This window comes from Arcicella aquatica (assembly GCF_034928825.1).
Taxonomy (GTDB): Bacteria; Bacteroidota; Bacteroidia; order Cytophagales; family Spirosomataceae; genus Arcicella; species Arcicella aquatica.
On record NZ_JAYFUL010000038.1, the window covers coordinates 1 to 55,404 of the forward strand.

Annotated in this window: 50 protein-coding genes; 26 read left to right on the plus strand and 24 right to left on the minus strand. The window is 34.8% G+C overall.

Annotated features, from left to right (window positions below; genetic code table 11):
- Positions 1-290: 290 nt before the first annotated feature.
- Complete coding sequence (locus tag VB264_RS18560) at positions 291-1,322, plus strand: sialidase family protein (RefSeq protein ID WP_323251742.1); 1,032 nt, start codon at positions 291-293, stop codon at positions 1,320-1,322.
- A 50-nt stretch (positions 1,323-1,372) separates the two neighbouring features.
- Here VB264_RS18560 and VB264_RS18565 read toward each other — a convergent pair whose 3' ends face one another.
- Positions 1,373-2,734: a hypothetical protein gene (locus VB264_RS18565; RefSeq protein WP_323251744.1), complete on the minus strand. Its 1,362-nt coding sequence runs from the start codon at positions 2,732-2,734 to the stop codon at positions 1,373-1,375.
- A gap of 62 nt (positions 2,735-2,796) precedes the next feature.
- Positions 2,797-3,102 (minus strand): hypothetical protein, encoded by a 306-nt coding sequence (locus VB264_RS18570; RefSeq protein WP_323251746.1) that lies wholly within the window; start codon positions 3,100-3,102, stop codon positions 2,797-2,799.
- Positions 3,103-3,560: 458 nt separating this feature from the next.
- Between VB264_RS18570 and VB264_RS18575 the strand changes: the two genes are divergently transcribed.
- From VB264_RS18575 to VB264_RS18585, 3 genes are all read left to right on the plus strand, one after another.
- Positions 3,561-4,502: a universal stress protein gene (locus VB264_RS18575; protein ID WP_323251748.1), complete on the plus strand. Its 942-nt coding sequence runs from the start codon at positions 3,561-3,563 to the stop codon at positions 4,500-4,502.
- Positions 4,503-4,578: 76 nt separating this feature from the next.
- Entirely contained in the window at positions 4,579-5,484 is a 906-nt protein-coding gene (locus tag VB264_RS18580; RefSeq protein WP_323251750.1) for a universal stress protein, read from the plus strand.
- 31 nt (positions 5,485-5,515) lie between these two features.
- Positions 5,516-6,085 (plus strand): hypothetical protein, encoded by a 570-nt coding sequence (locus VB264_RS18585; protein WP_323251752.1) that lies wholly within the window; start codon positions 5,516-5,518, stop codon positions 6,083-6,085.
- Between the two features lie 8 nt (positions 6,086-6,093).
- On the opposite strand, the gene VB264_RS18590 is transcribed toward VB264_RS18585, so the two are convergent.
- Positions 6,094-7,011: a D-2-hydroxyacid dehydrogenase gene (locus VB264_RS18590; RefSeq protein WP_323251753.1), complete on the minus strand. Its 918-nt coding sequence runs from the start codon at positions 7,009-7,011 to the stop codon at positions 6,094-6,096.
- A 693-nt stretch (positions 7,012-7,704) separates the two neighbouring features.
- Here VB264_RS18590 and dnaK point away from each other — a divergent pair.
- The 17 genes from dnaK to VB264_RS18675 all read left to right on the plus strand — a co-directional run bounded on the left by dnaK (position 7,705) and on the right by VB264_RS18675 (position 24,769).
- On the plus strand, positions 7,705-9,612 hold the full coding sequence (gene dnaK, locus VB264_RS18595; protein WP_323251755.1) for a molecular chaperone DnaK: 1,908 nt from the start codon (positions 7,705-7,707) through the stop codon (positions 9,610-9,612).
- Positions 9,613-9,799: 187 nt separating this feature from the next.
- Positions 9,800-10,783, plus strand: coding sequence for a hypothetical protein (locus VB264_RS18600; protein WP_323251757.1), 984 nt, complete (start codon positions 9,800-9,802; stop codon positions 10,781-10,783).
- 191 nt (positions 10,784-10,974) lie between these two features.
- Positions 10,975-11,850: an Rpn family recombination-promoting nuclease/putative transposase gene (locus VB264_RS18605; RefSeq protein ID WP_323251759.1), complete on the plus strand. Its 876-nt coding sequence runs from the start codon at positions 10,975-10,977 to the stop codon at positions 11,848-11,850.
- A 275-nt stretch (positions 11,851-12,125) separates the two neighbouring features.
- Positions 12,126-12,308: a hypothetical protein gene (locus tag VB264_RS18610; protein ID WP_323251761.1), complete on the plus strand. Its 183-nt coding sequence runs from the start codon at positions 12,126-12,128 to the stop codon at positions 12,306-12,308.
- 350 nt (positions 12,309-12,658) lie between these two features.
- Positions 12,659-13,561 (plus strand): YwqG family protein, encoded by a 903-nt coding sequence (locus tag VB264_RS18615; protein WP_323251763.1) that lies wholly within the window; start codon positions 12,659-12,661, stop codon positions 13,559-13,561.
- Positions 13,562-14,423: 862 nt separating this feature from the next.
- Positions 14,424-15,203, plus strand: coding sequence for a DUF7003 family protein (locus VB264_RS18620; protein ID WP_323251765.1), 780 nt, complete (start codon positions 14,424-14,426; stop codon positions 15,201-15,203).
- 347 nt (positions 15,204-15,550) lie between these two features.
- A complete protein-coding gene (locus VB264_RS18625; protein WP_323251767.1) occupies positions 15,551-15,802 on the plus strand; it encodes an FUSC family protein in 252 nt (83 codons plus the stop codon).
- A 46-nt stretch (positions 15,803-15,848) separates the two neighbouring features.
- Positions 15,849-16,568 carry a DUF3667 domain-containing protein gene (locus VB264_RS18630; protein ID WP_323251769.1) on the plus strand — a complete coding sequence of 240 codons (720 nt, stop codon included), beginning with the start codon at positions 15,849-15,851 and terminating at the stop codon, positions 16,566-16,568.
- Positions 16,569-16,639: 71 nt separating this feature from the next.
- Positions 16,640-17,080: an NAD(+)--rifampin ADP-ribosyltransferase gene (gene arr / locus VB264_RS18635; protein ID WP_323251771.1), complete on the plus strand. Its 441-nt coding sequence runs from the start codon at positions 16,640-16,642 to the stop codon at positions 17,078-17,080.
- A gap of 224 nt (positions 17,081-17,304) precedes the next feature.
- Positions 17,305-18,534, plus strand: coding sequence for a hypothetical protein (locus VB264_RS18640; RefSeq protein WP_323251772.1), 1,230 nt, complete (start codon positions 17,305-17,307; stop codon positions 18,532-18,534).
- Between the two features lie 20 nt (positions 18,535-18,554).
- Complete coding sequence (locus VB264_RS18645; protein ID WP_323251774.1) at positions 18,555-19,361, plus strand: alpha-ketoglutarate-dependent dioxygenase AlkB; 807 nt, start codon at positions 18,555-18,557, stop codon at positions 19,359-19,361.
- 4 nt (positions 19,362-19,365) lie between these two features.
- Complete coding sequence (locus tag VB264_RS18650; protein WP_323251776.1) at positions 19,366-19,878, plus strand: endonuclease V; 513 nt, start codon at positions 19,366-19,368, stop codon at positions 19,876-19,878.
- A 184-nt stretch (positions 19,879-20,062) separates the two neighbouring features.
- The gene (locus tag VB264_RS18655) at positions 20,063-20,392 is read left to right on the plus strand and encodes a helix-turn-helix domain-containing protein (RefSeq protein WP_323251778.1); all 330 of its coding nucleotides are present in this window, start codon (positions 20,063-20,065) and stop codon (positions 20,390-20,392) included.
- A 3-nt stretch (positions 20,393-20,395) separates the two neighbouring features.
- Complete coding sequence (locus tag VB264_RS18660; RefSeq protein ID WP_323251780.1) at positions 20,396-21,760, plus strand: DNA cytosine methyltransferase; 1,365 nt, start codon at positions 20,396-20,398, stop codon at positions 21,758-21,760.
- A 2-nt stretch (positions 21,761-21,762) separates the two neighbouring features.
- A complete protein-coding gene (locus VB264_RS18665; protein ID WP_323251782.1) occupies positions 21,763-22,827 on the plus strand; it encodes a hypothetical protein in 1,065 nt (354 codons plus the stop codon).
- A 122-nt stretch (positions 22,828-22,949) separates the two neighbouring features.
- Complete coding sequence (locus VB264_RS18670) at positions 22,950-23,573, plus strand: class I SAM-dependent methyltransferase (protein ID WP_323251784.1); 624 nt, start codon at positions 22,950-22,952, stop codon at positions 23,571-23,573.
- Between the two features lie 275 nt (positions 23,574-23,848).
- Complete coding sequence (locus VB264_RS18675) at positions 23,849-24,769, plus strand: hypothetical protein (RefSeq protein WP_323251786.1); 921 nt, start codon at positions 23,849-23,851, stop codon at positions 24,767-24,769.
- 101 nt (positions 24,770-24,870) lie between these two features.
- On the opposite strand, the gene VB264_RS18680 is transcribed toward VB264_RS18675, so the two are convergent.
- Entirely contained in the window at positions 24,871-25,479 is a 609-nt protein-coding gene (locus tag VB264_RS18680) for a porin family protein (RefSeq protein WP_323251788.1), read from the minus strand.
- Between the two features lie 231 nt (positions 25,480-25,710).
- On the opposite strand from VB264_RS18680, the gene VB264_RS18685 reads away from it, so the two are divergent.
- From VB264_RS18685 to VB264_RS18695, 3 genes are all read left to right on the plus strand, one after another.
- On the plus strand, positions 25,711-26,238 hold the full coding sequence (locus VB264_RS18685) for a hypothetical protein (protein WP_323251790.1): 528 nt from the start codon (positions 25,711-25,713) through the stop codon (positions 26,236-26,238).
- A gap of 43 nt (positions 26,239-26,281) precedes the next feature.
- Entirely contained in the window at positions 26,282-26,737 is a 456-nt protein-coding gene (locus tag VB264_RS18690; protein ID WP_323251792.1) for an energy transducer TonB, read from the plus strand.
- A 278-nt stretch (positions 26,738-27,015) separates the two neighbouring features.
- Complete coding sequence (locus VB264_RS18695; RefSeq protein WP_323251794.1) at positions 27,016-27,450, plus strand: KTSC domain-containing protein; 435 nt, start codon at positions 27,016-27,018, stop codon at positions 27,448-27,450.
- A 128-nt stretch (positions 27,451-27,578) separates the two neighbouring features.
- On the opposite strand, the gene VB264_RS18700 is transcribed toward VB264_RS18695, so the two are convergent.
- The 17 genes from VB264_RS18700 to leuC all read right to left on the minus strand — a co-directional run bounded on the left by VB264_RS18700 (position 27,579) and on the right by leuC (position 48,431).
- Positions 27,579-28,043: a hypothetical protein gene (locus VB264_RS18700; RefSeq protein WP_323251796.1), complete on the minus strand. Its 465-nt coding sequence runs from the start codon at positions 28,041-28,043 to the stop codon at positions 27,579-27,581.
- A gap of 350 nt (positions 28,044-28,393) precedes the next feature.
- Positions 28,394-29,452, minus strand: a complete 1,059-nt coding sequence (locus VB264_RS18705) for a class I fructose-bisphosphate aldolase (protein ID WP_323251798.1) — start codon at positions 29,450-29,452, stop codon at positions 28,394-28,396.
- 12 nt (positions 29,453-29,464) lie between these two features.
- On the minus strand, positions 29,465-30,784 hold the full coding sequence (locus tag VB264_RS18710; RefSeq protein ID WP_323251800.1) for a PQQ-dependent sugar dehydrogenase: 1,320 nt from the start codon (positions 30,782-30,784) through the stop codon (positions 29,465-29,467).
- Between the two features lie 86 nt (positions 30,785-30,870).
- Positions 30,871-31,203 carry a hypothetical protein gene (locus tag VB264_RS18715; RefSeq protein ID WP_323251802.1) on the minus strand — a complete coding sequence of 111 codons (333 nt, stop codon included), beginning with the start codon at positions 31,201-31,203 and terminating at the stop codon, positions 30,871-30,873.
- Between the two features lie 246 nt (positions 31,204-31,449).
- Positions 31,450-32,058: a hypothetical protein gene (locus VB264_RS18720; protein WP_323251804.1), complete on the minus strand. Its 609-nt coding sequence runs from the start codon at positions 32,056-32,058 to the stop codon at positions 31,450-31,452.
- A gap of 232 nt (positions 32,059-32,290) precedes the next feature.
- Positions 32,291-32,971: a hypothetical protein gene (locus VB264_RS18725; protein ID WP_323251806.1), complete on the minus strand. Its 681-nt coding sequence runs from the start codon at positions 32,969-32,971 to the stop codon at positions 32,291-32,293.
- A 53-nt stretch (positions 32,972-33,024) separates the two neighbouring features.
- Positions 33,025-33,897 (minus strand): hypothetical protein, encoded by an 873-nt coding sequence (locus tag VB264_RS18730; RefSeq protein ID WP_323251808.1) that lies wholly within the window; start codon positions 33,895-33,897, stop codon positions 33,025-33,027.
- Positions 33,898-34,737: 840 nt separating this feature from the next.
- Positions 34,738-37,443 carry a cation-translocating P-type ATPase gene (locus VB264_RS18735; protein ID WP_323251810.1) on the minus strand — a complete coding sequence of 902 codons (2,706 nt, stop codon included), beginning with the start codon at positions 37,441-37,443 and terminating at the stop codon, positions 34,738-34,740.
- A gap of 94 nt (positions 37,444-37,537) precedes the next feature.
- Complete coding sequence (locus VB264_RS18740) at positions 37,538-38,743, minus strand: DUF1501 domain-containing protein (protein ID WP_323251813.1); 1,206 nt, start codon at positions 38,741-38,743, stop codon at positions 37,538-37,540.
- Positions 38,744-38,847: 104 nt separating this feature from the next.
- Positions 38,848-40,269: a DUF1800 domain-containing protein gene (locus VB264_RS18745; protein ID WP_323251815.1), complete on the minus strand. Its 1,422-nt coding sequence runs from the start codon at positions 40,267-40,269 to the stop codon at positions 38,848-38,850.
- Between the two features lie 429 nt (positions 40,270-40,698).
- Positions 40,699-41,502, minus strand: coding sequence for a hypothetical protein (locus VB264_RS18750; protein ID WP_323251817.1), 804 nt, complete (start codon positions 41,500-41,502; stop codon positions 40,699-40,701).
- A gap of 140 nt (positions 41,503-41,642) precedes the next feature.
- Positions 41,643-42,098 (minus strand): hypothetical protein, encoded by a 456-nt coding sequence (locus VB264_RS18755; protein WP_323251819.1) that lies wholly within the window; start codon positions 42,096-42,098, stop codon positions 41,643-41,645.
- Positions 42,099-42,589: 491 nt separating this feature from the next.
- Entirely contained in the window at positions 42,590-43,651 is a 1,062-nt protein-coding gene (leuB, locus tag VB264_RS18760) for a 3-isopropylmalate dehydrogenase (RefSeq protein ID WP_309922639.1), read from the minus strand.
- Between the two features lie 433 nt (positions 43,652-44,084).
- Positions 44,085-45,596, minus strand: a complete 1,512-nt coding sequence (locus VB264_RS18765; RefSeq protein ID WP_323251822.1) for an alpha-isopropylmalate synthase regulatory domain-containing protein — start codon at positions 45,594-45,596, stop codon at positions 44,085-44,087.
- A 195-nt stretch (positions 45,597-45,791) separates the two neighbouring features.
- Positions 45,792-46,388, minus strand: a complete 597-nt coding sequence (gene leuD / locus VB264_RS18770; RefSeq protein ID WP_323251824.1) for a 3-isopropylmalate dehydratase small subunit — start codon at positions 46,386-46,388, stop codon at positions 45,792-45,794.
- A gap of 144 nt (positions 46,389-46,532) precedes the next feature.
- The gene (locus VB264_RS18775) at positions 46,533-46,889 is read right to left on the minus strand and encodes a four helix bundle protein (RefSeq protein ID WP_323251827.1); all 357 of its coding nucleotides are present in this window, start codon (positions 46,887-46,889) and stop codon (positions 46,533-46,535) included.
- A 144-nt stretch (positions 46,890-47,033) separates the two neighbouring features.
- Positions 47,034-48,431, minus strand: a complete 1,398-nt coding sequence (gene leuC / locus VB264_RS18780) for a 3-isopropylmalate dehydratase large subunit (protein WP_323251829.1) — start codon at positions 48,429-48,431, stop codon at positions 47,034-47,036.
- A gap of 308 nt (positions 48,432-48,739) precedes the next feature.
- On the opposite strand from leuC, the gene VB264_RS18785 reads away from it, so the two are divergent.
- Entirely contained in the window at positions 48,740-50,929 is a 2,190-nt protein-coding gene (locus tag VB264_RS18785) for a sodium-translocating pyrophosphatase (protein WP_323251831.1), read from the plus strand.
- 111 nt (positions 50,930-51,040) lie between these two features.
- Here the strand turns inward: VB264_RS18785 and VB264_RS18790 are convergent, their stop codons facing one another.
- Both VB264_RS18790 and VB264_RS18795 read right to left on the minus strand, forming a co-directional pair.
- Positions 51,041-51,844: a LytR/AlgR family response regulator transcription factor gene (locus tag VB264_RS18790; RefSeq protein ID WP_323251833.1), complete on the minus strand. Its 804-nt coding sequence runs from the start codon at positions 51,842-51,844 to the stop codon at positions 51,041-51,043.
- 50 nt (positions 51,845-51,894) lie between these two features.
- Positions 51,895-53,595, minus strand: coding sequence for a sensor histidine kinase (locus VB264_RS18795; protein WP_323251835.1), 1,701 nt, complete (start codon positions 53,593-53,595; stop codon positions 51,895-51,897).
- Positions 53,596-53,848: 253 nt separating this feature from the next.
- Between VB264_RS18795 and VB264_RS18800 the strand changes: the two genes are divergently transcribed.
- Positions 53,849-54,988 carry a CsgG/HfaB family protein gene (locus VB264_RS18800; protein ID WP_323251837.1) on the plus strand — a complete coding sequence of 380 codons (1,140 nt, stop codon included), beginning with the start codon at positions 53,849-53,851 and terminating at the stop codon, positions 54,986-54,988.
- Between the two features lie 131 nt (positions 54,989-55,119).
- Here the strand turns inward: VB264_RS18800 and VB264_RS18805 are convergent.
- The coding region (locus VB264_RS18805; protein ID WP_323251839.1) for a transposase family protein at positions 55,120-55,404 on the minus strand (285 nt) is incomplete at its 5' end.

Genomic DNA, 55,404 nt, shown 5'->3' on the forward strand with positions numbered 1-55,404 from the left:
AGACCCTTGGGATGTGTTACACTGTGGAGAGGATTCCAAAAATTTCAAACTATTAAAGAAATATATAACATCAATACTTATGGGTAATCAGTAGGACTTAAGTCCCTCGCTAGGGATAAGATAAGTAGGCAAGGAGCTTAGCAATGTAAACTAAACCGCATTATGTGGCTCACAAATCACGGTTTTAAATTCACGCTTCTGCTAACCCTTTCTTTCTATTAGCTGGTGACTTAAGTCACCAGCTAATAGAAAGAAAGGGTCTTTTTACAGATTTTAATTCAATACTAAGCATGAAATTTATTGCCATATTTCTTCTTTTTATATCCTTCAACATTTTTGCTCAATCAGCATTTAAAGCTGAGTTGATAAAAAGTGAGTTTGTATTTGATATTCCCCCTACGCCTGCTTGCCATGCCTCTACGATTGTTGAATTATCGAACAATACCTTTATGGCATCATGGTTTGGTGGTAAATACGAAAGTAGCCCCGACGTTGGTATCTGGATAGCTATCAATGAAAAAGGACAGTGGAAACAACCTAAGATGTTGGTAGATGGCGTGGTGAATGATACGCTCAGATTCCCGTGTTGGAATCCTGTGTTGTTCAAAACAAAAGCTGGTAAGCTCTTGCTTTTTTATAAAGTTGGTAAAAATCCACGGGAATGGTGGGGTATGAAAATATCATCTGACGATGATGGAAAGCACTGGAGTAAACCCGAAAAATTACCCAACGGTATATTAGGTCCCATCAAAAACAAACCGTTTCAATTAGCCAATGGCGAGATTCTGTATCCATCAAGTACTGAAAGCTTAGATGAAAAAGTATGGAATATTCACCTTGAAAAGTCGGATAAAAATGCTAGTAAATTTCAGAAAATTAATATTGATTGCGATACATTTGGGGTAATTCAACCAAGTATTTTGCAATATTCTGGTAAGAGACTTCAATTACTTTGTCGTTCTCGCCAAAATGCTGTGGTTCAAACATGGTCGGAAGATAATGGAAAAACGTGGTCGCCCCTTAGTTTGACGACAATCCCCAACCCCAATTCGGGAACAGATGCCACAACCCTCAAAAATGGATTGCAAGTGTTGGTGTATAATCCTTTAAAAAAGGGAGCAAATTGGTTCAATGGTCGGTATAAACTCAATGTTGCGGTTTCAAAAAATGGCACCGACTGGCATGATGTTTATACCTTAGAAGACCAAAAAGAAGGAGAATTTAGCTATCCAGCTATTATTCAAAGTAGCGACGGATTGATACATATCACCTATACTGCCAACCGTAAAAACATCAAACATATCGTATTAAAAGTACAATAGTGCCTAAAAACAAAAAAGGGGGTGCTAAAACCTGCACCACCTTTTTACGATTAACGACGTCTTCCACCGCCTCCGCCTCCGAAACTTCTCATTCCGCCTCCACTAAAACCTCTATTTTGGAAACCGCCATTTCCGCCATAGTCTGGTCTGTAGCTTACGCCTCCACGGTTGTATCCCCCATTATTACCATTGTATGAGCGGAAATAGTTATTACGACTACCAGCCATCATACCATTATTATAACGTGGATGATTTATTGCTACAGAACGATAATAATTACCAAAGTGATTATATAAATAAGGATAATTCATATAATATCCTCCGTTATAAAACCAGTTTGAAAAACCATAGGTAGGAAAAGCACTAAAGCCAAAACCACCAAAGCCGTAAGACAAACCAAAACTGCCCCAATAAGCACTAGGATACCAAAGTGGTGAACCATACCAATAAGGATAACCAAACCAATATGAATATGGATTAGCATAACCATAATTGTAGTTGTTGCCATAAGCTATTTGTCCGTTGGGCAAAATATAGCCATTGGTTTTGGCAAAATCTTTAGCGGCTTGGTTTAACTCCTGCTGTGCTTGTGGATTATTGCCCAACTCTTTTTTATAAGTAGCCATCTGGGTCTGATTCTGTATCATCAAACTATCGTGCCAGCTAGCTAATTGGGTAGTCAAACCGTCTTTGTCAGCAACATATTGCTGTCCTAGTTTAGTAGTCAAGTCGATGTTGTCTGTCAACAATAACAACACGTCTGGATACTGCACCAACTTTTTAAAAGCATCTTGTGTTGGCACATCCAAAGGTTGAATGGCCTTTGCAAAGCTATTCTGTGCTTGTTGATTCAGATTATCAGCTTGAACCAAATCATCATGATGGTGACGATACAAACGCCAAGCGGCTGTTTGTAGGTTTTCATCATTGTTAGGCAACAGTTTATTAATATCATCCTTGCTTTGGCCTGATGGCAATGTTGCCAACGTGTGGGTCAATTCAGGAAAACGGGTTAGTTCATAAAACCAGCCTTGTTTTTTCTGGCTAAAGTCACTAATCAAGGCTTGGAAAGCTCCCTGTGTCTGATTTTTTTCTTGCTGTAATTGCGTAAGCGTTTGTGGATATTGGCTAACTAATAAAATAGCCTGACGAACATCTGCATTATAGGATGCGATTGAATTTTGCAATCCCTTATCTGTTTCCAATTGGTTGGTTTGGCTAAAAGCATTGATGTTTACAAAAAGTAAAGTAGTCATCAATAAAATTGTAGAAAGAACCCCGTTGATTTTTGTGATTCTTTTTGTGGCAATGCCCTCAACAATCATGTTAGTTTTCATTTCTTCAGTGATTAAAATATTTGCTTTAAATTGAAACTGAGAACCCTTTTCCAAAGCCTGTGTATAGCGTATCATCAAGAACGTATATTATACGACTGACAGGCGTGTGTTCAAGAAAAAGAGAATTAAATTTTAATTTAAAAGGACAAGTATTTCCAAGAATGAAAAAGAATAAATAAATGAGGGAATTTGTGATTATTTACATCTAAAACGGATGTTAAAGTAGCTTTATTTTGAACAAACAATAATAATTTATTAGCACGACTCCAAAGCAAACCGCTATCAAGGTCATTTGCTTGGTGTTGAGAAAGCTTATCTCCTTCCTCTAAACCATCATTAGGAATTGATTTTAATAAAGTATTTTGATTTTGTAAATGGTTCGCACCAGCTGCTCGATTACTTTTTTCAGATTTCAATACCAAGCCATTGTGGTGGGTAGGCATCTTTGCTAAGATTAACCATACACTACTAAACAGTAATAATGACCATATGAATCTTTTTAGTAACATGACGTTCGTGCAATGCGTAATATAAAATAGTAATCTACTTTAACCTATTTTATCACTTCGACTATCTGATTCTACAAAGGTTTAATCTTATGTAAAAAAATAATAAAATTTTAATAAAATCAGTTAATAAGATGACAATGATCAATAGTAGATTATTGTAGTTTATCAACAATATCACTATTTACTAATCTCAACTTATCAATAAAACAACATGCATTCAAACCAAGCCATTGTTACATTTTTCCAAATAGTCATTAACTTAACCTGTTGTATTTTCTAAGTAAATTCTAATATTAGATTAAGCTATGGTTAAGTTATGAGTTTCAATTTTGAATTATCAAACCGTTCGTTATCGCTGTTTTGATGATTTTCCAACCTAAAACTCATATATTATGGATACACAAGCAGTTCAGAAAATACTTGTTCCAATTGACTTTAGTGAATCTTCAATGAATGCGCTTCATACCGCTATTGGAATGGCCAAACGTCAGCATGCACAATTGATTTTACTGCATGTAGTAAATATTAGTCCTTTGGTTAATAACAAGGACGACGGCACTATGATTAGTGACTCAAACCTGCAAACACTTCTTGATACTCACCAAACTAATCTTAGAAAACTTGCTGATAAAATTACTAATGAAGAGTTTATCGATTGCCGAGCCATTATCAGAACGGGATGGGTTTGTCCAGAAATAGTAAGAGCCACAGTTGATTTTTATGCCGACTTGATTGTAATGGGAAAACATGGCGTATCAGGCACTAAAGAATTCATGATGGGCTCAAATGCCTTTAATGTACTGAAAAATGCCTATTGTCCCGTGTTGCTAGTTCCGTCTCATCGACGATTTGAAGCCTTCAAAACCATTGTTTATCCTATCAGACCTGTTGAAGGAGCCATCCAAAAATATAGCATGGCACGAAATTTATTGAGAGAAAATGACGCCGAATTGATAGTCGTCGGGCTCTTGGAAAATGGCGAAAAAGCAAGTTTTGAAATGCTAAGTCAGGAAACTTTCAAACTCGATAAAAAATTAAAGGAGGATAACCTAAAATCACAAACTGGTTTTTATTACTGCGATTCAGTAGTAGCAAAAGTGCTTGAAAAAACCACTGATTTTATGGCTGACTTGCTGATTATTACCGCATCGATAGACCACCACATTCAGGATTATTACGTTGGTCCTTTTGTTCAGCAGATAGTCCATTATGCCAGAGTACCTGTTTTATCTATCAGACCCAAACCAGCCGATGCTTTTGTGGTAAAGTCGATTAATGAAGATGAAGAAAACAGTGAATACCCCTACCCTGTGCAAATGTTAGGGATAATTTAACAAAACAACTACAAGAACCATATCGTCAAATTATTCAATTAATCGGTTTAATATTTTCACCTTAATTTTTTAAATCATGGAAAATCTAATAATCAAAAAAATCCTAGTGCCTATTGATTACAGCAATTTATCATTAAATGCCTTAGATTATGCTGTACACATGAGTCAAGATTATGAATCTACTATCCATCTACTACACGTCATTGACCCTGATACGTATTTAACTATTTCCGAACATGGTGTAGAGTTGGATTTGACCAGAGAGAACGTTATCCAACGAGAAAACAGAAAATTAGCCAAATTGGCTGAATCTGTTACATCCAAACATCCTATTACGGTGATTCCGATGTGTGTCGTGGGGAGTGTAGTTAGCGAGATTATTAAAATAGCGGAATATCATGCCGTAGATATGATTGTAATGGGAACGCATGGTATTTCGGGCTTTAAATCATTTTTTATGGGAACAAATGCTTTTGATGTAAGCAAAAAAGCCTCTTGTCCTGTTCTTACCATACCAAACGAGAAGAAATGGAAGAATTTCGAGAAAGTGTTGTTCCCTGTAAGAACCATTCCGAATGCCTTGCATAAATATGAATTCGCTAGAAAAATCATCACAAAACATCAGTCTGAACTCATTATTTTAGCTTTATTAGACGACGACAGCAGTAAGAAATCAAACTATTTAGACCAAGAGTTGAAGGCCTTGAACGAAAAACTGGTTGAAGATAATATCAAAGGCTATTCTATCTTTACTTATACTGATTCCGTAGCCCATGCGGCCTTGCGAAAATCAGATGAATTAGATATTGATTTGATGATTATCACTGCCGATTTTAGCTATTCAATTGAAGACTACTTCGTTGGTCCTTTTGCCCAACAGGTGCTGAATCATGCCAAAATTCCAGTGTTGTCTGTCAGACCACAAGAGGAACCTGCAAAAGCTGAAAAAACATTAACTGATGAAACCGTGAGTAGTAATTAGATTTTTGTAATACCTCTTTGAAAACAATCTCATGCAAGCAACTCAGGACTTTCATCAAAAAGTCATTTCAAATTCGCCTCAAGGGGATTCCCCTCACGGGTATTCTTGGGCTTGGTTTTGGTTTTCTACCACCATAATTGCTTTGGTAAGTACTATTAGCATTTATTACTGGAAAGATTACCAAAACCAAGTAGCTCAGGAAATATTGGTGTTTGATACCAACAAAGACATTAATCAGAAAGAACAACAAATATTAAAAACCCTTTGTAAGCCCTTGCTGTGGTCTATCCAAACCAACATGATGAAAAAGGACTTAAAAAGGATTAATGGATTTGTCCATAATATTGTTCAAATGAATCATTTCTCTAATATCAACATCGTAGATACTGAAGGGAAGATTCTGGTGGCTAGCAACAAAAACTATGAAAACACTTCGGCGTTGGCACTGTATGCCTCGCCGTTGTTTGTACAGGATTCTATCGTTGTTTTACAAAAAACCAATAAGGTTTGGGTAGTGGCAGCTCCTATCAAAAACATAGAAAGAAGGATTGGGACACTCTTTTTTGATTATTCTCCCAATACTTCTACGAGTATTAAGTAGCGATAGCGTTAATAGCCCCGTGCCAGATTCGCTATATTTACTAAGGCTTCGCCACATTCAAACCTTGACAGGTTCTCAAGAAAAAACTTAATTTTATCAATATTCTCATTCGCCCATCCGCCAGAGGTATGCTGTGTTAATAACACATTGTGCATTTGCCAAAGCAGGTGGTCGTCTGGAAGTGGCTCTGTGGCTGTCACATCCAATACAGCTCCGTAAAGCTGATTATTCAATAACATTTCTATCAAAGCCTGCTCGTCCACTGCCGAACCTCTGCCTACATTTACAAACAAAGCAGTGCATTTTAGTAGGTGCAAACGTTCTTTGTTAAACAAACCAATGGTTTCGGGCGTTTCGGGCAAAGTAGCTACTACAATATCAGTCGTTGGCAAATGTTCTTCTAGTTGTGTAATCGTTTTAGAGTCCAAAACGGTGGTTTTACAGTTAAACCCTGTCAGTAAATCTCTTACTTTTAGTCCGATTGCACCAGCCCCAAGCACTAATACTTTGGCATTATTTAATAGATGCAAGGTAGAACGCAAAGGCGTACCTACCCACTTTGTCTGCATTTGTAGTTGGGTTAAATGGTTGACACCACGGTACATCGCTAAAATACCTGCCACCGCCGTTTCCGCTACCGACTGCCCGAAGAAGCCCTTTAGGTTGGTTATTTTAAAGGTATGGTCGGTTAATTGCTGATAAGGGTCTAGTCCCGCAGAATGCAGTTGTAGCCATTTCAATTGGGTAGTTTTCTGAGCCCATGCCAGCGGCACATTGCCAAAGCAAATACTTGCACTCAAGAACTCCTCCTCTCTTTTTTCAGCGGGAATCTCTTCTCCTATAACAATTTTATATTTCTCCGATAATTGTTCTTTGATAAGCAAAGCTTCGTTTTCTTCAAATTTGGTATGAATATATATTTTCATGTTGAATTGATTGTTTTTAAGAAAATCTCATTTGTTGTGGTATCCGCCCCTACTATTTTCTGGAACAGTTTTTTAAATACTAATTTTGTTGAGTAAGCTTTGACAACTTTTGAAAGTTGTCAAAGCTTACGAAGTTATTTGTTGGCATTGATTTAATAATATGCTTTTATTTCTAGCGAGGAGCTTAAGTCCTATTGATTAGTAATAAGTTTATAAATTTCTAATAATTAGATACTTATCCCTAGGGAGGGACTTAAGTCCCTCCCTAGGGATAAGGTCTTCAAAGCCTGGTTTTAAAGGTCATTTTAACCAATTTTATCAATAATCACATCTTCCATTTTAACTTTTTAAAAGATGTGGGTAATGACTAGGACTTAAGTCGCTCGCTAGAAATATAACGTTAAATAATCGTCATTATGTATGCCTTCGTTATTTTATGGTATTCTGTCAGTTTTCCAATAAAAAACTGCTAGTATGGCAAATCAACAATGGTGTTCTGCCATTATGGCACAAAAAAAGGGTTAAAAAGGTACTGGCATTAAGATTGTTGAAAGTAAGGAAATCTCTATCTGTTTATGTAATGATTGAATAGCACAAAACATATTTAGAGTAACAAAAATAGGCAAACATTCTTGTAAGCCTCTTTATAGTAAAAATAAAAAATCTTATTCATATACTTAATTAATATTAACAATGGGAAAAATTATCGGTATTGACTTAGGAACAACCAACTCTTGCGTAGCTGTAATGGAAGGTAACGAGCCAGTCGTAATCGCTAACTCAGAAGGTCGTCGTACTACACCTTCAATCGTTGCCTTCTTAGATAATGGTAACGGTGAACGTAAAGTCGGAGACGCTGCCAAACGTCAGGCTATCACTAATCCTAAAAACACAGTTTCTTCTATCAAACGTTTCATGGGTAAACGTTATTCAGAAGTTGGTAGTGAATTAAAAACGATTGCATACACTGTAGAACAAGGTTCAAACGATACGCCACGTGTACGCATCGGTGACCGTTTGTACACACCTCAAGAAATTTCTGCTCAGATTCTGACTAAAATGAAACAAACTGCCGAAGATTATTTAGGGCAGACTGTTACAGAAGCAGTTATTACAGTACCTGCTTATTTTAACGATGCAGAGCGTCAGGCGACTAAAGAAGCAGGACAAATTGCAGGTTTAGAAGTTAAACGTATCATCAACGAGCCAACGGCAGCAGCCTTAGCTTACGGTCTTGACAAAGGCGGTAAAGATATGAAAATCGCTGTATTCGACTTAGGTGGTGGTACTTTCGATATATCAGTATTAGAATTAGGTGATGGCGTATTTGAAGTAAAATCTACTGACGGTGATACACACTTAGGTGGTGACGACTTCGACCAAGTAATCATCGAATGGTTAGCAAACGAATTTAAAAACGACGAAGGTGTTGATTTGCGTAAAGATGCAATGGCACTTCAACGTTTGAAAGAAGCAGCTGAAAAAGCAAAAGTAGAATTATCATCTAGTGCATCTACTGAAATCAACTTGCCATATATCTTCCCTGTGGACGGTATGCCTAAACACTTAGTACGTACTTTATCTCGTGCTAAATTTGAGCAATTGGCAGATTCTTTAATCCAAAGAATGCTTGAGCCTTGTAAGCGTGCGATGAAAAATTCGAGCTTTTCAAACGCTGATATCGACGAAGTAATCTTGGTTGGTGGTTCAACGCGTATTCCAAGAGTAGTAGAAGAAGTTGAGAAATTCTTTGGTAAAAAACCTTCTAAAGGTGTTAACCCTGACGAAGCTGTAGCGATTGGTGCAGCAGTTCAAGGTGGTGTATTGACAGGTGAAGTGAAAGACGTATTATTGTTAGACGTTATTCCTTTGTCGTTAGGTATCGAAACAATGGGTGGCGTGTTCACTAAATTAATCGAAGCCAACACTACGATTCCTACGAAGAAATCTGAAACATTCTCGACTGCGTCAGACAACCAACCTTCAGTAGAATTGAACGTATTGCAAGGAGAACGTCCGTTAGCAACTCAGAACCGTTCATTAGGACGTTTCCACTTAGACGGTATTCCACCAGCACCACGTGGCGTTCCACAAGTAGAAGTTACTTTCGACATCGATGCCAATGGTATCCTTCACGTATCTGCAAAAGACAAAGGAACAGGCAAAGAAAGCAATATCCGTATTGAGGCATCAAGCGGTTTGACTGATGCTGAAATCGAAAAAATGCGTCAAGAAGCGAAAGCTAACGAAGCAGAAGATAAAGCTGAACGTGAAAAAATTGAAAAAATCAACCAAGCTGATTCATTGATTTTCCAAACAGAAAAACAATTGAAAGAATACGGTGATAAATTATCAGCAGGTAATAAATCAGCGATTGAAGATGCTTTAGGTGAATTAAGAACAGCACACGGTTCACGTGATGTAGCTTCTATTGATTCATCACTTGAAAAATTGAACAACGCTTGGGCAGCAGCTTCGCAAGAAATGTATGCACAAGGTAGCCCAGAGGGAGCACAACCAACAGGAGATGCAGGACAACAAACTGCTGATTCAGGTTCTTCTTCACAAGCAGAAGATGTTCCTTTTGAAGAAGTGAAATAAGTAGCTTTAGGCTGTAAGCTGAAATATTTAAGAGTACCATAAAATCTTTAATCGTATTTTGATTGGGTTTTGTGGTACTTTTTTTGGTTAATCAATCTAAAATTATGATTGTTTAGCGGAATGAAAATTTAAATTATTAGGGTATATTGTGGTTATATACTTGTTATTAGCAGCCTTAAAATACAACATGGACAAATTGATATATTATCCGAGCTTTGAGCCAAAAGATATAGATTGGTTGAAATATGCTCTTATCTACATTGACCAATTCTCTCCAATAATTCCAGATAGAGGAAGAAATACCTTGTCTGATGATTTTAAGAAAATTGAAAATGGTACAGACCTTATAATAGTGCACAAGCCAGAATGGTGGCAAGGAGACAATGCAGCCACAAAAGCATTAAAAGAAATTGAATTTATTGAATCTCATCCCGAACAATTTCGAGACAAACTTCAAGCTGTTAATATTAATAGAACTTGGAAAGATTCCAAAAACTGGAAGTTTAAACTATACGAAGAGAAGTTTAATACAACATTTAAATATGAATGTATAGAAAAAGGACTTGGTGAAGAATGTAATGGAGGAATATTAATTTCAGAAGAATTGGCTAACCTTTACATGACATTTCTTGCTGAAGAGATAGCATTTGAGAAAGTTGGAAACCCAATAACTGATTCTACTAAATATGACCAACTATCAAGTTATTTAAGAGCAAGAAATCCTAAAAAAGAGACCCTATTAAACACCGCAAAGATAGTTGTAAATAAAAAACTTCCAGAAAATATTGAAAATATTGACTTGAAGAAATTTATTGAATTTAGACAAGAAAGTGGGATTAAAGAATTGAGACAATCATTTAATCAATCTCTATTAAAATTTTACGAATCCTTAGAAAGTGACTTTAACCCACAGAAGTACATTAATGATTTAGAAGGATTCAATAAGGAATTAATAAAGGAAATAGGACTGTTTTTTGGAGGTTATATATCAACAACTCTTGGAGCAGATATATTATTAAATAATCTCGAAAAACTTGAAGCAATTAAACAAATAATTGAAGGAAGCATTTTGACAATTACAGGAAAATGTGCCATTAATAAAGCGTGGTCAGATGGAAGAGAAAAACGACACGCAAGAAAATTCCTTAGCAAAATAAAACAAATTGGATAGAAAGGTAGCACTAACTAGCGAAAGTGTTAAGCAAAGCGTCACTTGTGCTAAACTTTAATTCAGTTTGAAACTGATGTAGATAAATATTCAAGATTTCCTAAATCTCCCTTTTTACTATCTTGGTATTGTAAAATGGGAGATTTTTGTTGAATGTGATTTGAAAAGATTTCAAATTACTTTAGTTTTACTGTATGGATACATTATACACTGACGACCAAATATTTATTCCAATCATTTCTGATTATGGCTTTAAGGCAACCTTTGGGAATGAAACTAATACGCTTTTTCTACGGAAAGCCCTACAAGCACTTATCAAAACAGAAACGCCTATTAAAGAAGTAAAATTTGATAAAAATACCTTCGAAGGACTTACTCAAGATAGTAGAAGTGGCGTTTATGATTTAGCCTGTACTGATGAAAATGACAATCATTTTATTGTAGAAATGCAATATGGAGAAGAGCCATATTTTGTCCAACGAATGAAATTCTACTCTTTGCACAAATTCAATGCAATGGTAAAAAAAGGTAAATTTGATTATGGTACACTTACTAAAATTTACTGCGTTGCTATTTTGGCAAATACAATTTTACCTTACAAGCAATATCATACACTTGCTAATCTTAGAAATGAGCTAGGTGAACTTTTTGATGAGCAAATGACGTTTGTTACAATAGAATTGAATAAATTTGAATTACAAGAAGCTGATTGTCAAACAGATTTAGAAAAACTGATTTATACGATGAAAACGATACATACTGTTACTCAACCAATACAGTTTCCACAATTTTGGAATGAAGAATGGCTAAAAGTCGCCATAGATGAATTAGATAGTCGTAAAATGACCCCAGATGAAAGGGCTTCATTTGAGATGGTGGTAGCTCGTAATGCTGAGGCTGTGAAAGCTGAAAATAAAAAAATTGCGGAAATACGATTAGCTGATAAAGTTCACATTGTACAAAACCTCTTGTCTCAAACTGACTTTGACTTAGAAAAAATAGCTAAGATTGCAGATGTTACTTTAGACTTCGTAAAAAACATTCAACAAAAACTTAATTCTGAAAAGTAATTTTGTAAATAAATTGAATCTCCCACTCACGCTGTTCGAGATGTTCCAAAGGATAATCTCGAACTATTGATAAAAAGGACTTCTAGTCCGCTAAAACTACTCATTAGCACAAGCAAGTGACAAGCCAACCATCGTTTGTGCTAAATTTTACTACAGTTTGAAATTGAAGTAAGTAAATATTAAGCTTTCCTAAATCTCTCATTTTACTATTGTTGATATAATAGTAAAATGAGAGATTTTTATTGCGATTTATTGAAATATTTTTAGTTTTGAATATGGAAAAGAAATCTACAAGACAAGAAGGTAATCAGTACGATAAAATCGTAAAGGAGAATATTGAAAGCATCATACCTGCTTTAATGAATAGTGTTTTGGGTTTTAAGGTTAGTAAAGCAGAAGTGATAAAAGAAAAGCTACACGCTGTTCGAGATGTTCCAAAGGGCATCTCGAACTATTGATAAAAAGGACTTCTAGTCCGCTAAAACTTACCAACACGCTGTTCGAGATGTTCCAAAGGGCATCTCGGGGACGCCAAGTCGAACTATTGATAAAAAGGACTTCTAGTCCGCTAAAAATTACCCACTAGCACAAGCAAGTGTTTAAATATTAAAAGTACCATAAAATCTTTAATCGTATTTGATGGGGTTTTGTGGTACTTTTTTTTTTGCTTTTGGATTTTATCTTTCTTGGGTAAAAATATTATATTGCGATTATCCTGTCATTAGGATGGATAAACGCAATATGAATTTAAATTATTAGGGTATATTACGGATATATACTCACTGGTGGGCATTCGATAAAACACCTTATGGACAATAAAGAACAACTTTTTGACAGGCTTAAAGCGAACGGGCTAGATCACTTTTTTGACAAATTAGAGCCTTTTGTTAAAAATACAATCAGACTTTATCCTAAACCTTGTAACGAAGAAGACATTCAAGTAGGACAATCTAAAATCGGTGGTCAACCAGATTTGCCTTCAAGTCTTTATTGGGTTACCGAAACTAACACTATAAAGAAAAAGAAGTTTTGGTTTTTTGGAAAAGAAACCGAACAAATTATTACAAAACCACTTTCATTTATTGCACAAATAAACTTATCAGAGATTGCACAGTTTGACATTGAAAACCTTTTACCTCAAAATGGAATGCTTTATTTTTTCTATGCAAGTGAGCAAGATGCTTGGGGGTTCGACTTCAATGAAAAAAATAAATTCAAAATTTTGTACTTCGATGGAGACTTGACAACATTAAAACGAATTGAATTCCCAGCTGATTTAAAAAATTCAAGATTTAAACCTTCTTCGTTAAATGTCAAACAAGAAATCAGTTTACCTTCTTACAATCATAATTTATATGATGATTTAAATTTTACTGATGATGAGATTGACAAGTTTTACAATAAAGTATATGAAGATGGAATTCTAAATAAATTGCTTGGTTATGCCGACAATATTCAAAACGAAATGGAATTGGAATGTGAACTTGTCACTAATGGACTTTATTGTGGCGACCAGACAGGTTATAATGACCCAAAAGCAAAAGCACTTGAACCAAATGCAATAAATTGGCGACTGCTTTTACAAATAGACAGTAATCAGGAAAATGAAATGATGTGGGGTGACTGTGGAAGACTTTACTTTTGGATTAAAAAAAACGATTTAAAAAACAAACAATTTGACAACTCCTGGTTTATTTTACAATGTAGTTAAATCGGGTTCACACTGTTCGAGATGTTCTAAAGGGCATCTCGGGGACGCCAAGTCGAACTATTGATAAAAAGGACTTCTAGGCCGCTAAAAATTACCCACTAGCACAAACCGTTACTTGTAATATAAAATGACACCTAAAACAATTTACATACTTATTATTTTAATCTTGACAACTTCGTTATGTTCATTTGGACAAAGGATAACTAATGATGAATTGCTGACAATTTTAGACATCAACTCTTTTAGAGTTCCATCATTTCCTAAAAAACAGTGGACAATTGAAATTATTAATGACACGCTTCAAAAGCGCAAGATCATAAGTATTAACAAAGTATTATCTTCGAAGACTAACTCACTTATTGCTGTTAAGTTTGACAATGACACAACAATTTCATTTACACTAATTCAAAATAAATATACAAGCAGTAGCGGGACAATACCTTTACAAAACAGCAGGTATGAAATAACGTGGAACAAATTTCCAGAACGACTTTATAAAAATGCTTTTGTTATTGCAACAATTAATTATGAACAAAAGGACGATAATTCTATACTAAATTTGACGCAGCTTTTAATCATTCAACTTATTGACGAACTTAAATTATGACGAGTAAAAATTTAAGGCAACCTTTGGTAACTTACTCAAGATAGTAGAAGTGACGTTAAATAATAAGCTTTAGTACTTACTTTAGCTAAACTAAAATAATCAACACCGATACGAGCAGACCCAATGCTAATTCCCTATCTACATAAAGCTATACTCGTTAGCAGTAATTGTATGCGTACATCCCTAATCATCATAACACTCATATTGACATCCTGCTCTTTCCGACAAGACAGTCAAAAATCTGACAACAAAAAAATGAATTTTACGGAAGCAGACATTTTGCATAAGCTTGATTTAGCATTTAATGGACAACCTGCTGATGATTATCCAGTAGGAACTAATGGTTATATCAAGTATAATTTTTTTTTTGATCTAGAGCATGGTTATTGCAAAACAGCAGGCAACAAAATTCATTTATATGCAGACTCTACAAGATGGGCAATTGTATTTGAAAAATGTGGTTACCAAAATCGTGCAAATAATGCAGAAATCGAACTTGACTATGTTGGGAATTGTATCAACTATGCTATTGACAAATATCCCGAAGGGAGTTACATCACAAATGCACGCAATATTGTTTTAATAACATCCCAGGAATATGAAAGGATAACAAACAAGGAAGATTTTGAATTAATTAGCCCAACTGCAAGCGAATTGACTATTCACGGGCAGAAAGTTGCAATTGACCATGACACAAAAAAATATTTGGCATTGGGAATTAAACCAAGGGACTACGATAATCCCAAAAATCTCATTGGCTATAGTGACATTATTAGATTTTTCAGCGACAATAACCCTGAATTAGTTAGTGCAACCGAAGACGAAATCAAACAACACATTCCACATGATATTCCGAAACTTATGACACTTGACAGATTTCACTTTATAAGTACTAATGACAAAAGCACCCTACCAAGTAGCCAAGAGACATATCAATTAATCGCAAAAGTTTTAGTGACAAGAAACATAACTTGTTGGAAACCTACACTCAAACCCAACAACCATTGGACAAATTGGGAATCGGGTGACTTATAAACCTACCTCCACCTACATGGACTTTGTGTTATATTATTCATGCTGTTCGAGATGTTCTAAAGGACATCTCGAACTATACAATAAAAAGGATTTCCAATCCGCTAAAACTTACTCTTACTAACCTAATTCACTTTTAAACTGAATTAGATAAATATACAAGATTTTCCAAATCTCTCCTTTTGCCATCTACTATGGTGAAAGGAGAGATTTTTTATTTAATGTGATTTGAAAACCCTTTAAAATATTTTAGTTTTACTTGATGGATATACATTTTTTTACCCCCATTGTTTTGCCTCTATCCTGAAAAACAACATCAACAATAAAATATAATAATCTAAAACATACAAATGAAACAAAAAGAACTAACAGAATTAACAGACGAAGAATTATTACAAGTAGCAAAAAAAATGAAATCAACTGCTATCATTAATGCGCTATTAATTGGGATTCTGATAGGGATTGTCATTTTCAGCATTGCTAAAAATGGTTTAGGATTTTTTATTTTAATCCCTTTGTTTTTTGCGTATAGATTGGCTAATAATTCCAAATACGATAATAAAGAATTAGAAAATATTTTAAAAGAACGAAACTTGAAATAATCTCAATTAGCGTAAATTTCAACTATAGCATCACTTGCGCAAACGTATGAAGAATGAACATTTAGACCATCCTGGTCAGGCTACCTATACCAACGTACAAGAACCTTTATTGAAAAGAGTTGATAGAAAATATGCCGCAGAGGAGTTTCTTAACCTGATTGGCTATGAGAGAGGTTTTTTGTTTACTGTTCGTGAATTGTTGCTACGACCCAATAAACTAATTCATCATTATCTCAGTACAGATAGAAATGCTTGTACGAAACCTGTAACTTTTTTGTTTCTATGTTCAGTTATTTATAGCCTGATTACGAGCTACTTAGAGGTTGATGTATTCAGTGAAGAACAACTTCAAAAACAATATGGAGCTTCAAGTGTAAATAACGTTATGCTCTGGGTTCAAAACAATTATGGATATGCCAATATCTTGATGTTGTTATTTATTGCATTTTGGACAAAGATTTTTTTCAAAAAATATTCGTACAATATTTATGAAATCGGCGTTTTGTTATGTTTTATCATGGGCGAAGGTATGTTATGGCTTTCGATACACCCTATTGTTGGCAAATTTGTAACCAACGCTATTCTTGATATAGTTATTTTTAGTATTATAATGATATATATCTCTTGGGCTATTGGTCAGTTTTTTGGTGGAGGCTTCAAAAATTACTTAAAGGCTCTTTTTGCCTATTTATTAGGTTTTTTCTCATTTGAAATCCTAGCAATACTAATAGGGATAGCCATTGATTTGATAACTAAAAAAATATAAAGTCATTGCTATTTTTAAACTAGATAATATGTAATTCGAGTTTAGGTCAATTATTCCCTCAAAACGCAAAAATGATAGAAAGTAACACAAGCATACTTGATAAGACCGATGTGCTAGATAATGGTCCCTTTTATCACGGAACGAAAGCAGATTTGCAAGTTGGCGATTTGCTGACGGCAGGGTTTAGGTCGAATTACAAACCTGAAATCATCATGAACCATATTTATTTTACAGCTTTAGTGAATGGGGCGGGGCTTGCCGCAACGTTAGCCAAAGGTGATGGTTTCGAACGTGTTTACATCGTTGAACCGATGGGAAGTTTTGAAAATGACCCTAATGTTACCGATAAAAAATTTCCGGGCAATCCTACTCGCTCCTATCGTAGTCAAGCATCATTGAAAGTTGTTGGTGAAGTAACCGATTGGGTGAGACTAACCCCTGAAGATCTCGAACAATGGCGTGAAAGATTAGCAAACATTGAAGCCAATCCGAATGCTGTGATTATCAATTAATGGCTAAAATGTCTATTTACACGACTAATATAAGAGTCAAGCAATAGTATATTGGCTTAAAGTACCATAAAATCTTTAATCATATCTGATGGATTTTATGGTGCTTTTTTTTGCTTTAGTATTTTATCTATCTTAGCTTAGACAAAAAATAAAACTGCTCGAATTTTATGGCAATTATCTTAAGATAAACGAGAGTAGCCGCATGAATTTTAACATATACAAAAATGACAACAACACTTATTGAAAACAAAATTTCCAAAGACAAAAATGTTCTTGTCGTTCTGACAGACAGTAAAGATAAATCCGACGAGTTTGATTATCTAATAGCAAATTTTTGTGGTATAGTTGTGGAAAAATTATCTGATATTCAACACCCTTTAAGCAATAAACAGATTTATGTATGTGGGGATATAAGCAAGCTTACAGATGAACATGACACTTTATATATCATCAGAGAACTTTCTAGTAACTACGAAAATAGTAATAAAAAAAACATTCATGTAATAGCCCTTGGTCAAGTGCCTGTTATCATCAGTAATGCTGGAGTCTATTTTAGAGATTTGTTCAATGAAAGTGATTATTTTAATAAGATTAAGTCAGAACATACATTTCAGGAATTAACAGAGTCGAACAAGGAAGCGAAGGCTTTTAGAAAAGGAATCTATTTAACTGAAGTATTGAAAGAAGACACTGAAGATAACAATGAAATACTACATTATCGCCTTTTGAGATGTTCTAGTAATTTAACAGGACCTACTGATAATTTTCGTGATACCGATTATCATATAATCAATACATTAAATAATGCTGTTCAATATATTTTTGAACAAGAAACAAGGCTGAATCATGTATTAGCACAGATTTATGAAAACAAAAAGTCAGATGACAGTACAAAAGAATTAAAATCAAGAATCAAAGCACATTCTGATAAAACGAAGGATATGCCCAAAGAGGGTATTATTGCGTTCTGTACTTTTTATGACAAAGCTAACTTTGACCAATTAAAACCTTCGGAAACGGATAAATATGATTGGTGTTATAAAAAAACTAGTGCCCTAACTAAGCTACATTTTAAGTTAAAAAGTACTATCAATGATGATACTTTAGAAAAAGAATTTAGCGTTACATTATATCCCAATTCTGCTTTTTTGATTCCGCTTTCTACAAACAGATTATATACCCATGAAATCAGACCTTCTGTATTAAATATTGATAGGATACCTGTTAGAATGGGGTATGTAGTACGTTGCTCAAATTTGGAATCGTTGTATATGAACAACCAAACTTACATCAAAGAAAATGGTACATTGGTCAAACTAGCACTGATGATTCCTGAAGACATGGAAAATTTGCGTAATTCGTATTATGAGGAAAATAAAACAGAGAAAATCGTTGATTACGGAAAAATTCACTTTAGCATGAATTTAGGCGATTATGAAAAACCAATATTCTAACCTTAACAAGTACACAAATAATGAATAGCTTGGGATTTTATAAGATTACGCTTCCATTGGAAAGAGACTTATTTAATGAATTATTTAATTCGATTGATTTTGAAGACATCGCTAAAGGTAGAATTGGAAATCACCTAGTCAATATAGGAGATGATGGCATACCGATAGTAAGAACGACTACGAAATATAATATACCTGCTCATAATTTTTCTGCTATTCACCATATGCTAATAGAGGAGATAAATAGCACAATTCAAACCAATTATATAGATAACCATTTTCCAGCAATGCATTTTAACAATGCTTTGATAGAAATATATGACCGAGATTATACCAAAATGGGTTATCATTCAGACCAATGTTTGGATTTGGATCCTCGCTCCTACATTGGACTTTTTTCTTGCTATGAACGACCAGATGAATTATCTGAACAATTTTTAAGGAAGCTTAAAATCAAAGACAAAACAACACAGGAGGAATTTGAGATTCCCCTAACGCATAATTCTGTTATCTTATTTTCATTACAAACTAATGCTAAGTTCCTCCATAAGATTGTATTAGAATCAAGCACGAACCAGAAAATATTGGAGCCTGATAATAAATGGTTAGGTATTACATTTCGGAAATCAAAAACATTTATTCATTTTAAGGATGGCTTACCTTATTTTTCAAATGGAGAATTATTAGCATTAGCTGATGACAATCAACAAACTGCATTTTATAAAATTAGAGGGCAGGAAAATAATGATATGGACTTCAATTATCCAACAATCGCCTACACTCTGAGTGTAGGTGATACCATAATCCCAAAAGATTTTTATAGATAATATTATGATTTTATGCTTTGATACTTATTATTTTGACAATAAGGCAAAAACGGTTTGTATCGCTTTTGAAAGTTGGGAAAACGATGAAAACTATCAAGTAACTACTGAAATACTAGAAGGTATTGAGGAATATCAATCAGGAGAATTCTACAAAAGAGAATTACCTTGTATTATGAGTTTACTTGAAAAGATTCAACTCGAAAATATTGAAACAATTATAGTAGATAGTTTTGTGTTTTTGGACGATAATCAAAAGCTTGGTTTGGGCGGACATTTATATAGGGAATTAGGTTCGACGATTCCAATTATTGGAGTTGCGAAGACAAACTTTGCCACCATAGAAAAAAACAAAAGGCCACTTTTGAGAGGGACAAGTATTAAGCCTCTTTACATAACATCTATCGGTATTGACCTTGACAAAGCGACAGAACTAATAAAAAATATGAGTGGTCCGAATAGAATTCCTACTTTATTGAAAACGTTAGATACATTAACAAAGGAAAGAGACGATAGATAGTTAAAAAGTATTTTTCTCATTAACACTTTATTTATCATCAAACTATTAATTATTACCCACTTAAAAAATTATTATTCTTTTGCTATTGATCCTAGTATCGTTAGAGATAACTCTAATCAAGGCAGAAAAAATAAATTTTATAATTTGTAAAATTTAAAATGACAATATATATATTTGACAAATAATGTCAAATAATATTATTCATATGGAAACGGTCGGACAAATTATAAGAGCAAAGAGAGAAAGTTTAGGTTTACTACTTCGACAAGTAGCATCTTATCTCGACATTGACCAAGCAATTTTAAGTAAAATTGAGCGCAACGAACGTAAGCCGACCAAGGAAAATATAATGAAACTTGCAGAAATTCTTAAACTTGACAAAGAAGATTTATGGGTTCAATTTATGAGCGAAAAGATTGCTTATGAAATCGCAAATGAAGACTGTGCAGGAAAAGTATTGAAAGCTGCCGAACAAAAAGTAAAGTATTTAAAATCCAACCTTATAAAAAGTTAAACTATGCAAACAGGAACATTTGATACGGGTATCATAGACGTAACAGAAGAACCACAGTTGGATATTATGTATTATCCCAGAACAGCTTTAAAAATAAACAATGAAAAAAAGAAAGAAACATTAAATGTTCTCTCTCTCTTTTCGGGATGTGGTGGAATGGATTTAGGTTTTGAAGGTGGTTTTTCTGTTTTACAGTCCTCAATAAATGAAATTATGAAACCACATTTTATCGATAAAAAATTAAATAATGGCTTCGTACAACTCAAAGAAACGAAGTTTAAAACCGTTTTTGCCAATGACATTTTGACCGATGCAAAAAACGCTTGGGTTAATTATTTTTCAAAACGAGGACGTAATGCAGAAGATTTTCACAAAGAAAGTATCGTTGACCTCGTAAAGATGTATAGAAATGGGGTAAATGTTTTTCCTAATGATATAGATGTAGTAACAGGTGGTTTTCCTTGTCAAGATTTTAGTGTAGCAGGGAAACGTCATGGATTTAATTCGCATAAAAACCACAAAGGAGAACTAGTGAACGAACAAACAGCTTCTGTTGAAACTCGTGGACAGCTCTATATGTGGATGAAAGAAGTGATAGAAATTACTCAACCTAAAATCTTCATTGCTGAAAATGTGAAAGGATTAGTAAACCTTGACAACGTAAAAGAAATAATCCAAAATGATTTTTCTTCTGCAAACGGAAACGGTTATATTGTCCTTGACCCACAAGTTTTACATTCAGCAGATTATGGGATTCCTCAATCGAGACAAAGAGTTATTTTCATTGGTATCAAAAAATCTGCACTTAAAAAATCTGCATTATCGGAATTAGAAAAAGAAACTATTCCACAAACCTACAACCCTTATCCACACCCTACTCATTCTTATACAGTTGAAGGAGATGATTTAAAGCATTATGTACAATTGGAAGATGTTTTTAAAAATTTAGACGAACCCGAAATTACAACCGATTTATCTCAAAGGTTTTATTCTAAGGCAAAATTTATGGGTAAGCATTGTCAAGGTCAAACTGAAATAAAGCTTTCGAGTATTTCACCTACAATTCGCTCAGAACACCATGGAAATATTGAGTTCAGAAGACTTTCAAAAGAAAATGGGGGACAAATCGAGAATGAACTAAGCAAAGGACTAAAAGAAAGAAGGTTAACAGTAAGAGAATGTGCACTAATCCAAACTTTTCCACCTGATTATGAATTTGTAATTGAAAATAAAAGCGGTCGAAAAGGTTCATATTTAGTTAGTCCTTCACAAGCATATAAAATTATTGGAAATGCTGTTCCGCCTCTTTTAGCATACAATTTAGCAAAGAGAATAGAAGAAGTTTGGGACCTATACTTCAAAAAATAAAAATGATAGTTTCAATTAATGCAGACCCAAACAGAAGCGAATTTTATTCTTTGCTTAACTCAACAATTGATGAGTTGAATGTTCACGCTCAAAAAAAATCCCAAAAAGTATCAACACTTTTAGGTAGAAACCTTGAACCCTATGTAAAAGATGTAATGACAGATTTAGCAGTAGGAACATCATTTGAAAACTCAATAGAACTCATCGGTGGACAAAAATTTCCTGATATCGTTGCTAAAAATTATTATGGTATTGAAGTAAAAACTACAACGCAAAATCATTGGAAAACAACTGGAAACAGTGTTTTAGAAAGTACAAGAGTTGATAATGTAGAAAGGATTTTTATGTTATTTGCCAAATTGGCAAGTCCTATAGAATTTCGCTGTCGTCCTTATCAAGAAGTTTTATCAGAGGTTGTAGTAACACATTCGCCACGCTATTTAATTGATATGAATTTGGAAGAGGGTAAAACCATTTTTGATAAAATTCAAATACCCTACGATACTTTACGAAAGAAAGAAAATCCTATAAAGCCTATCGTCGATTATTATAAAACCAAACTAAAACCCGGGGAAGAGCTTTGGTGGATGGATACAGAAAACAACAGTAAACCAAGTAATATTGTTATCAGAATTTGGAATAATCTTTCCTTCCAAGAAAAGCAAGCATTGAAAAACCGAGCAATGGTCTATTTTCCTGAACTTTTCGGTAACAGTAATGATAAATTCAGCCGATTAGCAATTTGGTTTGTAACTAGAGAAGCAGTTGTTTGTCCGAATGTTCGTGATTTATTTACGGCTGGAGGTAAAAATGATTATATCATTGGCAAAAAAAATCATCAGAAAGTACCAAGAATATTTTTGAACTTATTTGACAATATTTCTAATATAGTAGAAACGATTATCCAAACATCAGCTTTTGAACTATCGGAATATTGGGGAATCAAGACAATAGAAAAAAACAAACTTTCTGATTGGATAGATTTGGTTACGGAACATGCTAAGAAAATTCAAGATGCAAAACATTTAAATATTAAACAGATATTGACAGATTTAGCAATAAAATAACCTAATGCAATAGCACATTTTCATTTTCCGCTTATGGTATTAAAAATGTTCCCAAAGACATCTCAGGGACTCCTCCAAGTTGATGTATTATTAAAAGAATTTATAACCCGATAATAAAGGAGATGATTACAAATGAAAAACCTGAGTTTTGGGAAACAGCCTTTATCGATAAACAAGAAATGTGGGGTTTTGAGCCCTCAAAGTCTGCTGTATTGACGAAGGATTTTTTTATTCAACACTCCGTAAAAAATATACTTATTCCTGGCTTTGGTTATGGACGAAATGCACAGATTTTTATAGAGAATGGCATTGAAGTAACGGGCATTGAGATTTCAGCAACGGCTATTGCTTTGGCAAAAAAACATTACGGTACAACCACTACGATATATCATGGTTCGGTAACTGATATGCCATTTGACGATGGCAAATATGACGGAATATTTTGTTATGCGTTGATTCACTTGCTAGATGATCATGAAAGACAAAAACTCATCTCAGACTGCTATCATCAACTTTCTGACGGAGGTTATATAGTTTTTACAGTTATCTCAAAAGAAGCGCCTACTTATGGGAAAGGCAAGTTTATTAGCAAAGACCGCTATGAAATATTCGAAGGGGTTAAGATGTTTTTTTACGACAGGGAATCTATCCATGCAGCATTTGACAAGGTTGGACTATTTGAAATCTTATCAATCAATGAAAGTCAGCCGTTCTTTTTAATTAAATGTAGGAAAACGAAGGCTTAATAATATTTGTTAGTTTTTAGCAAGTTTAGTTTAAGTCCAGAGGTTGCCAAAATATTCGTTTGCTTTATCATCACTGAACAATAAAAAATGCAATGCACTATCATAAGTTAGTGCATTACATTTGAAACAAAGCGGGAAAAAGAATATTAAAGCATTACGGTCATCCTCATAAAGCAAATATAAAAACAATCATTGATTTTTAATTTAGAGGATAAAACATCAGTAATAATTTCAAACACTCAATATTTCTTCAACCCATTAAACAATCATAAAATATGATTTCACAACTATTTATTGACATTGAAAATGCCTTCTACGCTCAAAGAATTTCAGCAATAAAAAAAGATGAAGAAGAGTATATAGACCTACAAAAGGATGAATTTCTAAAAGACTTAGCAAGTTTTTCAACAGGTTGTGCTGGATATTTTATCGAAATAAAACCTGCCAATGAAAACTTCATACAATTACATATCTATGTGAATGATGCTGACGATGCTGCTACTATTTTTAAAATTATTGCTACCTCCGAATATACACAAATCATTAAAAAGCTACGTTTTTTTCATAAAGGCGGGCAAGCAAATGGGACAGTCGAGCTTTATTTTAGTGAATTATTATCATACAATTCGTTTCCGAACTTAGCCTTTTTTTATACACAACATTATTCAAAAGATGGTTCTTTAATTGCTTCGATGGATGGAGGATTCGATGAAGGGGGACTAGGTGGTAAAATTTTGGATTCAATGCCACAATTAAGAACTTTAAATTTAGTGTCTGCCCCTAATGAAAATTTCTTTCAAAGGGAATTTCATCCTATTGAAACATTAGAAGTGCGAGCAGGCTATGACAATAATAACTTTATTGAAAGGCTTTCTGTAGCTAATTGTTTCCCAAAATTAAAACATTTTAGTTATCAAGATATTAATATAGAGTTTAATCAAATTCCTGAAGATTCAGTATTAGCGTATGAAGTTATTGAGAAATTCATGGAATCGAAAAACTTTCCTGAATTAGAGGTGCTAAGTTTAATAGAACTGAAACTAACTGAAAAACAGTTAGAAAAGCTAAAAAATACTCATTTAGGTAGAACGATTAAAACACTGGTATTGGCAAATCAAAGGGATGAGGGATATGAAAATTCTGAAGAATATAGACAGAAAAGAGATTGGTTTATCAATGCATATTTTTCTTACTAATTCGGATACTCGTCTAGTATAAGTAACGCTGTAAAAATACAAAATCTCCCCTCTACTCTCATCGAGTAAAAGGGAGATTTTTATTATATCGTTTTAAACAATTAGAGATTTCCTATCGGGAAGCTTACTCCTACATTTATACCCAAATTTCTGTTCATGCTGTTGCTAGTGGTAGATTTTGTAGCATCTGTTAGGCCTAAACCATAACGAGCATCTACATTCAACCAAATTTGGTCTGCTAATGCATAGTTAAATCCGCCACCTACAGTCACACCAAAATCAGTACTCGAAAAATTCTGTCCGTTTGGATTCAAATCAATACCATTTTTGTCTTTGGCATTTAATAAAAAGTTTACGTGAGGCCCAACAAATAATTTTGGTCTAAAAGAGCCTGCTGTGTTTTCGCCTGCGAAATAATAAGTAAACAACACTGGCACTTGTAAGTAATTCAAATTGATTGAATTGTCTGCATTTTTCACCTTCGCACCCAATTCATTATATAACACCTGTACACCTACGCCAAACCAATTTTTACTACTATAGTTGAAAAATGCTCCTGCTGCGAGCCCTGTTTTAGTTGAGGTATTATCGTTTGAAGATAAATTAGAAAAATTTACACCAGCCATTGGGCCAAAAGATAAATTTTGTGCTTTCGATAAGCTAGCCACTAATAAAATAGCTACAATGAATAAACCTGTTTTCTTGTTCATAACTTTAATGGAATAATTGAATGATAATTAATTACTGTTGATGGTATTAAAAATACTATTCCATTGTTGGTTCATAGCTGATTTGGCTATGATTGGTTATGAATATAGGGTTGGGATTTACAAAATTCCCCAAAATTCCCCGTTTATTTCCACACAATACAAATATTTTCAAAAGAGAGTATTATATTGTTGGTGTTTAATTTCCAATTCATATCTCATATTCAAACACTAATGAAAAAAATCTTAACATTCTTTACCATTATGGTAGTTCTATCAACGTTAAAGTCTTCTGCACAGTCAACACTCAAAGAATATAAAGCAGGTCATGTATTCTATATTAGCTTACCTAGCTATATGACAAAAACAATGGGACTAAACGAATCATCAATTATTCAGTATAAAAATGCTGTTAAAGATGTATATGGCTTTGTAATTGAAGACAACAAGGAAGACTTAGCTATTGCCGAATTAAACTATGGTTCATTAGAAGAATTTTACGATTATTTTATGAGTGTTTTTCTAAAAGAAGCAAAGAAAAAAACAATAGGAAAACCAATCTATACAACAAAGGGTGAAACAAGATTTGCAGAAGTTGAAATTACCTATTACGATGAAGACATAAAAGCTGAAATCTATTATTTAGCTGGAATTGTCGAGACTAAAACATCTTATTATAAAATAATATCATGGTGTGCAGGAGAAAATAAAGACAAGTATAAAACGGATTTTCAGAAAATAATTTATAGTATCAGAGATTAATTATTTTCAACTTTCACCCCTTATAAACCCTCTACAGAAAAACATGAAAATATTGTCTGCACCTTTTAAGGTCGTTAGCTTAGTTTTATTATTTACTCATAGTATTTTCTCGCAACAGCAGGATACCCTTAGGATTATAGATGTTAAATCATTTATGGAACCTTTTTTTAATAGAAATTCAGATACTATAGTATATATGGCTACCGAACATCCAGCAGTATTTCCAGGAGGAAAGGACTCTCTAAATGCGTTTGTCAAAAGACATCTAATTAAGGTGTCAATCCCATTTTCTAAAAATAATGGTATGGTGCTATGTTGGGTTATCATAGAAAAAAATGGATGTGTATCTGAAGTAGAGATTATAACACGTTATAGCCATAATTCAGCGTTAGAAGATGGTATAAAAAACGCACTCTACTCCAGTCCTATGTGGACTTCTGCAACACAAGATGGGAAAAAAGTAAGGTATAAGACTATTTTTACATTTAACATACCTTAATCCTACAACCCTATTTTCTTACTTGTAGTTAAGTAAATCTCGGACAAGTATAGTGTTTAAAACTAGTCTATTTCTCCAAAAAGTCTATAATCTAGATTCTCTTTTAAACTAGATGATACGATATTGAGATATTGATATTTATTATCATTTGATAATGTATTCAGCAGAAAATCAATTGACTATAAAAAATTAAATATAAATCCGTAATTTTGCACCCGAATAAAATAATAAAAGCATTAACAGGTGTTTAATGCGGTTATTCACATTTTGATAAATTCATGAAAAAAATCAATTCTTATAGAACATTATTTGGTGCAACAAAAACAACTGAGCTTTCCGAATTAAAAAAAACATATAGAAACTTAATAAAAGAGTGGCACCCTGATAAAATTCAGGATAATGAGGAATTACAGGCACAAGCAGCGATAAAGAGTAAGGTAATCATCGAGGCATATAATCTTTTAGTAGGTATTGCGCCAGAAACACATTTGGCTAATGCAGAAGAGTACACACGTATCACAACAACTTCTATCATTGAAGATTTTGATTATAAAGACGAAACGTTAAAAATCATCTTTCAAGATAATGTGGTTTACGAATATTTCGGTGTGCCTAAAAATACTTATGTGAAGCTTGTTAATGCTCCATCATTGCCAAGATTTGCCAAAAGACATATCTTTCATTCTTTTACTTATAGAAATGTGAGTAAGTAGAGGTCTTCCTTATTTCTAGTGAGATAAGGATTTGTTGACGATTATAGGGTAACAAAATTAATCCTTCCTATTAGAGGGTGACTTACGTCACCCTCTAATAGGAAGGATTAATTTTAATAGTAGATTTGCTACATCATCCTAGCCTTTATATGCTCCGTTTCAGCATTAGATATAGCGTCTTGAAACTTCATTGCATGGGCTTTTATAGTCCTAATATTGTATTTTTCCTTTTCCAGTTCCTTTACCATCGCTAAATAATAGCCGTTTGCCACTTTATTATATTGCTTAACAGCCAAGCAGGCAGAACTTTTCGTATCTATTTTACCGATGTATTTTTCTACCAAAGCGAAAAACTCCTCTGCTTTTTTCAAATTTTTCCCTGCATTTTGTACAAGTTCTAACAATTCTGCTTTCGTCAGAGACTCTGCCAGTTGGACAGCCGAAATTTGTTCTAAGGCAACCGTATAATGTTCTGATACTTGCTTAGAGTCTTTTTCTTCTAGTTCTGATTGTGTTTGGGCAAACAAACTTATCGAGCATGATACTAATATTGCCCAAAAAGCAAATGTGAATAATTGTTTTGAGATTTTCATGATTTTGTCAATTATATTTTGCAAATAAACCATCTCGTTATATTCAAATTCTTATCACCTTTCTATTAGCTGGTGACTTAAGTTCTAATGATTACCCATAAGCAAATAAATAACTGATAATCAAAGAATTTATCCCTAGCGAGGGACTTAAGTCCCTCGCTAGGGATAAGAGCTTCACGTAGTCAGGCTGTGACATGAGGCGACCAAAGCTCAGTTTGAAAGACGATTTAAGCCTATTTGAACCAATCAACTTTTTTAAAAGATGTGGATAATGGTTAGGACATAAGTCACCAGCTAATAGAAAATTATTTTGAGGGTTATCTTATCAAAACAAAAACTTAACAACCATCCTACGCCAAGCCAATTTCTTTGGCTAAATACACATCCTGCACAGCATGCAAAAGTTCTACGCCATCAGCAAATGTTCGCTGAAAGGCCTTTCTCCCTAAAATCATCCCCATCCCTCCTGCTCTTTTATTGATGATGGCATTCTTGATAGAATCCACTAAATCAGAAGCTCCTTTAGATTCCCCTCCAGAATTAATTAGTCCTATTCTACCCATATAACAATTGGCTACCTGATAGCGACAAAGGTCTATTGGATGCTTTGTCGTTAAATCTGAATACATCAGCGGGTCACTTTTTGAAAAGTCAATCGCAGTAAAACCACCATTGATATCAGGCATTTTTTGTTTGATAATATCTGCCTGAATCGTTACGCCTATATGATTCGCCTGTCCCGTGATATCGGCGGCTGTTTCATAATTAATGCCTTCTTTTTTAAAGCCATTATTACGGGTATAACACCAAAGTATGGTGGGCATTCCTAAGCTATGCGCCTCCTCAAAGGCTTCCGACACCTCAATTATCTGTCTGCTCGATTCCTCTGAACCAAAATAAATGGTAGCTCCAATGGCCGTAGCCCCTAAGTTCCAAGCTTCCCGAACCGACCCAAACATGATTTGATTATATTTGGTAGGATACGTTAGCAATTCATTATGATTTATTTTTACAATAAAAGGTATCTTATGGGCATATTTTCGGGCAACCAATGCCAGATTGCCAAAGGTAGTAGCCACTGCATTGGAAGAACCTTCCATCGCAAGTTTCAATATATTTTCTGGATTAAAATAAATAGGATTTTTGGCAAACGAACCTCCAGCGGTGTGTTCTATATCTTGATCAATCGGTAAAATAGAGACATAGCCTGTTCCTGCCAAGCGACCGTGGTTAAAAATACTAGCAAGGTTGCGCAATACTTGCGGATTACGATTGCTCTCTACCAAAACCTGACTGATATAGTCGGGTGAAGGGCGGTATAAGAGTTCCTTTGAAAAGGTAGTACAATCGTGATGAAATAGATTATCGGAATCTTCTCCCAATAGTTCAACAATCTTCTGAAAGTCCATAATTAAAATGGTTTATTTTTTTGAAACACTCACATGCCATACAACATTAGAAACATCATCTGTCACCAACAGCGAGCCATCAGGCAATACGATTACGCCTACGGGTCTTCCATACACATTTTTCTTCTCATCAGCCATAAATCCAGTCAAGAAATCCTGTGGTTTTCCACTTGGTTTTCCATTTTCAAAGGGTACAAACACCACTCGATAACCCGATAGTACCGAACGATTCCACGACCCATGTTGGGCAATAAATGCACCATTATGATATTTTTTGGGAAACGACTTTTGATTATAAAAAGCTAATCCTAGAGATGCTGTATGTGACCCTAAAGGAACATCAGGCACAATGGCTTTGGCTACTAAGTCTGGTCTTTTTTCTTCCACCCGTGGGTCAACATGCTGACCAAAATAAGAATATGGCCACCCATAAAAACCTCCGTCTTTTACACTTGTTAAATAATCAGGTACTAAATCATCGCCTAATTCATCTCTTTCATTTACCACTGTCCAAAGTGTTTTTGTACCTATTGCCCAACCCATTCCTACAGGATTTCTTAAGCCACTAGCATAAATCCGTTCACCCGAGCCATCTGGATTAATCTCAAGAATATCGGCCCGTCTAAATTCCTGTTCCATGCCTTTTTCGGCAACATTGGTATTTGAACCAACCGATACATATATTTTTGTATTATCGGCATTGGCTAATAAATTACGAGTCCAATGTCGGGGATGTTCACCAATAGGCAATGTCATTATCGTTTGTCCTTTCTCAGTAATTTCTGTTTGTCCTTTTTGATAAGGGAAACGCAACAGGGCATCTACATTGGCCACATATAGCCAATTTCCGATAACTAACATTCCAAAAGGTTGATTTAGATCTTTCAAAAAAGTAGTGCGTAAATCAGGTATACCATCTTGATTAGTATCACGTAATAAAGTAATTCTATCAGCACTTTTACTTAAATTATTTGATTTACTAGCCCCAATAATACGCCCGCCTATTTTTTCGATTAAGGTATGATTAGAATTGCTTTCAGCCACCAATATATCTCCGTTCGAGGTTACGTACATCCATCGAGGGTTATCAAACTGATCAGCAAATCGGGTAACAGTAAAACCTTCGGGAGCTATAGGCGTTTGTCCGTTTTCCCAACCATGAACATTGCTGAAATTCATAGTCGATTTGGTAGCATAAGGTGCAGGTAAAGTAGCAGGCTGAGGTTTCTGAGCTAATCCTGATAAATTAATAAACAGCGATAGCCCTATCAATAAAAAACAAGTTCTTTTGAAGGAGGTATGGCACAAAGGTAGTAGCCTGAATAACATCATCTTATGATTTAGTTTTGTGTTCTTCAAGAATAGATAAAATACTGTGCCATAGGGGGAAAGAGGGATTAATAGGTGTCTAAAATTTCCTAATGAACGCTATGCTCTATTAAAGGACTCAAAAAGGATTCCTGTAAGTACGTTTTTTCGAACACATTTTTTATATGCTTATATTTGTTATAGAATGAATCGATATACTCATCGTCTGAATTTAATCCATCACAATTAATTATTTTTTTACTTCCATCAGAAAAAAATAATTCAATCTTTTGACTTACATAAACCAGAGAAGATTTTTCTACAAAAACAATCTTTATAATATTATCAAAATCATAGTTTTCGGCTTTGGCTGAAAGTAAGGCTATTTTATCTTTTTCAATGATAAAGTCTTTACAAAAAATATAATAATAAATACTATTCAATAGAATTTATAATGGTATAAGCACCATCATAAATTCTATTTTAAGGATATAAAAAATTATCCAAATTGGTATAAATATTCCTAATTTGTTGACAAAATAGAAATAATATCTATTTTTTACTTTCATATAAAAAGAATAGTAATAAACACTACGACGACAAACTACCTATTACACTTTGACTATCAACAACTTACAACCATTATTCCTAGCGAGACACTTAAGTCCCTCGCTAGGAATAGGAACATCTTAAAGTACAAAACCTCTTTTATTATCTTCTTCCAACCAATGCGGTAATTCATTATGCTCAGCATAATAGGCATTTATTTTATCTAGATATTCATCATCTGTAGAGACTAAATATGGAGTTTCTTGATAAATTTTTTTTGAATCTAAATCACTATATATATATGATTCATAAGGATTTATCTCTACATATCTACCATCTATTTTACTGATTGGTACACCTCTTTCTAATATTCTTATGAAGAAATGGTATGGATTCATAGAATATAACTCCCTTACAAAAGTATTTTCACAAAACATCTCCCAAATTAAATACCTATATATCATTGAAATTCCTAATGTTCCCGGCCAAAATTTTTTATCTTTAATTCCCTCGCTGATTATATGACTTATTTTTTCAAGTATATCTTCAGGAATGAGTCTGGTAATTGTACCCGGTGTATGTCCTTCGTCATGAAGTATGTGATTGATTTTAACATTTATTTCATATATTCTTCTAAAACCTTCAAAAAGAAGTAATCTTTCAGAAATATTAAATTTTTCTGGATTTGCTGGTACTGGGTTAATACTATTAATTCTCTTAAAAATCTCAGGGTTCGTTTTAAATTTCATTCTAATATATTGAGTATTTCATTAACGATTAAGTCTAATGTTGAACAATAATTATCAAATGTAATTGTGGTTTCTAAGTTAATAACATTTTAGTAAAACTCCCTTGATATGAAGGAAACGGTTTGAAAACATTGTAGATAATAAAGTGCGAGCGTGACGCTCTTAATCGTTTGGAGCCGTAGAATAACATACAGCTTGAAGCAGCAAGGACATTAATACTGAATCTTATATCTTAATAAAATTTTACAATTTGATTTTCAAATCTTTCAAGTTCCATTGAGGATAATTGATAATCGTCTAAAAAACCAATTAGTATATTGTACTTTTTATACATTTCTAAAAATATATTGATTAATTGCAAATCAATTATTGTTGTACTTAAAATAAGTGTAAAATATTCCTTCTTTTTATCAATATTTTCTACAAAAAAATATGCTGTTTCTATTATTGTCCTAATATTTTCATCGATAACTGAAATATTAATTTCTGAATCTAATATTATTTTTTTTATTTCATGTCGGGTTACATCTGATTCGCAAAAAATTATAATCGTCTTGTTATAATCTGGCTCTAACTTAATAACTTTATTATACTCTTTAATAAAATTATTACTATCGAAAACTAAAAAGAAATTAGCTTTTAGTTCAACTTCGTTAAATTCTTGGTATATTGAATATATTAATTTGCACATAATACTATTACTATCATTATTTTTTTTACTAATCTCAAAATGTACTGAATGCTCATTAATTATGCTTTCTTTTGCAGTATAAAAATAAATATTTCCATTTCCAGAATCGATTCCACCAGATAAACTCTCTTCATCAAAGAAATATCCCTTATTTTTTTCAATAATCTCTTTAAAATTTTTCACATTAAAACTTCGTGAAAAAAGTGTTGCATTTCCTGTCATTTTAATAAGTTTTTAAAATCTCTACATAACCCCTTCTTTACTTAACATTAATTCTATAGATTATATCCTTGTTGTTTTAAGAAATCTATGAATTTCCATTCAAATTCATCTATTGTCAGTATATATCCATTTTGTTTTTCAACAATGGAGTTTATGTGGTAAAATTCTCTACGACGTTCTTGAAAAATATGAATAGGAAATTGTGAGTCATATGGCCATCCTTCCATAAAAATTTTATCGTATATTGATGCCCATTGTAAATTTGAAATATCAATAGAACTAATTTTCCTAAAAAGTTCTTTGTAATAAGGTGATAAGTCGTTTTTTAGATTTCCATTTTTGTCCTTATAAATATTGGGATTCCATCCCAGTTTAGGCAAAATTTCATTAAAAAGCATAGCTCTAAAATGTGCACTTAAAGGGAGCATACTCGAGGTTAATGCAGAAGTACCAATAAAGTAATGTATTATAGGGTCTTCCTCTTTTGAATTAATAAATGTTGTATTCTCATTTATACTTAAAAAGAGAAAATCTTCAATATCTAATAATTCTAATAAATTAACTACTTCTAGATGTGCACCTTCAATCGTATCATCAATTTCAACAACTTTCCCATCAACTATTTTTTTTCCATCAGTATACACTTTAAAATCAGTAGATTCTAAAATTGATAGTTTCTCGCTTGATTTATAATAAGCATCTTTTATCTTATCTAAATTTATAGGTAATCCATCTGGAATACGTTTAGTTGTTTTACCAAAAATATTCAGAAAACAGCGCAATAAGGAAGAGATTTTTTTACCTATTAAATTTTCTATCTCTAAGATATCAGACTCTTCTACAGACTTAAAATCTTGTTCTGAGGCACTTTTTATTTTAATTAAATATTCTTTTGCAGATTTATAAAAATCAAGATAGTTTACCATAATTTATTATTTGACTTATTAATAATTTACTCGAAATTTAAAATCTTCGTTCTTTAACATTTTCCAAATGGCATCTCAAAGAAGCTAAGTCGAAGAACGAATAAAAAGAATAGTAATCTTAATACACTACGACGACAAGTTACCTATTACACTTTGACTATCAACAACTTACAACCATTATTCCTAGCGAGGGACTTAAGTCCCTCGCTAGGAATAGGAACATCTTAAAGTACAAAGCCTCTTTTATTATCTTCTTCCAACCAATGTGGCAATACCTTATGCTCAGCGTAAAAGGTATTTATTTTATCTAAATATTCGTCATCTGTTGATACTAGATAAGGCGTTTTCGAAGATTCTTATGAAAAAATCATATGCATTGATGGGGTACAATTCCATTACAAAATCATTTTCACTAAACATTTCCAAATGTTAAATACATATTTATTAATAAATAGCCTAATACACCAGTCCAATCATTTTTCCCCTTATTATTATTATTATTAAAGATGAGTTCACTTGTTTTATCAAGTCTAATGTTAATTTTCATGCTATTATATTAAGTCTTTCACCAACGTGTAAATCTAATGTTGAACAATAATTATCAAACGTGGTTATAGGTTCTAAGTTAGTAACATTTTAGTAAAAACTCACTTGATACGAAGTAAACGGTTGGAAAACATTGCAGACAAAAATAAATGCAATGCGAGCGTGACGCTCTTAATCGTTTGGAGTCGTAGGATAACCAACGACTAGAGATTGGGCTAGGTAGGGACGAATTGCATTCGTCCTATTCCCTCCTATCAATCATAAATTTGTGGGCGTATGCCAACGCCCCTACATTTAACTAATTACTTTAAAAACTCGTTTGAACAATTGAACAAGCACTACTGGCATCCAGCTAGTAATAAGGATGATTGACCAGATAGTAAAGTCTAGCTTTTGAAGTCCAATGATTTTATTAAGCGGATTTACCCAGTAGAACGTAAGCATAATTACGATACATAAACCCAAGGCGGCCCACACAAATTTGTTCTCAGTAATCTCATTTTTGAAAAAAGATATCTTGCGAGACGACAAATTGAACACATGCCACAACTGTGAAAAGGCAAGGCTAAAGAAGGTAATATTATTGCAAATTTTAGCATCCATGTGCAAGTAATCACTACAATACCACGTAACGGCTATGATAGGAAGCGCTAGCAAACTGGCATAGACAAGTATATTTATCCAATCCTGTTTAACGACAATGGGTTCTTTCGGGTTACGTGGAGAGATGCTCATTATCAACTTATTACCTTTGCCCATGCCCAATGCCAAGGCAGGGAAAATATCCGTTACCAGATTCAGAAATAGGATTTGTAGGGGCAATACTGAAAACGGAAAATTAAGCAAGCCATACAAAAATACGATGACGATTTCGCTTAAATTACACGAAAGTAAATACACTAAAAACCGCTTGATATTCTGGAAAATTACCCTTCCTTGTTCTATCGCAACTACAATCGATTTGAAAGAATCATTTTTCAAGACCATCTCCGCCGTTTCAATCGCTACTTGCGTGCCTCTCCTACCCATCGCAATGCCTATTTCTGCTTTCTTCAAGGCAGGGGCATCGTTGATGCCATCGCCCGTCATTGCCACAATATCGCCTCTTTTTTGATAAAGCGTTACCATATCTAATTTTTGCTGAGGTGTTACCCTTGCAAATATCGTGGCAGCAAACAACTTCTTTTTATCAGGTTTACCCTCTAAGTCTTTCCCTGTAATGACTACGTTCTCCGTATCCGAAAGTCGAATCGTCTGAGCAATATTCAAAGCTGTTGCAGGGTGGTCACCCGTTATCATGATTACTTTGATGCCCGCATTTCTGCACGATTGCAACGCTCCCGATATGTCTAACCGTGGTGGGTCTAAAAATCCAATGAACCCGACAAAGGTCAACTCTTTCACCATATTATCATGCGGAATATTGTTGGCTTCATTAAACGCAAAGCCCAACACACGTGTCCCTTGTGCCTGAATTTCTTCTGCTTTTTGTAGGAATTGATTCTTATCTTCTTCGGTTAGCGATACTATTTTCCCCTGTTTATAAAAGGATTTACATTGTTGTAAAATGGCTTCTATCGCTCCCTTTACTGCTACAAAATTGCTATCCCCTTTTTTATGCAATGTCCCCATTAGCTTTGTTTCCGAACTAAAGGCTTCTTCGGCAATTCGTGGATATTCTTGCTGTATTTGCGGGATATTTACGTTGTTTAGTCCAACAAAATTTAATAACGATATTTCGATAGGGTCGCCGAGTTGTTTGTCTTTTTTCTTCTCCTTTTTCTCCACTACGGCATTATTACAGAGTAGCGAAATCAACAAGAGTTTCTCTAAACTTGCCTGATTAGCTTTGGCATCTGCTTCGCCAACAGTATTATTTTCTACCTTGAAGGTATTATCAAAAAACGAGATATTATTTACCTGAATTTTGTTTTCTGTCAGCGTACCTGTTTTGTCGGTAAAAATGGTATTTATTCCCCCAAGGGTCTCTACAGAGGCTAATTTTTTAATCAATACCTTTTTTTCTGCCATACGTAACATACCATACGTAAGGGCAATGGTTGACACCACTGGCAGTCCTTCGGGAATGGCGGCCACGGCTAAGGCGATGGCTGTCTCAATAATCAGGTAAAGTTCTTTGCCTTGTAAAAAACCTGTGATGATAAATATGGCGGCAAATATGGCAGTAAGCCACATTAATTTGGTAGTAAGTCCTTGTAGCTTTTTTTCGAGTGGTGTAATTACTTGCTTGGCATTGTCAACCAGTGCCGTAATTTTCCCTAATTCTGTATGCAAGGCCGTTCCTACAATAATGGCTTTGGCATTCCCTTTGATGACCGACGTGCCTTTGAATATCATATTCGTCTGGTCGGCTAGGCTGGTATCTTTGTCGAGAGGTTCTAGGGTTTTGGTAATGGGCATTGATTCCCCCGTTAACGGCGATTCATCTACTTCAAATTGGTTAATTTCTACCAATCGGGCATCTGCTAATACCATATCGCCTGCTTCTAGCACTAAAATATCTCCTGGCATTAGCCTTTCAGATGGCACTTCATTTAAAGCATTATCTCGCCAAACTTTCGACAGACTGACATCCATACTTTTTAGCTGATTCATTGATTTTCGAGCTTGAAGTTCCATGAAGAAACCCAAAGCTGCCGTAATGAATATTACGCCAATGATAGCAAAACCTTCGAGCCAATCTTTAAAATAAAGTGATGCCCCACTGGCAAAGACTAATAATAAAATAATAGGACTCTTGAGTTGCTCTAGCAAGAGTAAAAAAACACTCTTTTGTTTTTGCTCTTCATACCGATTCAGCCCATACGTCTTTATTCTTTTGTTGATACTCCCCTCCGCCAGTCCGTTTGTCAAATCCCCTTGAAGCGTATTGACAATCTCTTCAAGGGGAATCGAAACCACATCTTTAATAGGATAATTATGAACTTTCTTAGTTGATGAATTATCAGTTGTAGTGTTATCAAGGTTTTTAGAGGCCATCTTTTAGATTTAGGTTTTAATTAATTTTATCATAAACTACTCATCATCATGCATTTGTCAATATTCAAGCTTTTCCCTTGGTCAAGGATTTCTTTCAAACAAAACCCAACGTATCAAAACGTTTACCTAATATTAGTTCATCGTTTACGCCCAACCAATTACGGAGCAGGGTAGCATAAATCTTTCTAAAATCTACCGAATACTTCAAATCACCTTCATCCAAATCGGTTAGATTAGGCGCTTCGTTGAGAATTTTATCAGCTTTCAATTTTCCACCCATCAAGAACACGTTATTCGCCGTTCCGTGGTCAGTTCCTCCGCTGGCATTTTGTTTTACCCTTCTACCAAATTCAGAGAAAGTCATCATCACCACGTCGTCCAACTTGTTGTTTTGTTTGAGTTCATTCAAAAATACATCCATCGTTTCGGCATAGTTTCTTAACAAACGTTCTTGCTGATTTACCTGATTGACGTGGGTATCAAATCCTGAAATGCTAACATAATAGATATTAGTCGGCATACCAGAGAGTATCAGTTCGGAGATAGTTTTTAAACGTTGCCCCAATTCCCCATTCGGGAAAGTAGCTTTTGTTTGATAGATTTTTGATTTGGTATGGAGGTATTCTGCCGAAGAGGAGGTTTCTGCCAAGGTTTTATAGAGATAACTCACATTCTCTGAATGGTCGGCAGGTTGTGTTTTAGCGATTTTAGCGATAAAATCACCATGCACTTGTCGGTATAGTTTTTCGGGGTCTAATACCGCCAAACCTTTTAATTTCTCCCCTTTCATAGACAAACTAAGGGTATCATCTATTTCAAGAACGTTGTACGAGGCACAATCGCCCGAACAATTGGCATCTAAATAACGCCCTAACCAACCCGTTTGTAAATATTCATTCGGATTAGAAGCCGTTTGCCAAATATCCATCGAACGGAAATGCGACCTATCAGGATTGGGATAGCCCACATTATTGATGATTCGCATAAAACCATTGTCATACCACGACCTCAGTTTTTCCAAGGCAGGGTTCAGCCCTATTTCATCATTGAGGCTAAGTACTTTATTTCTCTCGACAGCAATCGTCGGACGTTCACGGTAATAAATATCGTTACGGTAAGGCACAACCGTATTAAGTCCATCGTTCCCTCCAGACAACTGAATAATGACTAATATTTTATCAGGAGCACCCTTTGCACTCCCTAAAGATTGCTGTTCAAAAGCTTTTAGAAAATTCGGAATCATTAAGCCCCCTACTGTTGCCAATGCCGAACGTGTGATAAATTCTCTGCGGTTGACCATAATATTGTGAGTGATGAATTGTGAGTTTAGTATTTAAATCTTCAAGGCTTTTATACTAAGCCTTATAGACAATATCGTTGTTTTACTCGTGATTGATTGCCACGTTAACACAACTGATATTCGGGGAGGGTCATTAAGGCTATCATCATTTTTTTGATAGTTTCTGGCTGACTCTCTTTCCCCAGTTTAGCGATTAATCCTTTTTTCACATCCTCATTAATAGGCACTTGCAAAAAGTATGCCTCGAGGGTATCGAACAACGTTTCCCGATTTTGTTGGGTAAAATATGTTGAAAATACTTCCCAGTTCATATCGGTTTCAAGGGTATTTTTCTTTCCCTTGCGGGTTTGAAAATCTGTATTTACATCTCCGTCCGACTTCGCAACAGTTTTTATCACCGTATTATTAAACATCAAATAGGGCAATTGCATCCTAAATAACAAACTTGAGCTATCTATCCAGCTTTTACCTCCAGCCCAGCCCGCCACATTGGGTGGGTATAATAATACTTGTCCCAATACACGTTGCACAAAAAGTAAGGATTGTTTTTCGACCAAGTTAGAGCCCGTAGTTCGCTGTAAACCCACAATAAGCTCGACAGGAGATTTAATATGTGTACCAACATTACGCTCTTCGTAGAACCATGCACTATTGAAAATAGTCTCCATCAAATCGGCAATATTATATTCATTTTTATAGAACTCCTCCGCTAATTGACTGACACGGTTAGCATCCACCTGCTCGTTTACAAAGTTCTTGTAGATTTTTGTAACTACAAAATTGGCAGTTTCCTTTCGTTCCAAAATCATTTTGATGATGTCTTCTCCCATAAAGTTGCCCGTTTTTCCAAAGACCACCTTCGTATCATCATCATGCTGTTTAGTGTTGAAATAAAACCCCGTTATTTTTCTATCAAATTCCCAGCCCGTAAACGCTCTGGCGGCTTCTTTCAAATCGTGTTCCGTATAATTCCCCCTACCGAGCGTAAACAGTTCCATTACTTCACGGGCAAAGTTTTCATTCGGGCTACGTTTCTTATTCTGCTGGTTATTCAAAAACTGGAGCATCGCCGCCTCTTTGGAGACCGCCATCAGCAAGTCGCTAAACTTCCCTAATGAATGTTGACGGATGGTATTTAGGTAGCTTTGGGCAAATAGCGGATTGGGCGTTCTACAGGCAAAATGTCCGTGCCAAAACAACGCCATTTTTTCTCGCAAGACGCCCTTTGAGTTTGCCATTTTGTCTATCCAAGTAGTATTCAGTAGTCCTTCCTCCTCCTTTACCATCTTGTTCAACTGCTTGATACGCTCTTGCGTGGTAAGGGTAGTATCCTTTTTTATCATTTGCAGCTCTGAATAAATATCCATTTTATCAACCGTATAAATGGGTTCAAAGCTTTCAGCGTCTTTCAATAACTGTTTAACATTCTTCTTGATAGACTTATGGCCAAGCTGAGTAATCACTTCAGGCTTTTCGCCAAAGCCCGCTCGCCATAAAAGGTGCTGGATGGATTTTTCCTTATTCATAATATCATCGAGTTTAAAATGAGATACCTCTTAGAATAAGAACGGACGAAAAGGTTTAATTATTAAAATGATACTTCGTGTTATTTAATTTATATTTTTCAAACATTCTTTGAGATGTTCCGTAGGGCATCTTACTGCTATATCACCCCTTCGGGGTTAAGTGGGTATTGACAATTATCTTTCCCTATAATCATACCATCCCTTCGGGATTGATACACGTTGATTATACGGCATGGTTGAAGGATATTACAATGGGGGGAAATAAACGTTAAATCCCGAAGGGATGGTAGGATTATAGAAATCCCAGATGAAACACGCTCTTCTAGATGTTCCGAAGGACATATCGAAGAGCACAAATGCCACTATAAGTTCCGTTATAAGAACCTCTGACATTCTGACGTAGTGAAAAGCTATGCCAAGCGAGGGGAATCATACACCAATTTCTTTTAACATCACTACAAAATCATACATTTTATCAGTAAGTAAATCCATCTCGACCGTATCTAATTCATAAACTTCTATCATATCAATATATTCCACCATTATATTATTAATTGATTCAATTTGGCTATCTTTCTTTAGTTGTGATATATATTCTGTTAGAAATACAGCAATATTTTTGTTTAAAATATTGATTTGCTCTTTTGGCGACATTATAAATGGACTGTTTTTCCAAAAAGTCTTTGGAAAGTGATTTTCATGAATACTCTTTTCTAAAAAAAGAAGCAATTCAGCCCTATCTTTAAATCGTTTAATTTCAGTTTTGAGAGAATCTTCTTTAAAAATGAGGGCCTCTGAAATATTATATATAAATTCTTGATTTGATTCATTTTTAAGTTCAATATTCTTAATTAATCTCAAAAAAACTTCAGCAAACTTTTCAGCTTCGAAATCCTTAATTTTATTAGCTAATATATATTTAATCACTTCGCTAAGTGCTATATAAGCTATTGTAGGGAAAGTAACTATTGTTGAAGATACTAATTCTTTAACATTGATTTTCACCTCTATTTCTAATGTTCTTTTTGTTTTATAATAATCAAATCCAACAATTAAACCAGTCCTATAAGATTTACCTAATCCTATACAATTAAAAGTTATATATATTTGTTCAATACTGCTACCATAACTTTTATCCTTAAAGTATGTGCTTATAAAATTTTCTAAACTGTATATTAAATTAGACTGTTTAAGAGATTTCTTATCAAATGACCCTGCAATTATTACTTTCATTCTATTTTAACATTAAGTTTCTAGGAGGTAATAAAAAGCTATGTTATGATATAAACTTAATTAGGCAAAACCTTCTTTTATTTTACATACCTTTGCTCTTCGGGGCATCTCGAAGAGCAAAGGTATATTGAATTTCACTGTTATTTTTTCTCATAATAAGGTATAAATTCATGTCTATAACAAGCCTTAGCAGTTTTAAATATGCCTTTCTCAAATGCTTCTTTATGTAATTCTGGTAGCTTCCTAAATCTTTTCTTTCGGTGTCTATCTACCCTCTTGAGAGTTATAAAATCATCAGTACAGCTCAACATCATTATAACCTCAACCTCATCACATTTATCTACAAGCTCAATAGATGCTAACTCCATACCAATATTCATAAATAGTATTTTTTTCACTGAAATAGGAATATCAATTTGGAAATAACCATTTAAGTTTGTTTTGTCAACTTTAACAGTGTCATTAATTACAATTTGCGTATAAGGCGAAATTTCCAAATCCTCAGTAATTACCCTTCCTTTAATTGTAATATTTTGAGAATAAAGACTAATTATTGAAACACTGAACACAAGACAAATAATTAATAATCTCTTCATTCTATTATCATTCTTTTTGGGGCATATTCTACACAGCAGTCATTAAAAGTCTGATTTACAGCCTACTAAAACTAATGTTTTTTAAGTAGCTTTTAGTAAATTCACCTCCTTGCTTGCGTAGTTTTCACTACGTCAGAGTGTATTACAATGTTACATTGCAAAAATGCAACGCTTTTTATAATTTTTCAATTTGTATATTCTACATTAAATCCCGAAGGGATGGTATGATTATAGAAATCCCAGATAAAGCTAAGTATATAAACTCCGAAGGAGTGACAGATTATTCTTAACTATTGTATCACCCTTTTGGGAGTCAGGTGGGTATTGATAATTATATTTTCTATAATCATATCATCCTTTCAGGATTGAGGTACTTTGATTATACTGCACTAGATTTAGATTCCAAAGGGAACAAAAAATCATTCCTGTTTAGGACAAGATTTATCTTTCGCCCTAAACAGGAATGAAGAAATTATAATAACATAAAAATATTACCCAATCTGAGCAGCCAACCAATCTCCTACTTCTGAAGTAGAGAATGCTTTTCCGCCATCTGCAATATCAACGGTTACGACGCCTTCTGCCAAAGATTTATTCACGATGTCTTTGATTTCGTTTGCTTCGTCCATCAATTTGAAAGCATATTCAAACATCATCGCTGCCGAAAGTACTGTTCCTAGTGGATTAGCAATGTTTTTGCCTGCCGCCTGTGGGTAACTTCCATGGATTGGCTCGAATACTGATGTATGTGTACCGATAGAAGCCGAAGGCATCAAGCCCATTGAACCAGAAATTACTGAAGCTTCATCTGTTAAAATATCACCGAACATATTTTCAGTAACCATTACGTCAAATCCTTCTGGCCATTGGATAATACGCATTGCAGCAGCATCAACGAATAAATATTCTGTTTCTACTTCTGGATATTCTTTTTCGATGCCTTGTGCTACTTCTCTCCAAAGTCTTGAAGTTTCTAATACGTTCGCTTTGTCAACGATACATACTTTCTTACGACGCTTCATCGCATATTCATACGCCAAACGTACAATTCTATCTACTTCTGGCTTCGTATATTCACATACGTCCCAAGCTTTGTCGCGTGTTTCGTTTCTACCTTTATCGCCGAAATAAATACCGCCTGTTAGTTCACGAATACAAACGAAGTCTGCATTTTCAATCAATTCTCTTCTTAATGGAGATTTGTGCAATAATGAAGGGAATACTAATGTAGGACGAATATTGGCATATAGTCCTAATTTTTTACGCATTGCCAATAATCCTTGCTCTGGACGAACTTTGGCTGATGGGTCGTTGTCAAAACGTGGGTGACCTATCGCACCAAACAATACTGCATCTGCCTGCATACACACTTCGTGTGTTTCGTCTGGATATGGATTACCCGTTGCATCAATCGCTACTGCTCCTGTTAAAGCGTGTGTAAGATTAATTTCGTGGTTATACTTTTTACCGATTGCATTAACTACTTTTAATGCTTGTTCTATTACTTCTGGACCGATACCGTCTCCGGCTAATACTGCAATATTTAATTTCATTTTTTTGGACTTGAGGACTTTTGACTTTAGGACTCAAGGTTTTTTTTTAGATTTAAGATTTTAGACTTTAGGACTAAAGGATTTTGGAACTTTAGACATTAGATTTTAGACACAAGACGCTAGATTTTTAGACTTTAGACGCTCAATTTGAGGACTATAAACTTTTGACTTTCTACATCCTCAAAATCATTTTCTATTAACGGGTGACTTAACTCACCCGCTAATAGAAAGGATTCACCAATGACTAAAAATATTTTAGGACATTTGATTTTTAGACGCTGGACTATTGGATTTTGTGATTTGTAAGATACAATAAATACCTCTTTCTTCAAATCATTCCTAGCGAGGGACTTAAGTCCCTCGCTAGGAATGATTTGAAGAGTAAAAATTTAATCACTCAATCACAATTCACTAACTCACAACTCATTCAAAACTAGATAAGGTTCAACATTTTCTGTGTCGCTTTGATAGCTGATACCGTTTGGTCAGAATCTAATCCTCTGGTTTTAAACTCTTTGCCTTTGTGTTCCCATGTAATAATGGTTTCACAAAGTGCATCTGTATTTCCACCTGGGGGAATCCTCACGGCATAGTCAGTCAACATCGGAAGGTTCACTTCTTTCTTTAGATACACCTTCTTCAAGGCATTCATAAAGGCATCATACTGACCGTCGCCCTGTGCATTTTCTTCAAAAATATGCCCTTCAATTTTCACCCTGATGGTAGCCGAAGGACGAAGATTTTTAGAATGTGTCAACACATAATTTACTACCTCCACTTTCTCTTCGATGGTATTACTATCAATCACATCAGAGATAATATAAGGTAAATCCTCCTGTGTAACCACCTCCTTGCGGTCGCCAAGCTCAATGATTCGCTGCGTTACTTTTTTCAAATCTGCTTGCGATAACTTGATACCCAGTTTCTGAAGGTTCTTCTCGATATTCGCTTTGCCAGACGTTTTTCCCAACGCATATTTACGTTCTCTGCCAAAACGTTCGGGCATCAAATCGTTGAAATACAAGTTGTTTTTATTATCGCCATCTGCATGAATACCAGCCGTTTGTGTAAACACATTTTCACCTACAACAGGCTTGTTCACTGGGATTCTAAAGCCAGAAAAAGTTTCGACCAGTTTACTAACCGAATAAAGCGACTCTTCCACTACCGTCGTTTCCACATCACACATAAAGTCTTTCAGCACGGCGATGGTACTTGCTAGCGGAGCATTCCCTGCCCTTTCACCCATGCCATTGACTGTTAAGTGTAAGCCATGAACGCCTGCTCGCACTGCTTCCATCACGTTGGCAATGCTTAAATCATAATCGTTGTGTGCATGAAAATCAAAGTGTTGAGTTGGATAACGCGTTACAATCGCCGATAGGAAATCATAACATTCACGTGGCGTAAGTACTCCAAGCGTATCGGGCAACAATACTCTTTCGATAGGCTGAGTGCTCAGGAAATCTAGAAACTGATATACATACTCTGGCGAGTTGCGCATGCCATTACTCCAGTCTTCTAAATAAACATTGCATTTAATGTCTTTAGAACGAGCTAGCGTAAATACCTCCGCAATCTCAGCAAAATGTTGCTCAGGCGTTTTTTTAAGCTGATGGACTAAATGATTCATCGACCCTTTGGTAAGGAGATTCATCACTTTTGCTCCAGCATCAATCATCCAGTTTACCGACGTCTCGCCATCAACAAAAGTCAGCACCTCGATTTTATCAATCAATCCGTTTTCGCTTGCCCAGCTAGTAATTTTTTTAACCGCCTGAAATTCACCGTCGGATACTCTTGCAGAAGCTACTTCTAAGCGATCGACTTTTACTTCTTTCAATAATAATTGAGCGATTGCTAGTTTCTCAGTAGCCGAAAAAGACACTCCGCTGGTTTGTTCTCCATCGCGAAGTGTCGTATCCATTATTTCTATATGTCGCATATATTTGCTGTAAGCATTAGGCTGTAGGCTGTAGGCCTTAGGCTATAAGCAGTAAGCTATAAGGTACGAACAATAAGTTATGAGCTATAAACTATAAAGAGTCTCCTCTCCTCTAGTTCACACTCAAAGCTTATAGCCCATAGCTCAAGGCTTAAAGCATACAGCCTAAGGCATATAGCCTAAGGCCTAAAGCGCTTAATAAATACTTTTACTAGCAAAACCACCTATTTCTTCCTTCATTGCTTGAAGATAATCGATATCGTCAAAGCCATTGATAAGGTTATTTTTCTTATACCCGTTGATAGCAAAGCTTTCTTGTTCGCCTGTAGCAACGATGGTGATGGTTTGTGCTGGAAGGTCTACCTCCAATTCAGCGGCTGAATCAGCTTCGATGGCCAAGAAGATTTTATCTAAAAATGCTGGGCTTACTTGTACTGGCAGAATACCGACGTTAATGGCATTTCCTTTGAAGATATCAGCAAAGAAGCTTGATACTACGCAACGGAAACCATAATCATAAATAGCCCAAGCGGCGTGTTCACGACTTGACCCACTTCCGAAGTTATGTCCTCCTACTAGGATTTTACCTGTATAAGTAGGATTGTTCAATACGAAATCTTGTTTTGGTGAACCGTCGGTATTATAACGCCAGTCACGGAATAAGTTATCGCCAAATCCTTCACGTTTCGTAGCTTTTAAGAAACGAGCAGGGATAATTTGGTCAGTATCAACGTTCTCAATTGGCATTGGAACGGCTGTTGATTTTAATATGGTGAATTTATCGTATGCCATTTGATTATGCTTTAGGCTTTAAGCTGTAAGCAATAGGCTTTTTAAAAATGCCCTGCTTATTTGATAAAGCTATTTTTCTACTTTTTTTGCTGTAAGCTTTAGGCGGTAAGCGATAGGCTTTTTAAGTCCTGCTTATGCTTAAAGCTATTTTGTAATCAATTTTTGACTCAAATGATAGAGCTTTTTCTTAATTAAATTTATTTTAACAGATAAATCCAAATGATTATCTACCGTTAAAAACTGTAAATCACATGAAAGTTGAATTAAGTATTCTACCTCGTGTGCTGAACCTAAAGCAATCTGAAGAAATCTATTAAAATCAGCGTCGCTACTTCTTCCACAACCTTCACTAATGTTAGTCGGTACCGAAACAGATGCCCTTCTTAATTGATTTGTTATTCCATATAATTCTGTATTGGGAAAATCTTTCGTTAAAAGATATATTTCCAAAACCAAATTATGAGACAATTGCCAAACATTATATTTTCTAAAATCTCTCATTGTAATAGGTTGTAGGCCATAAGCTGTAAGCTCTAGGCAATTATATTTGAACTTTTAACAATACACCATTATTTGAGTGTATGTAAGTAATAGTATTTGTAACTTTTAACAGTACACAATTACTTAACGCTTATAGCTTACAGCCTAAAGCAAAGTGCGAGGGTCAGTAACCACGCCTGTAACCGCCGCAGCAGCAGCCACCAATGGACTAGCTAACAAGGTACGAGAACCCGGTCCTTGGCGACCTTCAAAGTTTCTGTTTGAAGTACTTACTGCATATTTTCCAGCAGGAATTTTATCGTCATTCATTGCTAAACAAGCAGAACAACCCGGCTGACGCAATTGGAAACCAGCCTCAGTCAAGATGTCATAAATACCCTCTTCTCTGATTTGTGCCTCCACAATGTGTGAACCAGGAACAATCCAAGCAGTGATGTTATCAGCCTTCTTGCGTCCTTTTACGATAGAAGCAAAAGCACGGAAATCTTCGATACGACCGTTTGTACAACTTCCGATAAACACATAATCCACTTGTTTGCCAAGCATACTTTCTTGCTCGCCAAAACCCATGTAGTTCAATGATTTATCATAAGTAGCCTTTCCGCCTTCTACAGATTCAGCCGTTGGAATATTTTTAGAGATACCCATACCCATACCCGGGTTAGTACCATAAGTAATCATTGGTTCAATATCAGCAGCATCAAAAGTGTATTCCTTATCAAATACAGCATCCGCGTCCGTTTTCAATGTTTTCCAGTAAGCCAAAGCTTTATCCCAAGCCTCGCCTTTTGGCGTTTGTTCGCGACCTTCAAGGTAATTGAAAGTAGTTTGGTCTGGCGCAATCATACCACCACGTGCACCCATTTCGATACTCATGTTACACACCGTCATACGACCTTCCATCGACATATTTTCAAATACATCACCAGCATATTCTACAAAGTAACCCGTAGCACCAGCAGTAGTCAATTTAGCAATGATGTATAAAGTAACGTCTTTCGGCGTAACACCTTTACCCAATTTACCATTTACGTTTACACGCATCTTCTTAGGCTTCGGTTGCATAATACACTGCGACGAAAGCACCATTTCAACTTCAGAAGTACCAATACCAAAAGCAATTGCACCAAAAGCACCATGTGTAGAAGTATGCGAGTCGCCACAAACGATAGTCATCCCCGGAAGAGTGATACCATTTTCTGGGCCAACCACGTGTACAATACCATTTTTAGGATTATTCAAGCCCCAGTGAGAAATACCATATTTCGCCGAGTTGGTTTCCAATGCTTTCAACTGATTAGCAGAAAGAGGGTCAGCTACGGGAAGGTGTTGGTTAATCGTAGGAGTATTATGGTCAGCAGTAGCAAAAGTGCGGTTCGAAAACATCACACCAATACCTCTTGTTTCTAAGCCTAAAAAAGCAACTGGACTAGTAACTTCATGGATAAAATGACGGTCGATGAAGAAAACATCTGGGCCGTCTTCGATTTTACGAACAACGTGGGCATCCCATACTTTGTCGAATAATGTTGTTGGTTGCATATTATATTTAATAATTAAAATTCTGATGGTACAAATTTGAGAAGAATTATAGATAAAGTATTAACGAATTAAGTTCAAAAAATAGCGTTTTTAGCCCATTATCAATTATTGGTCGTAAAAAAGCATCCAAAACACTTCCCAAAAACAAAATTAATTAGAATTAAACATTATTTTATTGTCAGAAAGATATTTTTAGTCCAATTTTTTCTTGAAATAGTTTTTTTATAAGAAACTTTAAAATGTATATTTGTGACAGTAGCTATGAATCTTAATCATTATTCTTAAACTAAAAACCTTCCATTACCATTATGAATGACATTATTTACTTAGTACCAGCCTTCGGAATAGTAGGATTAATCTACACTGCTTGGCGTTTTAGCTGGGTTTCTAATCAGCCCGCTGGCAATGCCGAAATGCAAAAATTATCTGGTTATATAGCAGACGGGGCTATTGCCTTCTTAAAAGCTGAGTGGAAAGTATTAGCCTATTTTGCCATTCCAACAGCAGTATTATTATTTTGGTTAGGGTCTGACAAAGGCACAGCCGAACATCCCATCCATTCGTCACCCTTGATAGCCGTCGCATTTTTAATCGGTGCTTTGCTATCGGCAACGGCAGGATATATCGGGATGAAAATTGCTACCAAAGCCAACGTTCGCACGGCAGAAGCCGCTCGCACGTCGCTATCAAAAGCCCTTGATGTATCCTTTACAGGAGGCTCAGTAATGGGCATGGGCGTAGCAGGATTAGCCATTTTAGGTCTTGGGGGATTGTTTATAGCCTTTTATAATATTTTTGCACAAGGTCAGGCATTGACCTCTGACGAAATGAAAACCGCTATTGAAGTATTAGCAGGATTTTCATTAGGAGCAGAATCTATCGCCCTTTTTGCCCGTGTAGGTGGAGGTATCTATACCAAAGCAGCCGACGTAGGAGCGGATTTAGTAGGAAAAGTAGAAGCAGGTATTCCAGAAGACGACGTGCGTAACCCCGCCACCATTGCCGACAACGTAGGCGATAACGTAGGCGACGTAGCAGGTATGGGGGCCGATTTGTTTGGGTCGTATGTAGCCACTATTCTAGCGACGATGGTACTCGGACAAGAAATTGAGGTTGTCGATAAATACGAAGGCTTCTCCCCTGTCCTATTACCGATGCTGATTGCAGGCGTAGGCTTGTTAGCATCTTTGGTTTCCACTTTCTTTGTAAAGATTAAAAACGAAACATCATCGGTACAGAATGCCCTTAATTTAGGCAACTGGGTATCTATATTAATTACGTTTGTTACTTCGTACTTCTTAGTAAAAAACATCCTGCCCGAAACCCTCAATTTACGTGGCTTTGAATTTACGTCAAACGGCGTTTTCTATGCCATTGTCGTTGGTTTAGTCGTAGGTGCCTTGATGTCGATGATTACAGAATATTATACAGCCATGGGCAAACGTCCAGTATTATCAATCATCGAAAAATCGGGAACTGGTCATGCTACCAACATCATTGGCGGTTTGGCCGTAGGCATGGAATCAACGGTATTGCCAATTATCGTATTGGCAGCGGGTATTATTCTCTCTTACAAATTTGCAGGATTATATGGCGTATCAATAGCAGCCGCAGGTATGATGGCGACAACAGCCATGCAATTGGCCATTGATGCCTTTGGACCAATCGCTGATAATGCAGGCGGTATTGCCGAAATGTCTCAGCTACCTCCTGAAGTACGTGAACGTACCGATAATTTGGATGCCGTAGGTAACACCACAGCCGCGACGGGTAAAGGCTTCGCTATTGCTTCGGCAGCGCTTACGTCGTTGGCATTGTTTGCAGCCTTTGTAGGAATCGCAGGCATCAAGGCCATTGATATTTATAAAGCCGACGTATTGGCAGGTTTATTTGTAGGAGGTATGATTCCATTTATTTTTAGTGCCTTATGTATCTCGGCAGTAGGTAAAGCCGCTATGGAGATGGTAAACGAGGTACGTCGCCAGTTCCGTGAAATACCGGGGATTATGGAATACAAGGCTGAACCAGAATATGAAAAATGCGTAGCGATTTCTACCGAAGCATCTATCAAGCAAATGATTTTGCCAGGGGCGATTGCCTTGATTACACCTGTATTGATTGGCTTCACTATGGGACCAGAAGTATTAGGCGGTTTATTAGCAGGCGTAACAGTATCAGGCGTATTGATGGGTATCTTCCAGTCGAACGCAGGTGGTGCTTGGGACAATGCAAAAAAATCGTTTGAAAAAGGCGTATTGATAGACGGCGTAATGTACTACAAAAAATCAGAGCCACACAAAGCATCAGTAACAGGAGACACCGTTGGTGACCCATTCAAGGACACCTCTGGCCCATCAATGAACATTCTGATTAAGCTAATGTCTATCGTATCCTTAGTAATCGCACCATATATTGCAGTACATACTACGGGCGTTGGAGCAAAAATAGACAAGAAGGTTGTTCCGATTGTTAAGGTGGTTGAGAATGTGAAGATGTAGGGTTTTTGTTGAATGAGTTTATAGGCACCTCCTTCGGTTGAAGCACTATTGTTAAGTTCAATTATTTATCACTAGCGAGGGTATTACTACCTCGCTAGTGATATTATCAATCTACAAATCATCACTTGCAATTTTTGCTTTAGTTGGTGCTGTATTTCTAACGATATTAAACATTTTCAAAAATTCTTTGCTTTTACCTTCTGGAATTGGAATTTGGTAAGATTCTATAAAAACACAAGTAGAGTCAAATTTGTCTATGAAATCATAATTGACAAGATATGATTGATGGAAAGAGAGAAATTTAGAGGGTAATTTATCCACAAGCCACCCCTTTGGCACAGGAATTTCTATAGGGTGATATTGCTTACTTGAATATAACCTTGAAAATTCAGCTTGAGTAACATATATTTTACATTTCATTTTTTCAGCCTCAACAAACAAAATTTCTTTTATCTTTATCCTTTTGAAAAAAGACTTATTGACTTCTTTTATGAATATGTAGTCTGATTCTTTTTTGTAAATATCAGGAAGAATAGTATTATTAAAGTTTTTTAGTGCTAAATCTATTTGTACTGAAAGCTCTCTCATTCTTAAAGGTTTTTCCAAAAAGGCAGCAGGATGTGTTTTCTCCATATCTTCATCAAGTTTGTAGGGTGTATTGCCTGTTATATAGATTATTGGAATTCGTTTAATATCCTTTATTTGGGTGGCTACAACAATTCCATTATCTATTCCCTTCAACTTAATATCAATCACGGCAAGGTCAATATCATTGCTTTGCATTATTGAAAGTGCAGATTTTGAATCGCCAGCAATTCCTGCTATTACAAAACCATCCTTTTGTAGATTTAGCTTTATGCTTTCTGCAAGGATTTTATCATCTTCAACGATGAGTATCATTTTTCCTGTTTCCATAAGAATTAATTATTTAGAATATAAGCGTATTTGTTTAGAAAACTAATTTATTAGGGTTTAAGACTAAACGATAATTCAAAACAACAACCGTTATCAAATGAATATTTTTCTTTAGCTTCTAATTGTTCACTTAGCAAGCTGATTAACTTTAAACCAAAGTTATATCTAGTTGATTCAAGCGAAAACCCTTTGCCATTATCACAAAAACTAAATGTAATTATTCCAGCATTTAGTACACAACTAATTTTAAGGCTTGGGTCAGGGTTTTGGGTAAAGGCATACTTACAAGCATTAGTGGTCAATTCATTGATAATGATACCCAATGGAATGGATTGCTCTACATGAAGCCATTGTGCTGATATATTAAATGCTGTTTTTATGTTTTCAAACTTATACGTCCTTAGAACACCATATATCAAATCGGGAATATATTTTTGTAGGTTCACTTCAACAAGCTTCTCTCCTTGATACAAATTACTATGAATAGTCAGCATGGCTTCAACCCTTAGCAAACCTTCTTGCAATGCTTGTACTGCCACTTCGTCAGAAAGTCCATGAAGTTGTAGGCTTAACAATTCCGAAACTGTTTGAAGGTTATTCTTCGTTCTGTGATTTTGCTCATTTAACAAAAAGGCATTTAGTTCGCTAATTTTTCTGTATTTTATAAACAAAGTTCTCAATAATAAACTAGCAATAACTGTTACTAAAAATAAAATAGTGACCACAACAGTAAATTTCTGTTGGATTTCAATATTTTTCTTTTGTAAATTAATTTCTCTTCGATGTGCTATTAACTGTGCTGTCTTTATTTCATTTTCATGAGCAGTATTTACCGTTTTCATAGCATCTTTTCGATACTCTTCGTATTGATTCAATTTTAATTGAGCGGCTTGGTCTCTGAACAAATAAGCTTTTTGCCAGTCACCTTTTTTTGCAAAATAAGATGTCTTCGTTTCCAGCAGTAGCACACTTAAACCGTGATTAATAACTTTTTGCTTTTTAGAAAAATATTCAGCACTATCTAACCAGACTTTAGCAGTTGGAAGTCTATCCTTTATAATGTATTGCTTGGCTATGTCAATGTAATAATCAATAAGTCTGTAATAGAGCTTGTTTTGCTTACATATTTCTAACAGTTTTTTTTTATAAGAAAGACTCTTGTTAAAGTCTTTATAAAACATTATTTGACTCATTTGAAGATATGATTCTGCTAAATCAATAGGGGTTTTCAACTTTTCTGTAAGCAATAAAGCTTTTTCTGAGTAAGCAATTGCACTATCTAGTGCCATAGGATATTTTTTTAGATAATCTTTACTTTCCCAGATAACTCTAAAATTATACCCTAAAGCTCTATTAGCACTCGCTTTCCCTTTTATTGAATTCGCTCTTGATGAATAGGCTAATGCCAATCTATTATAATTCAGTGCTTTTTCTTTATCTATAAAAACCTCCATCTCTGCCATTCTTAGATATATTCTCCCTACATCCTCAAATAACTTCAAAGCCATTTTTATCTCTAAGGCTTTTAATAGTAGTTTTTGTGCTTGTGTATAATTACCCAAATAAGTATAACGCTTTGCCAAAACGTAGGTGGCTTCGGCTATCTCGGCAGAATCCCCCTTGATATTAGCTTGATTGAAATTTTTCTGAGCTTCTAATAATTGTGTATAAGCATCTTGTGCCATACTAAACGGAACAAAAACACAAAGAAAAAGTACCACTAATAAATATTTAAAACTTGGATAAGGCATAAAATGATGATAGTTAATACAATAGATTTAAGCTAAATGGAAATAAATATAGCAAATAAATTGCACTAAAATTTACTTTAAACTCAATAATTTAAAGTAACCATATAAAGTAAAACAAGTTGCTTTTCCTTGAAATACATATAGAAAGAAAAAACCAGTATTGGGAAGAGAATAAATGGGTTTGGGAAATATATTGATTTTTGGATTTGTAAAACTCTTTTTTTTGAATGTTTAATCAATTAACCAAAAAAATATGAAATTTTACGCTATTCCATCATCATTCCCTTTTGTAAACAGGGTTCTTTTACTCTGTGTTCTAGTATTCAATAATACCTTCGGTCAAGCTAAAACAGAAATCCTTACCAATCAAGGGGTGGTATCAATGGTTAAGGCAGGATTGGGGAAACTAATTCGTCTTATTATGATTATTCTTTTCTGTATTTTATCGTTGATTAGTTTTACAGCTACTTCACAAAACATGATTAAGATTACTAAACTACGTCCAGCACAATTAGACCTCAGTGCTTATCAAAAAATTGCTATTGGAGATATTACAGGTTCAACGGGTGCTAAAACAGAAAGAGCAATGGATTTAGCTGATGCGTTGACCTCAGAGTTGTTTAATTCAAAGGGCTTTGAAATTATTGATAGAAATGCCATTAATCAAATTTTAGCTTCGCAAAAAGGAAATAATATCCAGACAATTAATGAAACTACAACGTCTGTTTTAGCAAAGAAAATAAACTCAGCAGTACTAATTGTTGGTAGAATTCAAAATGATAAAATATATAAAGAAGAAAAAACAGTTAGAAATATCGTTGTATCTGATGGATGCTATAATAGCTATTGGTGGGAACTTCAAGGGGATATTACTGTGCAACTTAAAATTATAGATATTAAAACAGGGCAAATGTTGTTCTCAAATCCAGTCATCAAAAAAATAAATGTAGAAACAAAGAAAGAGTGCAATCCATATAAATTGGGTGACTTAGAACCAATATTGAGAGATGGAGTGAAAGACTTAACAAGAGAAATTACAAAAATATTTATTCCGTATGGAGAAACAATAACACTATTTTTTGAAACACCATTTGTAGTGCTAAAAAATCCTTTTAAGAAACTGACAACTGCCATTCAAAGCTTCGAATCAAATAATAATGCTCTGGGTCTTGAAATTTTAAAAGCCTATGCAGAAGATAATTCATTGAAAGAAAGTTTTCATGCTAAAGCCGTTTATAATTACGGTGTAGGGTTATTTATTGATGGACAGTATGACTTCGCTACTGAAAAAATAAATGAAGCCCAAAAACTCGGGTCACCAAATGCTATTCAAATGCTAAAGAAAATAGAAACAGAAAAGCAATACTCAATTCGTACTAATGTAAGGCGGTAAAATAAAGACTGGAATTATTTTTACTGAAATACTTTCCTGAAAAGCAACAATTCCATTTCAATAAAGGTAACACCAAAACCATACTATTAAGAAATTTTAAACCAAAAATCATAATCATGTATTAAAGGTTATTAGTTAAAAATGATTTTACTCACGTGCGAGTTTGCCCGACTGTATGCTCTCATGGGGCTTTTGACTCTAAAGTTGTGTAAAGCACATGCATTTATAAATGAACTATCGGCATAATTGAAAACATTTAGTCTTAAAAGGTCTTTAACGATTCTCATTCGTTTTATTCCTTTCATGGTATGTTCATTACAAACCCGATTTTGAGAATGTTTAGTATTTTGTTGTTTTTGTTCCAAAGTTAATTCATCACGATATGGTTTTTTATGAGGTAAAATAACTGTTAAATT

Coding starts and splice junctions, on each gene's coding strand:
- VB264_RS18680 (WP_323251788.1), bottom strand. CDS start 25,479: ATGAACAAGAAAACAGGTTTATTCATTGTAGCTATTTTATTAGTGGCT.
- VB264_RS18690 (WP_323251792.1), top strand. CDS start 26,282: ATGAAAATATTGTCTGCACCTTTTAAGGTCGTTAGCTTAGTTTTATTA.
- VB264_RS18580 (WP_323251750.1), top strand. CDS start 4,579: ATGGAAAATCTAATAATCAAAAAAATCCTAGTGCCTATTGATTACAGC.
- VB264_RS18605 (WP_323251759.1), top strand. CDS start 10,975: ATGGATACATTATACACTGACGACCAAATATTTATTCCAATCATTTCT.
- VB264_RS18795 (WP_323251835.1), bottom strand. CDS start 53,595: ATGCCTTATCCAAGTTTTAAATATTTATTAGTGGTACTTTTTCTTTGT.
- VB264_RS18790 (WP_323251833.1), bottom strand. CDS start 51,844: ATGGAAACAGGAAAAATGATACTCATCGTTGAAGATGATAAAATCCTT.
- VB264_RS18740 (WP_323251813.1), bottom strand. CDS start 38,743: ATGGTCAACCGCAGAGAATTTATCACACGTTCGGCATTGGCAACAGTA.
- VB264_RS18685 (WP_323251790.1), top strand. CDS start 25,711: ATGAAAAAAATCTTAACATTCTTTACCATTATGGTAGTTCTATCAACG.
- VB264_RS18655 (WP_323251778.1), top strand. CDS start 20,063: ATGTCAAATAATATTATTCATATGGAAACGGTCGGACAAATTATAAGA.
- VB264_RS18570 (WP_323251746.1), bottom strand. CDS start 3,102: ATGCCTACCCACCACAATGGCTTGGTATTGAAATCTGAAAAAAGTAAT.
- leuD (WP_323251824.1), bottom strand. CDS start 46,388: ATGGCATACGATAAATTCACCATATTAAAATCAACAGCCGTTCCAATG.
- VB264_RS18750 (WP_323251817.1), bottom strand. CDS start 41,502: ATGAAAGTAATAATTGCAGGGTCATTTGATAAGAAATCTCTTAAACAG.
- VB264_RS18730 (WP_323251808.1), bottom strand. CDS start 33,897: ATGGTAAACTATCTTGATTTTTATAAATCTGCAAAAGAATATTTAATT.
- VB264_RS18660 (WP_323251780.1), top strand. CDS start 20,396: ATGCAAACAGGAACATTTGATACGGGTATCATAGACGTAACAGAAGAA.
- VB264_RS18755 (WP_323251819.1), bottom strand. CDS start 42,098: ATGAAGAGATTATTAATTATTTGTCTTGTGTTCAGTGTTTCAATAATT.
- VB264_RS18560 (WP_323251742.1), top strand. CDS start 291: ATGAAATTTATTGCCATATTTCTTCTTTTTATATCCTTCAACATTTTT.
- VB264_RS18610 (WP_323251761.1), top strand. CDS start 12,126: ATGGAAAAGAAATCTACAAGACAAGAAGGTAATCAGTACGATAAAATC.
- VB264_RS18565 (WP_323251744.1), bottom strand. CDS start 2,734: ATGATACGCTATACACAGGCTTTGGAAAAGGGTTCTCAGTTTCAATTT.
- VB264_RS18585 (WP_323251752.1), top strand. CDS start 5,516: ATGCAAGCAACTCAGGACTTTCATCAAAAAGTCATTTCAAATTCGCCT.
- VB264_RS18710 (WP_323251800.1), bottom strand. CDS start 30,784: ATGATGTTATTCAGGCTACTACCTTTGTGCCATACCTCCTTCAAAAGA.
- VB264_RS18670 (WP_323251784.1), top strand. CDS start 22,950: ATGATTACAAATGAAAAACCTGAGTTTTGGGAAACAGCCTTTATCGAT.
- VB264_RS18700 (WP_323251796.1), bottom strand. CDS start 28,043: ATGAAAATCTCAAAACAATTATTCACATTTGCTTTTTGGGCAATATTA.
- VB264_RS18675 (WP_323251786.1), top strand. CDS start 23,849: ATGATTTCACAACTATTTATTGACATTGAAAATGCCTTCTACGCTCAA.
- VB264_RS18765 (WP_323251822.1), bottom strand. CDS start 45,596: ATGCGACATATAGAAATAATGGATACGACACTTCGCGATGGAGAACAA.
- VB264_RS18645 (WP_323251774.1), top strand. CDS start 18,555: ATGAATAGCTTGGGATTTTATAAGATTACGCTTCCATTGGAAAGAGAC.
- arr (WP_323251771.1), top strand. CDS start 16,640: ATGATAGAAAGTAACACAAGCATACTTGATAAGACCGATGTGCTAGAT.
- VB264_RS18775 (WP_323251827.1), bottom strand. CDS start 46,889: ATGAGAGATTTTAGAAAATATAATGTTTGGCAATTGTCTCATAATTTG.
- VB264_RS18575 (WP_323251748.1), top strand. CDS start 3,561: ATGGATACACAAGCAGTTCAGAAAATACTTGTTCCAATTGACTTTAGT.
- VB264_RS18615 (WP_323251763.1), top strand. CDS start 12,659: ATGGACAATAAAGAACAACTTTTTGACAGGCTTAAAGCGAACGGGCTA.
- VB264_RS18720 (WP_323251804.1), bottom strand. CDS start 32,058: ATGAAATTTAAAACGAACCCTGAGATTTTTAAGAGAATTAATAGTATT.
- VB264_RS18640 (WP_323251772.1), top strand. CDS start 17,305: ATGACAACAACACTTATTGAAAACAAAATTTCCAAAGACAAAAATGTT.
- VB264_RS18725 (WP_323251806.1), bottom strand. CDS start 32,971: ATGACAGGAAATGCAACACTTTTTTCACGAAGTTTTAATGTGAAAAAT.
- VB264_RS18695 (WP_323251794.1), top strand. CDS start 27,016: ATGAAAAAAATCAATTCTTATAGAACATTATTTGGTGCAACAAAAACA.
- VB264_RS18625 (WP_323251767.1), top strand. CDS start 15,551: ATGAAACAAAAAGAACTAACAGAATTAACAGACGAAGAATTATTACAA.
- VB264_RS18735 (WP_323251810.1), bottom strand. CDS start 37,443: ATGGCCTCTAAAAACCTTGATAACACTACAACTGATAATTCATCAACT.
- VB264_RS18785 (WP_323251831.1), top strand. CDS start 48,740: ATGAATGACATTATTTACTTAGTACCAGCCTTCGGAATAGTAGGATTA.
- VB264_RS18650 (WP_323251776.1), top strand. CDS start 19,366: ATGATTTTATGCTTTGATACTTATTATTTTGACAATAAGGCAAAAACG.
- dnaK (WP_323251755.1), top strand. CDS start 7,705: ATGGGAAAAATTATCGGTATTGACTTAGGAACAACCAACTCTTGCGTA.
- VB264_RS18590 (WP_323251753.1), bottom strand. CDS start 7,011: ATGAAAATATATATTCATACCAAATTTGAAGAAAACGAAGCTTTGCTT.
- VB264_RS18705 (WP_323251798.1), bottom strand. CDS start 29,452: ATGGACTTTCAGAAGATTGTTGAACTATTGGGAGAAGATTCCGATAAT.
- leuB (WP_309922639.1), bottom strand. CDS start 43,651: ATGAAATTAAATATTGCAGTATTAGCCGGAGACGGTATCGGTCCAGAA.
- VB264_RS18665 (WP_323251782.1), top strand. CDS start 21,763: ATGATAGTTTCAATTAATGCAGACCCAAACAGAAGCGAATTTTATTCT.
- VB264_RS18745 (WP_323251815.1), bottom strand. CDS start 40,269: ATGAATAAGGAAAAATCCATCCAGCACCTTTTATGGCGAGCGGGCTTT.
- VB264_RS18800 (WP_323251837.1), top strand. CDS start 53,849: ATGAAATTTTACGCTATTCCATCATCATTCCCTTTTGTAAACAGGGTT.
- VB264_RS18620 (WP_323251765.1), top strand. CDS start 14,424: ATGAATTTTACGGAAGCAGACATTTTGCATAAGCTTGATTTAGCATTT.
- leuC (WP_323251829.1), bottom strand. CDS start 48,431: ATGCAACCAACAACATTATTCGACAAAGTATGGGATGCCCACGTTGTT.
- VB264_RS18630 (WP_323251769.1), top strand. CDS start 15,849: ATGAAGAATGAACATTTAGACCATCCTGGTCAGGCTACCTATACCAAC.
- VB264_RS18600 (WP_323251757.1), top strand. CDS start 9,800: ATGGACAAATTGATATATTATCCGAGCTTTGAGCCAAAAGATATAGAT.